At 72.0% G+C, this 56,140-nt stretch carries 47 protein-coding genes and 2 pseudogenes; 21 read left to right on the top strand and 28 right to left on the bottom strand.

Annotated features, from left to right (window positions below; all coding sequences use genetic code 11):
- Window positions 1-1,817: Hsp70 family protein (locus ABZS58_RS14550; RefSeq protein WP_354781386.1), on the top strand; the 1,817-nt coding region annotated here is incomplete at its 5' end.
- Here ABZS58_RS14550 and ABZS58_RS14555 read toward each other — a convergent pair.
- Window positions 1,801-3,051, bottom strand: a complete 1,251-nt coding sequence (locus tag ABZS58_RS14555; protein ID WP_354781388.1) for an SGNH/GDSL hydrolase family protein — start codon at window positions 3,049-3,051, stop codon at window positions 1,801-1,803. The two genes, ABZS58_RS14550 and ABZS58_RS14555, sit on opposite strands and share 17 nt — an antisense overlap.
- 129 nt (window positions 3,052-3,180) lie before the next feature.
- The gene (locus ABZS58_RS14560) at window positions 3,181-3,600 is read right to left on the bottom strand and encodes a barnase inhibitor (RefSeq protein ID WP_354781390.1); all 420 of its coding nucleotides are present in this window, start codon (window positions 3,598-3,600) and stop codon (window positions 3,181-3,183) included.
- A gap of 83 nt (window positions 3,601-3,683) precedes the next feature.
- On the opposite strand from ABZS58_RS14560, the gene ABZS58_RS14565 reads away from it, so the two are divergent.
- Window positions 3,684-4,877 (top strand): cytochrome P450, encoded by a 1,194-nt coding sequence (locus ABZS58_RS14565; protein WP_354781392.1) that lies wholly within the window; start codon window positions 3,684-3,686, stop codon window positions 4,875-4,877.
- Window positions 4,878-4,923: 46 nt separating this feature from the next.
- Here the strand turns inward: ABZS58_RS14565 and ABZS58_RS14570 are convergent, their stop codons facing one another.
- Together ABZS58_RS14570 and ABZS58_RS14575 are read right to left on the bottom strand one after the other, a co-directional pair.
- Window positions 4,924-6,270 (bottom strand): glycosyl hydrolase family 18 protein, encoded by a 1,347-nt coding sequence (locus ABZS58_RS14570; protein WP_354781483.1) that lies wholly within the window; start codon window positions 6,268-6,270, stop codon window positions 4,924-4,926.
- 246 nt (window positions 6,271-6,516) lie between these two features.
- Window positions 6,517-7,356 carry a helix-turn-helix transcriptional regulator gene (locus tag ABZS58_RS14575; protein WP_354781394.1) on the bottom strand — a complete coding sequence of 280 codons (840 nt, stop codon included), beginning with the start codon at window positions 7,354-7,356 and terminating at the stop codon, window positions 6,517-6,519.
- A 102-nt stretch (window positions 7,357-7,458) separates the two neighbouring features.
- Between ABZS58_RS14575 and ABZS58_RS14580 the strand changes: the two genes are divergently transcribed.
- The 4 genes from ABZS58_RS14580 to ABZS58_RS14595 all read left to right on the top strand — a co-directional run bounded on the left by ABZS58_RS14580 (window position 7,459) and on the right by ABZS58_RS14595 (window position 12,053).
- Window positions 7,459-8,418, top strand: a complete 960-nt coding sequence (locus ABZS58_RS14580; RefSeq protein WP_354781396.1) for an aldo/keto reductase — start codon at window positions 7,459-7,461, stop codon at window positions 8,416-8,418.
- A 195-nt stretch (window positions 8,419-8,613) separates the two neighbouring features.
- A complete protein-coding gene (locus ABZS58_RS14585) occupies window positions 8,614-9,168 on the top strand; it encodes a sigma-70 family RNA polymerase sigma factor (RefSeq protein ID WP_354781398.1) in 555 nt (184 codons plus the stop codon).
- On the top strand, window positions 9,158-9,979 hold the full coding sequence (locus ABZS58_RS14590; protein WP_354781400.1) for a hypothetical protein: 822 nt from the start codon (window positions 9,158-9,160) through the stop codon (window positions 9,977-9,979). The genes ABZS58_RS14585 and ABZS58_RS14590 overlap by 11 nt, the downstream gene beginning before the upstream one ends.
- 31 nt (window positions 9,980-10,010) lie before the next feature.
- The gene (locus ABZS58_RS14595; RefSeq protein ID WP_354781402.1) at window positions 10,011-12,053 is read left to right on the top strand and encodes a methyl-accepting chemotaxis protein; all 2,043 of its coding nucleotides are present in this window, start codon (window positions 10,011-10,013) and stop codon (window positions 12,051-12,053) included.
- Here ABZS58_RS14595 and ABZS58_RS14600 read toward each other — a convergent pair.
- Window positions 12,028-12,492 (bottom strand): GNAT family N-acetyltransferase, encoded by a 465-nt coding sequence (locus tag ABZS58_RS14600; protein WP_354781404.1) that lies wholly within the window; start codon window positions 12,490-12,492, stop codon window positions 12,028-12,030. The genes ABZS58_RS14595 and ABZS58_RS14600 overlap by 26 nt on opposite strands.
- Window positions 12,489-13,325, bottom strand: a complete 837-nt coding sequence (locus ABZS58_RS14605) for an alpha/beta hydrolase (protein ID WP_354781406.1) — start codon at window positions 13,323-13,325, stop codon at window positions 12,489-12,491. Before ABZS58_RS14605 ends, ABZS58_RS14600 begins: the two co-directional genes overlap by 4 nt.
- A 68-nt stretch (window positions 13,326-13,393) precedes the next feature.
- Between ABZS58_RS14605 and ABZS58_RS14610 the strand changes: the two genes are divergently transcribed.
- From ABZS58_RS14610 to ABZS58_RS14625, 4 genes are all read left to right on the top strand, one after another.
- Window positions 13,394-13,972, top strand: a complete 579-nt coding sequence (locus ABZS58_RS14610; RefSeq protein ID WP_354781408.1) for a PadR family transcriptional regulator — start codon at window positions 13,394-13,396, stop codon at window positions 13,970-13,972.
- Window positions 13,973-14,048: 76 nt separating this feature from the next.
- Window positions 14,049-14,768 carry an ABC transporter ATP-binding protein gene (locus ABZS58_RS14615; protein ID WP_354781410.1) on the top strand — a complete coding sequence of 240 codons (720 nt, stop codon included), beginning with the start codon at window positions 14,049-14,051 and terminating at the stop codon, window positions 14,766-14,768.
- A complete protein-coding gene (locus tag ABZS58_RS14620; protein WP_354781412.1) occupies window positions 14,765-17,437 on the top strand; it encodes an FtsX-like permease family protein in 2,673 nt (890 codons plus the stop codon). Before ABZS58_RS14615 ends, ABZS58_RS14620 begins: the two co-directional genes overlap by 4 nt.
- Window positions 17,438-17,496: 59 nt before the next feature.
- Window positions 17,497-17,637, top strand: coding sequence for a hypothetical protein (locus ABZS58_RS14625; RefSeq protein ID WP_354781414.1), 141 nt, complete (start codon window positions 17,497-17,499; stop codon window positions 17,635-17,637).
- Window positions 17,638-17,690: 53 nt separating this feature from the next.
- Here the strand turns inward: ABZS58_RS14625 and fusA are convergent, their stop codons facing one another.
- The 3 genes from fusA to asnB all read right to left on the bottom strand — a co-directional run bounded on the left by fusA (window position 17,691) and on the right by asnB (window position 23,131).
- Window positions 17,691-19,682 (bottom strand): elongation factor G, encoded by a 1,992-nt coding sequence (fusA, locus tag ABZS58_RS14630; protein ID WP_354781416.1) that lies wholly within the window; start codon window positions 19,680-19,682, stop codon window positions 17,691-17,693.
- Between the two features lie 195 nt (window positions 19,683-19,877).
- The gene (locus ABZS58_RS14635) at window positions 19,878-21,182 is read right to left on the bottom strand and encodes an MFS transporter (protein ID WP_354781418.1); all 1,305 of its coding nucleotides are present in this window, start codon (window positions 21,180-21,182) and stop codon (window positions 19,878-19,880) included.
- 74 nt (window positions 21,183-21,256) lie between these two features.
- A complete protein-coding gene (gene asnB / locus ABZS58_RS14640; protein ID WP_354781420.1) occupies window positions 21,257-23,131 on the bottom strand; it encodes an asparagine synthase (glutamine-hydrolyzing) in 1,875 nt (624 codons plus the stop codon).
- A 114-nt stretch (window positions 23,132-23,245) separates the two neighbouring features.
- Between asnB and ABZS58_RS14645 the strand changes: the two genes are divergently transcribed.
- The 4 genes from ABZS58_RS14645 (at window position 23,246) to ABZS58_RS14660 (ending at window position 26,492) form a co-directional block, all read left to right on the top strand.
- Window positions 23,246-23,935, top strand: a complete 690-nt coding sequence (locus tag ABZS58_RS14645) for a response regulator transcription factor (protein WP_354781422.1) — start codon at window positions 23,246-23,248, stop codon at window positions 23,933-23,935.
- Window positions 23,936-23,999: 64 nt separating this feature from the next.
- Window positions 24,000-25,673: an ATP-binding protein gene (locus ABZS58_RS14650; protein ID WP_354781424.1), complete on the top strand. Its 1,674-nt coding sequence runs from the start codon at window positions 24,000-24,002 to the stop codon at window positions 25,671-25,673.
- Between the two features lie 58 nt (window positions 25,674-25,731).
- Complete coding sequence (locus ABZS58_RS14655; protein WP_354781426.1) at window positions 25,732-26,094, top strand: hypothetical protein; 363 nt, start codon at window positions 25,732-25,734, stop codon at window positions 26,092-26,094.
- Between the two features lie 65 nt (window positions 26,095-26,159).
- Window positions 26,160-26,492, top strand: a complete 333-nt coding sequence (locus ABZS58_RS14660; RefSeq protein ID WP_354781428.1) for a hypothetical protein — start codon at window positions 26,160-26,162, stop codon at window positions 26,490-26,492.
- 4 nt (window positions 26,493-26,496) lie between these two features.
- Here ABZS58_RS14660 and ABZS58_RS14665 read toward each other — a convergent pair whose 3' ends face one another.
- From ABZS58_RS14665 to ABZS58_RS14710, 10 genes and pseudogenes are all read right to left on the bottom strand, one after another.
- Window positions 26,497-26,853, bottom strand: coding sequence for a tetratricopeptide repeat protein (locus tag ABZS58_RS14665; RefSeq protein ID WP_354781430.1), 357 nt, complete (start codon window positions 26,851-26,853; stop codon window positions 26,497-26,499).
- A 34-nt stretch (window positions 26,854-26,887) separates the two neighbouring features.
- Window positions 26,888-27,727 carry a lysophospholipase gene (locus ABZS58_RS14670; protein WP_354781432.1) on the bottom strand — a complete coding sequence of 280 codons (840 nt, stop codon included), beginning with the start codon at window positions 27,725-27,727 and terminating at the stop codon, window positions 26,888-26,890.
- 79 nt (window positions 27,728-27,806) lie between these two features.
- Window positions 27,807-28,196, bottom strand: coding sequence for a VOC family protein (locus ABZS58_RS14675; RefSeq protein WP_354781434.1), 390 nt, complete (start codon window positions 28,194-28,196; stop codon window positions 27,807-27,809).
- 33 nt (window positions 28,197-28,229) lie between these two features.
- Complete coding sequence (gene araA / locus ABZS58_RS14680) at window positions 28,230-29,711, bottom strand: L-arabinose isomerase (protein ID WP_354781436.1); 1,482 nt, start codon at window positions 29,709-29,711, stop codon at window positions 28,230-28,232.
- Entirely contained in the window at window positions 29,708-30,382 is a 675-nt protein-coding gene (locus tag ABZS58_RS14685) for an L-ribulose-5-phosphate 4-epimerase (protein ID WP_354781438.1), read from the bottom strand. The genes araA and ABZS58_RS14685 overlap by 4 nt, the downstream gene beginning before the upstream one ends.
- Window positions 30,379-31,971: pseudogene (locus ABZS58_RS14690) on the bottom strand (ribulokinase); the annotation flags it as partial. The gene ABZS58_RS14685 and the pseudogene ABZS58_RS14690, both read right to left, overlap by 4 nt.
- A gap of 98 nt (window positions 31,972-32,069) precedes the next feature.
- Window positions 32,070-33,059, bottom strand: coding sequence for a galactofuranose ABC transporter, permease protein YjfF (gene yjfF, locus ABZS58_RS14695; RefSeq protein WP_354781440.1), 990 nt, complete (start codon window positions 33,057-33,059; stop codon window positions 32,070-32,072).
- Between the two features lie 85 nt (window positions 33,060-33,144).
- On the bottom strand, window positions 33,145-34,188 hold the full coding sequence (locus tag ABZS58_RS14700; RefSeq protein WP_354781442.1) for an ABC transporter permease: 1,044 nt from the start codon (window positions 34,186-34,188) through the stop codon (window positions 33,145-33,147).
- On the bottom strand, window positions 34,188-35,705 hold the full coding sequence (locus tag ABZS58_RS14705; RefSeq protein ID WP_354781444.1) for a sugar ABC transporter ATP-binding protein: 1,518 nt from the start codon (window positions 35,703-35,705) through the stop codon (window positions 34,188-34,190). The genes ABZS58_RS14700 and ABZS58_RS14705 overlap by 1 nt, the downstream gene beginning before the upstream one ends.
- A gap of 11 nt (window positions 35,706-35,716) precedes the next feature.
- Window positions 35,717-36,703, bottom strand: coding sequence for an ABC transporter substrate-binding protein (locus ABZS58_RS14710; RefSeq protein WP_354781446.1), 987 nt, complete (start codon window positions 36,701-36,703; stop codon window positions 35,717-35,719).
- Between the two features lie 394 nt (window positions 36,704-37,097).
- Between ABZS58_RS14710 and ABZS58_RS14715 the strand changes: the two genes are divergently transcribed.
- A complete protein-coding gene (locus tag ABZS58_RS14715; RefSeq protein ID WP_354781448.1) occupies window positions 37,098-38,351 on the top strand; it encodes a LacI family DNA-binding transcriptional regulator in 1,254 nt (417 codons plus the stop codon).
- A 3-nt stretch (window positions 38,352-38,354) separates the two neighbouring features.
- On the opposite strand, the gene ABZS58_RS14720 is transcribed toward ABZS58_RS14715, so the two are convergent.
- The 3 genes from ABZS58_RS14720 to ABZS58_RS14730 form a co-directional block, all read right to left on the bottom strand.
- Complete coding sequence (locus tag ABZS58_RS14720; protein WP_354781449.1) at window positions 38,355-38,984, bottom strand: GNAT family N-acetyltransferase; 630 nt, start codon at window positions 38,982-38,984, stop codon at window positions 38,355-38,357.
- Window positions 38,985-39,014: 30 nt separating this feature from the next.
- On the bottom strand, window positions 39,015-40,544 hold the full coding sequence (locus tag ABZS58_RS14725; protein ID WP_354781451.1) for an APC family permease: 1,530 nt from the start codon (window positions 40,542-40,544) through the stop codon (window positions 39,015-39,017).
- 77 nt (window positions 40,545-40,621) lie between these two features.
- Window positions 40,622-41,260 (bottom strand): GPP34 family phosphoprotein, encoded by a 639-nt coding sequence (locus tag ABZS58_RS14730; protein WP_354781453.1) that lies wholly within the window; start codon window positions 41,258-41,260, stop codon window positions 40,622-40,624.
- Window positions 41,261-41,427: 167 nt separating this feature from the next.
- Between ABZS58_RS14730 and ABZS58_RS14735 the strand changes: the two genes are divergently transcribed.
- The 4 genes from ABZS58_RS14735 to ABZS58_RS14750 all read left to right on the top strand — a co-directional run bounded on the left by ABZS58_RS14735 (window position 41,428) and on the right by ABZS58_RS14750 (window position 44,457).
- Window positions 41,428-42,285, top strand: a complete 858-nt coding sequence (locus ABZS58_RS14735; protein ID WP_354781455.1) for a helix-turn-helix transcriptional regulator — start codon at window positions 41,428-41,430, stop codon at window positions 42,283-42,285.
- Between the two features lie 38 nt (window positions 42,286-42,323).
- Window positions 42,324-42,536 carry a DUF397 domain-containing protein gene (locus ABZS58_RS14740; RefSeq protein WP_354781457.1) on the top strand — a complete coding sequence of 71 codons (213 nt, stop codon included), beginning with the start codon at window positions 42,324-42,326 and terminating at the stop codon, window positions 42,534-42,536.
- 227 nt (window positions 42,537-42,763) lie between these two features.
- Window positions 42,764-43,267, top strand: a complete 504-nt coding sequence (locus tag ABZS58_RS14745) for a SigE family RNA polymerase sigma factor (protein ID WP_354781459.1) — start codon at window positions 42,764-42,766, stop codon at window positions 43,265-43,267.
- Window positions 43,264-44,457, top strand: coding sequence for a hypothetical protein (locus ABZS58_RS14750; protein ID WP_354781461.1), 1,194 nt, complete (start codon window positions 43,264-43,266; stop codon window positions 44,455-44,457). Before ABZS58_RS14745 ends, ABZS58_RS14750 begins: the two co-directional genes overlap by 4 nt.
- A gap of 1,014 nt (window positions 44,458-45,471) precedes the next feature.
- On the opposite strand, the gene ligA is transcribed toward ABZS58_RS14750, so the two are convergent.
- Window positions 45,472-47,598: an NAD-dependent DNA ligase LigA gene (ligA, locus tag ABZS58_RS14755; RefSeq protein WP_354781463.1), complete on the bottom strand. Its 2,127-nt coding sequence runs from the start codon at window positions 47,596-47,598 to the stop codon at window positions 45,472-45,474.
- A 48-nt stretch (window positions 47,599-47,646) separates the two neighbouring features.
- Here ligA and ABZS58_RS14760 point away from each other — a divergent pair, with 48 nt between their 5' ends.
- Window positions 47,647-47,982, top strand: a complete 336-nt coding sequence (locus ABZS58_RS14760) for a VOC family protein (protein WP_354781465.1) — start codon at window positions 47,647-47,649, stop codon at window positions 47,980-47,982.
- Window positions 47,983-48,119: 137 nt separating this feature from the next.
- A complete protein-coding gene (locus ABZS58_RS14765; protein ID WP_354781467.1) occupies window positions 48,120-49,121 on the top strand; it encodes a LacI family DNA-binding transcriptional regulator in 1,002 nt (333 codons plus the stop codon).
- 439 nt (window positions 49,122-49,560) lie between these two features.
- Here the strand turns inward: ABZS58_RS14765 and ABZS58_RS14770 are convergent, their stop codons facing one another.
- From ABZS58_RS14770 to ABZS58_RS14790, 5 genes and pseudogenes are all read right to left on the bottom strand, one after another.
- On the bottom strand, window positions 49,561-50,799 hold the full coding sequence (locus ABZS58_RS14770) for a pyridoxal-dependent decarboxylase (protein ID WP_354781469.1): 1,239 nt from the start codon (window positions 50,797-50,799) through the stop codon (window positions 49,561-49,563).
- On the bottom strand, window positions 50,796-51,800 hold the full coding sequence (locus ABZS58_RS14775) for a hypothetical protein (RefSeq protein WP_354781471.1): 1,005 nt from the start codon (window positions 51,798-51,800) through the stop codon (window positions 50,796-50,798). The genes ABZS58_RS14770 and ABZS58_RS14775 overlap by 4 nt, the downstream gene beginning before the upstream one ends.
- Complete coding sequence (locus ABZS58_RS14780) at window positions 51,793-53,253, bottom strand: APC family permease (RefSeq protein WP_354781473.1); 1,461 nt, start codon at window positions 53,251-53,253, stop codon at window positions 51,793-51,795. Before ABZS58_RS14780 ends, ABZS58_RS14775 begins: the two co-directional genes overlap by 8 nt.
- Window positions 53,254-53,583: 330 nt before the next feature.
- Window positions 53,584-55,776 carry a carbohydrate-binding protein gene (locus ABZS58_RS14785; protein ID WP_354781475.1) on the bottom strand — a complete coding sequence of 731 codons (2,193 nt, stop codon included), beginning with the start codon at window positions 55,774-55,776 and terminating at the stop codon, window positions 53,584-53,586.
- Between the two features lie 58 nt (window positions 55,777-55,834).
- Window positions 55,835-56,140 (bottom strand): annotated as a pseudogene (locus tag ABZS58_RS14790) (coagulation factor 5/8 type domain-containing protein); the annotation flags it as partial.

The raw sequence follows: 56,140 nt of genomic DNA on the forward strand, positions 1-56,140 counted from the left end.
TCGACGTGCCGCGGTTCCGGCTGGGCATCGACTTCGGCACGTCCACGACGATCGCGGTGCTGCGGCGGCCCGAGGGTCGCGTGCAGCAGCTGCTGTTCGACGGCTCGCCGCTGCTGTCCTCCGCGGTCCTGCTCGGCCCCGACGGCCGCCTGCACACCGGCCGCGACGCGGCGCACCTGGCGCACAGCTTCCCGGAGCGCCTCGAGCCCAACCCGAAGCGGCGCGTCGACGACGGCGGCGTCCTGCTCGGCGACGCGGAGGTCGGCGTCCGGGATCTCGTCGCGGCGGTCCTGCGGCGGGTCGCAGCCGAGGCCACCAGGGTCGCCGGACCGGTCAGCGACGTCACGCTCACGCACCCCGCCGACTGGGGCGCGGGCCGGCGGGCGCTGCTCACCGACGCCGCGCGCCTCGCGGGCTTCGACGACGTGCGGCTCGTGCCCGAGCCCGTGGCCGCCGCGACGTTCCTCGCCACGACGCAGGAGATCCCTGTGCACGGTTGCGTCATGGTGTACGACCTGGGCGCCGGCACCTGCGACGTGACCCTGCTGCGGCGGCATCCGGACGGCTTCGAGCCGTTCGCGTCCGCCGGGCTCAACGACCTCGGCGGCCTGGACGTCGACGCGGCCGTGGTCGGCTTCCTGGAGGCGACCTACGGGCGGCTGTGGACCGACGCGGCGACCCGGCGGCGGCTGTGGGACGAGGTGCGCTCGGCGAAGGAGATGCTGTCCCGCGCGAGCGGCACCGTCATCATGGTGCCGGCGCTCGGCAGGGAGGTGCCGCTCGGGCGGGAGCAGCTGGAAGGCCTGATGCGGCCCGTGCTGCGGCCCAGCGTCGCGATGGTGAAGGGGCTGCTCGCCGAGGACGGCGTGCGGCCCGCAGAGATCACGGCGCTGTTCCTGGTGGGCGGGTCGAGCCGGATCCCGCTCGTCGCGACGATGCTGCACGAGGCGCTGGGCATCCCGCCGGTCGTGGCGGAGCAGCCGGAGCTCGTGGTCGCCGAGGGCGCCCTGATCGCCGCCGCCCCGCGTGCCACGGTCCGTCCCGAGGCCCGTCCCGGGGCTTCTTTCGGGGCTTCTTCCGTGGCTCCTTCAGGGGTTCCGGCCGGACCGCTCGTCGGGGAGGAGCCGACGGTCCGGGTGCCGGCGATGGCCCGGCGGCGCCCGCGGTCGCGCAGGCGCCTGATCGCCGGGATGGCCGCGGTCGTCCTCGTCGTGGCGGCCGGCGCACTGCTGCTCAACCAGCTGCCCTCCGACGGCGACGACGACCCGTGGAACGGCCCTTCCGTCGCGCCCGCCCGCTACGACCTCGCCAAGGTGCCCGACAACCTCTGCGACAGCATCGACCTGTCGCCGTTCTTCGCCCTGTACGAGCGGGAGGCCTCCGCCCCCTCGCCCCGGCGCAACGTGATGGCGGCGGCCGGCAGCTCGTCGTGCCAGGCCGTGCGGCTGCACGACAACGGGATGGTGCGGGCCACCTTCTCCGCCGAGGTCCGGGTCACGCCGGAGCAGTCCACCGCCGAGTACGACTACAAGCAACGCGTCAGCGGCGACGCCGCGCTCAACGAGCAACCGGTACAGCTGCCGGACCTCGGTGACGAGGCGGTCGTCTTCGAGATGAAGGGCGCCACCGCTCAGGCGAGGACCATGACGACGCTGCGGCTCGGCGTCCGGGACGGCAACCTCGTCTGGGAGGTCCACCTCACCGTCGACCGCCAGGACAAGGTTGGCTGGACGGCCGCGCAGAAGCAGGACCTGCGCGACCGTCTGGTCACCGTCACCCGGGCGGCGCTGCCGAAGGTGCTCACAGCGGTGCGTTGACGACCTGGATGTCGTCGACGTAGCCGCGGAACGTGCCGGTGGCGGCGGGCTGGTCGTAGCCGACGCGGATCTGGTCGACGGTGCCGCCGGCGAGCGCCGCGAGGCTCACCCGCACCTGGTTCCACTGCCCGACGACCAGGCGCCGGCCCTCGCCCTGGAACTGCGGGTGCGCCCTGACGCCGAACTGGTCGGCGGCGCCGGAGTCCCGCAGCGACCGGCCGTCGGTGAGCGCCAGGTCGAGCGCCACGAACGTGCCGTTGACCGACTGCGGATAGATCCAGTACGTGAGCGTCGTGGTGGTCGTCAGCCGCAGGTGCACGTCGAAGATCCGGTTGTACGAGTAGGACCCGGCCGCGCTGGTGTCGGTGCCGGAATACATGAGGGCGTAGGTGCCGCGTGCGATCTCGGCCCGGCGGGCGGACTCCATCGACGTCAGCCCGCAGCAGTAGCCGGTGACGTTGAGCGACGCCTGCACCGTGCTGGTCCACGTGAGCGGCGGCGCGGCGGCCCCGAAGTCCGTGCGGAACAGCGGCCACGCCCTGCCGGCGCCGAGGACCGGCTGCAGCGCGGAGAACCACACGTCGGCGAGCTTCGCGTAGCCGCCGTCGGTCGGGTGGATGCCGTCGGTGCCGATGTCGGCGAGGGTCAGGTTGCCGGCGAAGTCGGCGAGGCGGACCTTCTTGCCCGCCGTGGCCTTCGCCTGGACGATGCCCGGGATCTGGCCGTTGTACTGCCGGACCCGCGCCTGCACCGTCGGGTCCGGGTTGGGCACGAGCGTGGACACCACGACGGTCGCGGCCGGCGCGGCGCGCAGGATCTGGTCGATCAGGGCGCTGAGCCGGGCCGGCGCGTTCGGCAGGTCGTAGTTCTGCAGCATGTCGTTGGTGCCGGCGTTGAGCAGCACCACGTCGGGCTTCGCGGCGGCGATCCACGCGTCGGCACCCGCCGCGACCGCGTCGACGCGGTACCCGGAATGGCCCTCGTTGTCGTTGTCCGCGGCGGTGCCGGAGCGCTGCGACCCGACCATGTCGACCGCGACGCCGGCGTCGTCGGCGAGGTGCCGGCGCAGCAGCTCCCGGTAGCCGTTGCCGTCGGTGGAGCCGGTGCCCCAGGTGATCGACGCACCCAGCGGCATGATCCTGACGGGGGTGGCCGCCTCGGCGGCGATGGGCAGCACGACGGCGGCGGCGCTGAGGGCCACCACCGTCGTCAGGGCACGGCTGAGCAGACGCACGGGGAGGCTCCTTGATCGGGCGGTTGGCGGACCGGGCCGACGAACTGCGTACAGCAAAGAGCATCGATGTGCCGTGTGTCAACGATGTCAGATGGAGCTCCGACCCCGCCCCGGCAGGTCCAGACCCCGCTACCGCAGCTCCAGGACGACGCCGTCCTCGGACTCCTCGCCGCCGTCGCCGTGCCGGCGGATGATGCCGACGATCTCGTCGAACAACGTCGGGCCGATCCCGAGCCGCGCGCTGCTGATCCTCGCCTGGAAGTCCGCCCGGTTCGACGGCGCGCTCGTCACGAGGAGCCGCTCCAGCCGCCGCACGGTCGCCTCATGACCGAGCGCGGCCCGGGACAGGTCGGCGTTGACCCACCGCAGCACCCATCCGCCCTCGGGCGTCCCGAACCCCCCGCGCAGCAGGTCGTTGAACGCGTCCAGGTTCCCGTCCCAGGCGACCCCGCCCAGCAACGCCGAGAACGCCCGTGCGAACCCGTCGAGATCCGAGAACTCCGCCCCGTCGACGACCAGCACCGGCAGGGGGTTGCGCGCATCGACCACAGTCCGAGTATGCACACCCCCGTGCACCATTACCCACCGTCAGCGGGACACCGGAACGCGTGATGATTGGTTACCGTGAATGGGTGACTACCGCGCCGAGTACGCCGATGTTCACGCAGGACTTCTGGGACGACCCGCATCCGGTGTACGCCGCGATGCGCGAGCAGGCGCCGGTGCACCGGCTCCAGCTGCCGACGGGCACGGAGATGTGGCTGGTCACCAGGTACGCGGACGCGAGATCCGCGCTCGGCGACCCGCGGCTGTCGAAGCAGGCCGGCGCCACCCAGAACGCCGCCGCCCTCGCCCCGGCGATCAGCGCGCCGCTGACCAGGCATCTGCTCGCCAACGACCCGCCGGACCACACCCGGCTGCGCCGGCTCGTGGCGAAGGCGTTCACGGCCAGGCGGGTGGAGCAGCTGCGCGGCCGGGTGGAGGAGCTCAGCGCCGCCCTGATCGCCGCAATGGCCGCCGACGACCGCGGCGACGTGATCGACGACTACGCGGTCCAGCTGCCGATCCAGGTCATCTGTGAGCTGCTCGGCATCCCGCAGGAGGACCAGACGGAGTTCCGGCACTGGACGGGGATCCTCGTCGCGGGTTCGGTCGACCGGTCCGGCGTGCCGGCCGCCGCCGCGAGCTTCCTGCACTACCTGCGGGCCCTGATCGCCGCGAAGCGCGCCGAGCCCGCCGACGACCTGCTCAGCGCGCTGATCGCGACCACCGACCAGGGTGACCGCCTCGACGAGGACGAGCTCACGTCGATGGTGTTCCTGCTGCTGATCGCGGGGCACGAGACCACGGTCAACCTCATCGGCAACGGCATGTGGACCCTGCTGACCCGCCCCGAGGAGCACCGGCGGCTCCTCGCCGACCCGGCGCTGATCCCGAGCGCCGTGGAGGAGTTCCTGCGCCTGGAGTCCCCCGTGGAGACGGCCACGTTCCGGGTGGCGATGGAGCCCGTCACGTACGGTGGCGTCACCATCCCGGCGGGCGGCGTCGTCGCGATCTCGCTGCTGAGCGCGGACCGCGACCCGGACCGCTTCCCGGACCCGTCGGCGGTCGACCTGGGCCGCCCCGACAACCAGCACCTGGCGTTCGGGCACGGCATCCACTACTGCCTCGGCGCCCCCCTGGCCCGTCTCGAGGCGCAGATCGCGTTCCGCGACCTCCTGGCGGCCTTCCCGGCAATGCGCCTGGCCGTCCCGCCGTCCGAGCTGATCTGGCGCCCCGGCGTCCTCATCCACGGCACCACCACGCTGCCGGTCCATCTGAGCTGAACGCGAGATGGCCGGCCCGAAGGCCGGCCATCTCCTCATGCGTTGGTTACGGAAGGACCCAGCGCTGGTTGGCGCCGGCGAAGCAGTCCCAGATCTGCAGACGGGTGCCGTCGGTCGAGACGTTGCCCGTCACGTCGAGGCACCTGCCGGAGCTCGGGTTGCGCAGGGTCCCGTCGGACTGGGCCTGCCAGGCCTGGGCGCCCGAGCCGTTGCAGTCCCACAGCTGGATCTTCGAGCCGTTGGCGGTGCCTGCGCTGGTGACGTCCATGCACTTGCCGAGGGCGCGCAGCGTCCCGTCCGACACGACGGTCCAGTTCTGGGCGGTGGTGCCGTTGCAGGTGTACAGCTGGACCGCGGTCCCGTTGGCGGACGAGGCGGCGGCCACGTCCACGCACTTGCCGGCGATGCCGGTGATCCGGCCGGTGCGGCCGGTCGGCGGGGTGGTGGTCGGCGGGGTGCCACCGGTCGCCGTGGTGTAGATGGCGCTCACGAGGGAGTTGGCGCCGGTGGCGTCCTGGGACAGCTCCCAGTTCATGATGCCGCCGGCGTTCGCCATGGCCCAGGTGGTCTTGCGGCGGATCGTGGGCAGGCCGTTGTAGCACTCCTGCACGCCGTTGATCGTGGTGCAGTCCCGGTTGGCGTTCGCCGGGTCGCGGGCCACGAGGTCGGCGTACGTGTAGTAGCCGGGCCGGGAGTAGAACGGCACGCCCAGCACGGCCTTGTTCGCCGGCAGGCCGCGGCCCTTCCAGAAGTTGACCGCGTTGATCGACCAGTCGTAGTTGGCGTGCGGGCTGCCGCCGTCGTACGCCATGATGTTGAGCCAGTCGACGTAGCCGAACACGGCCGGCTGGACGCCGTTGGCGGTGCCGCCCTCGGACACGACCGCGGCGGTGAGCAGCTTGCCGCGGCTGTGCATGGCGGTGCTGAGCTGCGACATGAGCGCCGTGTAGTTGTTGCCGGAGGTGCCCGGGTCCGGGTACTCCCAGTCGATGTCGACGCCGTCGAGGTTGTACTGGTTGACCAGGTTCACGATGTTGTTGACGAACGCGGTCCGGGCGGTCGCGTTGCCGGCGAGACCCTCGAAGCCGGAGTCGTTGCCGTCGTTCCAGCCGCCGACGGCGATGGAGACCTTGACGCCGGCCGCGTGGCCCAGCGACACGATCGACTGCAGCTTCGACGGGTTGTCGAGGCCCTGCAGGCTGCCGTTGGAGTTCGGCAGCACGAACGCGTAGTTGATGTGGGTCAGCTTGCTGTACTGGATGCTGTTGGCGCTGCCGGCCCACGACGGCATGTAGCCGACGCTGCGGAACCCGTTGGGCAGGACGGCGGCGTCCGCGGCGGGCGAGCTGGCCAGGACGAAGACACCACCGACGGCGGCGGTGGCGAGGGCGATCGCACCGGCGGCGAATGCCGAGCGACGAGCCCGGTGGCGTCCGGGGCGGGCGGCCCCGGATTCCGACGACGAGGAGGACAAGAGGGTGCTCCTTCGGATGGTCGGCCGGCGGCGGACGGGCAGGGTGGGATACCCGCGACCAACGAAGGCGGTGCCACCGGCACGATGACAGGTGGCTGAAACGATAGGAAAGCTAACTGTCAGATGTCAATCTTCGTCGCGAAGAAAGTCGGTACCAGCGGGTATTCATGCACTGAAATGCTGCAATCCGACCACTGAGAGCAACCTGAGCTTCTCCGCGGCGTCGGTGCCGGGCTGCGGCGTGAGGACGAGGAGCTTCTGCCCGAGGTCCGGGGTCACGAGGGTCTCGCAGTCGACGTGGACGACGCCGACCTGCCGGTTGACGATCCGTTTGCGGTCCGAGCGGCGCACGGCGACCTCGTGCTCGCCCCACAGCCGCGCGAACTGCGGGCTGACGGCGAGCAGCCTTGTGACCAGACCGTCGACGTCGGGGTCGCCGTGCCGTCTGGCGGCGGTGGCCCGAAGGTCGGCGACGGACACCCGGCCGTGATGGTCGGCGTCCTCAGGTGGGTACACCTGCCGCCAATCGGCATCGGTGAACCAGCGCCACACGTGGAAGCGCTCGTCGCCGCGGAACCGGGTCTGGTCGCCGAGCAGCAGCATGGCCATCCGGTTCTGCGCCAGGGTCTCCCCCAGGTCGGACGCGACCGTGGCGGGGGTGTCGCCGAGCAGGTCGAGCATCCGCAGCAGCCCGGCCCGCGGGTGGGTGACCCCGCCGACGGTCCGGGGCGGCGTCACGCCGGCGAGGTGATACAGGTGGTCGCGCTCGTCCTCGGTGAGCCGCAACGCCCGCGCCAGGGCCGACAGCATCTGCGCCGACGGTTGCGCGCTTCTGCCCTGCTCCAGGCGCACGACGTAGTCGGTGGACATGCCCGCGAGCATGGCGACCTCCTCGCGGCGCAGCCCCGCGGTCCGCCGGCGCGGCCCCTCGGCGAGCCCGACGTCGGCGGGGCGGATCGCCAGCCGGCGGCGGCGCAGGAAGTCGGCGAGGTCGTCACGCTGCATGCCTCCATCCTGGCGCTCCGGACGCCCGCGCATCCAGGGACCGGCGCTCCTACGAAGACCGCTCCGCTGCCGTCGCCCCCGCGCCGGGGGCACCGTGGAGGCATGGACACCACGATGATCGGCCTCGGGGCGATGGGCATGTCGGGCGCGTACGGCCCGGCGGACCGCACCGAGAGCATCGCCACCATCCACGCCGCGATCGACGCCGGCGTGACCCTCATCGACACCGGCGACTTCTACGGCATGGGCCACAACGAGCTGCTCATCGCTTCGGCGTTGCGCCCCGGTGACCGCGACCGCGTCAAGCTGAGCGTGAAGTTCGGCGCGCTGCGCGGACCGGCCAACGAGTGGGGCGGCACCGACACGCGACCGGCCGCGATCCGCAACTTCCTGGCGTACTCGCTGGTGCGGCTCGGGGTGGACCACATCGACGTGTACCGGCCGGCCCGCCTCGACCCGTCGGTCCCGATCGAGGAGACCATCGGCGCCCTCGCCGACCTGGTCAAGGAAGGCTGGATCCGGGAGATCGGCCTGTCCGAGGTCGGCGCCGACATCATCCGCCGGGCACACGCCGTGCATCCGATCGCGGATCTGCAGATCGAGTACTCGCTGATGTCCCGCGGCGTGGAGGACGACGTCCTGCCGACGCTGCGCGAGCTCGGCATCGGCATGACGGCCTACGGGGTGCTGTCCCGCGGCCTGCTCTCCGGCCACTGGCGCGCCGACCGTCCCGCTGTCACCGGTGACCTCAGGGCGCACAGCCCGCGCTTCGCCGACGGCAACGTGCAGCACAACCTCGCCCTCGTCGAGGCGCTGCGCGGGGTCGCCTCCGCGAAGGGTGTGACCGTCGCGCAGCTGGCGATCGGGTGGGTCGCCGCGCAGGGCTCCGACATCGTCCCGGTCGTGGGCGCCCGCACCCGCGAACGGCTCGCCGAGGCCCTCGTGCCGGTCCCCCTCACCGCCGAGGACCTCGCGGCCATCGAGGCGGCCGTGCCCGCCGACTCGGCCCGCGGGACCCGCTACCCGGCTCCCATGATGGCCCATCTCGGCACCGACAGATGACGCAATGACGGCCGGTGATGGGACGCGGGGGATCGGCAGGCGGCGTCGTTGCAGCTCGGGGTGCATGCGATCGAGGCCTGGGAGCTGATCGAGGAGCTGGGGGGCGCACGGCGGAGAGGCTCCTGGAGACGAACTGCCCGACGTAGTTGGACGGATCCGGGGGCCCGGTGCTCTCTCCGTAGGAGGGAGGATCGGATGATCGATACGACGCACGAGCTCGGGGTGGCGCCGCCGGACTTCGCCGAGTTCTACCGGCGGGACGCGCCGGGGGTGCAGCGGTTCATGTGCGCGTTCGCCGGGCGGGAGCTCGGCGTGGAGGCGACCGCCGAGAGCTTCGCCAGGATGCTGGAGCGGTGGGCGCAGCTGCGGCGGCTCGGTGACGCGCAGCGGCGCGCGTACGTGCTGACCACCGCGAAGAACTACGTGCGGCGGGTCGCGGTGCTCGACGCGAGGTTCACCGCCCTGGACGGCGAGCGGCACGACGTCGGGCGGGCCGACACCGACCTGGACCTGGTCGCGGACAGCACCGGCCTGGTGCAGGCGGTGCGGCGGGTCATCGACGGGCAGCCGGCCCGGCGGCGGCAGGTGGCGCTGCTGTTCTTCCTGCACGACGACAGCACCGCGGACATCGCGCGGGTGCTCGACATGAGCGAGTCCACGGTGCGCAGCCACGTGTCGGCGCTGCGCAAGCTCCTTCAACCCTACGTGCAGCGGTTCCAGCAGATCGTGGAGGCAAGCGGTGACGACTGACCAGAGCGACCCGGCCAGGGACCTGATCCGCCGCGCGTACGCCGACGTCATGCACCCCGGCCAGAGCGGCACCGACAGCGACAGCGGCCTCGCCGACGTGGTCCGTCGCGCCGGCCGGCCCCGGGCGGAAACGCAGGACGCCGACGTCGTGGAGCCGGCGCCGCGGCGGACCAGGCGCCGGTTCGCGGTGGTTGCCACGTTCGCCGCGGCCGTCGTGACCATTCTCGCCGTCTACGCCGCGTCCGCCGGGGTGCGGCCGCAGGGCGTCGGCACGGCACCGGGGACGACCGGCGCCGTGCCGAGGGTGACCGGTTCGCCGGTCCCGATCAGCAGCTTTTCGTTCCCGCCCGGCACCGGCACGTTCGCCCCCGACAGCCCGGGCGCGTCGCTCGGCGCCGAGCCGTCGGGCCCGGTCGTCGAGAACCCCCGCCCGTTCCCGTTCCCCTCCTCGTGCGCGGACTCGTGGGTGCTGGAGCCGGTCGGCGACACGATCAAGGTCACCGCGCTGCCCGGCGGCGGGTGCCCGGCGATGGCGCTGGACCGGCTGTGGCTGCTGGACGCCTCGCAGGGCAACGGCAGCGTCAATCCCGGCGACGCGGTCATCTGGCCGTTCGTGCCGGTCGACGGGGCCAAGGGGCCGTTGCAGCCGCCCTTCACGTTCCGCCCCGGCGGCTGGCCGGGTCTGCGGAAGGGCCACCTCTACTGGGCCATGTTCGTGACCGAGAAGGCGGCGGCCGAGGCGAGACCCGGCGCCGACGCCTACGACGCCTACTCGGAGGCCTATCACCTGTCCGGATACTTGAACGGATAAGGTCCGGACCTCCGGTGCCGAAGTGGTCATCGTGGGTCCCAACGTACGCCGGTCGTCCCGCCTGCTGCTGCCGGTCGCAGGCGGGTTCGCCGGTCTCGCCGTGGCGTTTCTCATGATGCAGCTGATCACCACCGGGGCGTTCGAGCATCTCGAAGCGCGCCAGGTCGCGCAGGACGCCGACCGGATCCGGATCGGGCTGAACTCGCAGGCACAACTGCTCACCGCGTTCGGCGCCACGAATGCGGTGTGGGACAACTCGTTCCACGACATCGGCAACAGCGACGGGGCCGGGTTCGCGGCCGACTTCCCGCCCGAGGCGCAGCAGTCCGTCAACGACATCGACGGCATGCTCGGCGTCAGCCTGGACGGCACGCTGCGGGTCGGCGGGATGACCGCGGACCAGCCGGCGTTCGTCCAGCCGCCGGCGCAGCTGCGCGACCCGGTGGTGCTGCGCAAGCTGTTCGACCCGGCCGCGCGGCCCGGCGAGTCGCGGTGCGGCGTCGTGTCGGCGGACGTGCCGTACCTGTTCTGCGGCGTCGGCTCGTTCCCCAGCAGCGGCGAGGGCGCCCCGTCCGGTGGCCTGATCCTGCTCAAACGCCTCGACGAGGCCCGCGTCGCGCTGCTCAGCAAATCCCTGGACCTGCCCGTGCGGCTCGCCCCGCAGGCCCGCCCCGGCACCGACGCGCAGCCGACGCTGCGCAGCGAGCTCGGCGACCTGCGCATCGGCACGAAGGTCCTCGGCGCCGACCACATCTCGGTCGACGCCGTCATCGACACCGTCAACGGCGGCAGCATCGTCCTGGAGGTCGTCGCGGCCCGGCCGATCCACGCGGCGGCGAGCACGACGGCCGTCAAGCTGTTCCTGTTCGTCTCGGTCGCGACGGTGCTGCTCGTCGTCGGGGTGCTGGTGGGTGTACGAGCGGCGCTGCGCCGACGGGTGGGGCCGCTGCGGCGCACCACGGAGGAGATCATCGCCTCCGGCGACCGTCAGTTGCGGGTCAACCCGGCCGGTACCGACGACATCGCGGTCCTCGGCCGGGCGATCGACGCGATGCTCGACTCGCTGCAGGAGCAGGAGGCCAGCCTCGCCGGGGAGCGGCAGCTGAAGGAGGCGCAGCTGATGACGACGAACGTGCGGCAGCAGCTCGCCGAGCAGACCGTCCGCCGCCGCGCCGGCGAGGTCATCGACGAGACCAGCGCGTCGGCGCTCGCCGAACTGCGCACCGTCATGTCCGACGCCGGTGACGTGCTCGCCGCCGCCGACGCGATCGAGCAGCAGGCGACGACCGCGGACCGGGTCACCCGCACCGTCGTGTCCCGCGCCGCGGACGCCGACGCCGTCATCGACGCCGTCACCACCAGCCTCGGCCGGGTCGACGGCATCGCCAACCTCATCGCCGGGGTCGCCGGCCAGACGAACCTCCTCGCCCTCAACGCGACCATCGAGGCGGCCCGCGCCGGCGAGGCGGGGCGCGGCTTCAGCGTCGTCGCCGGCGAGGTGAAGAACCTGGCGACGAAGACGAAGGAGTCGACCGGCGAGATCACCAGCACCGTCGAGGCGCTCGGCTCGGACGCGTCCGCGATGGCCTCCGTGATCACCGACATGAGCCAGGGGGTCAACGCCGTCGGGGACGCCACCGCGCAGCTCACCGCGGTCGCCGCCCGGCAGCGGGCGTCGGTGGAGCAGCTCGTCGGCGCGGTGCGGGCCGCGATCGCCCGGATCGAGAGCCTGGCTCAGGTCACCGACCGGCTGGAGCGCCGCCGGCACAACCGGGCCGCCGTGGAGGGCACGGTCGTGCTCACCCAGGGCACCATGCACGCCGAGGCGGACCTGCTCGACCTGAGCATCTCCGGCATGCGCTGCGCCGCGAAGTCCGGCTGGCGGCCCGCCCTGGGCAGCGTCCTGGACCTCACCCTGGGCCTCGGCGGCCAGCGGCTGCAGCTCAAGGGCCGCGCGGTGCGCCACCTCGACACGGACACCGCCGGTGAGGTCGGCATCGAGTTCGTGAAACCGCCGGCGCCGGTCGTCGCCGTCGTCGGCCGCTACATCACGGCGCTGCTGGGCGAGGACTGACCGCCGCGATGATCGCGTCGCGGGTGGGGCGGCGGTCGATCTCCATGAAGCGGCCGGGGCCGGCGACCGGTTCGAAGCCGGAGCGGCGGTAGACCTCATGGGCGTCGCGGGTGGCGAGCAGGAAGCGGCGCAGGCCGGCGGCGGACAGGTCGGCGACGATCGTGTCGACGAGCCACTGACCCAGCCCACGGCCGCGGTGGGCGGTGTCGACGAAGACGTCGCAGATCCACGCGAACGTGGCCCGGTCGGTGACGACCCTGGCGAACGCGACCTGGCTGCCGTCGCGCCACACGCTGTAGGGCAGCGACCCTTCGATCGAGCGGGCGACGAGGTCGCGTTCGCGGCCGGCGGCCCAGTAGGACTCCTCCGACAGCCACCGGTGCACGGTGTCGAGGTCGACGCGCGCCGGGTCCGCGGTCAGCTCGTAGCCGTCCCTCATCGGGTGGCCTCCGTGTGCAGCCAGCGCAGGGCGGAAGCGGCGTGCCGCATGACGGTGAGGTGCCCTTCCGACGGGACGATCCGCACGGCCGCGTCCGGGAGGTGCGCGGCGAGGCGGGTGGTGTGGACGCTGGGCACCATCCGGTCGGCGGCGCCGTGCACGAGGAGGACCGGGGCGGTGACGGCGGCGAGAGGGAAGCCCCACGGCCGCACGTACGCGAGGTCGTCGTCGACCATCGGACCCGGGCCGGCCTCGGCCGCGGCGGCCACGATCCCCTGGAACCAGGCCCAGTCGGTGTCCAGGGCGATCCAGTCGGCGGTCAGGAAGCCGATGTCGGCGCCGTCGTTCGGCGCCGCGGCGAGCCGCTCCCGCGCGTCGCGCCCGGCGACCGCGGCGCGCAGCGTCGCCTCCGCCCCGTCGGCCATGCCGTCGAAATAGTCGTCGCCGCCGCCGGTGTACGGGCTGAGCGACGCCACCGCCACCACGGCCGAGACGCGGTCCGGCAGCAGTGCCGCGCAGGCCAGGGCGTGCGGCCCACCGCCGGACTGCCCCATGACGGCGAACCGGGCCACGCCGAGCGCGTCGGCGACCGCCGCGGCGTCCGCGGCCGCCGAGGCGACCGTGCGGTCCGGCCGTGGCGTGGATCCGCCGTACCCGGGCCGGTCGTAGCCGATCCACCGGATGCCCAGCTCCGCGGTCACCTCCGGCAGCGGCGGAGGCGCCCCGATGCCGGGCGTGCCGTGGTGCCAGAAGACCACGAGGTCGCCTTCGCCGGTGTCGTACGCCCGCAGCGTCCGCCCGTCGTCGAGCCGGACGTCGATCTCAGCCCCCATGGTCGAAGACCCTATCGGGTCGATCGCCGCTTGCGCGGAGGCATACCGGGTATGCATACTCCGTATCCATGTCCATCAAGTACGGTCTGCTGGCGCTGTTGCAGCGCGGCACGATGTACGGGTATCAGTTGCGGACCTCGTTCGAGGAGTCCACGGGCGGGACGTGGCCGCTGAACATCGGGCAGGTGTACACGACCCTGTCCCGGCTGGAGCGTGACGACCTGGTCCGGTCGCTGCCGGAGCACGACGGGGGGCAGCGACCGTACGCGATCACCGATGCCGGGCGGGCCGAGCTCGCCACCTGGTTCGCCACCCCGATCGGGCGGGGTGACCGGCCCCGCGACGAGCTGGCGATCAAGCTGGCGCTCGCGCTGACCACGCCGGGGGTCGACGTCCCCGGCATCATCCAGGCGCAGCGGACGGCCACGATGCGGATGCTGCAGGAGTACACGCGGATGAAGCAGCGGGCGGGCGGCCCCGCCGACCTGTCGTGGCGGCTCGTCCTCGAATCCATGATCTTCCAGGCGGAGGCCGAGGTGCGGTGGCTGGACCACTGCGAGACCAGCCTGGCCCGCCACGCCCCCCTGCCGGCACCCGCACCCGCGCAGGCGGACCAGCCCGTACACGACAGGGAGACGACGGCATGAGCGAGCTTCGCGAGCGAATCATGTTGCAGCGCGTTCTGGTGCCTCATGGCGTCGGCGAGCGAAGCGAGCCGGCGGCATGAGCGTCTTGGAAATGCGGGATGTGCACCGCACCCATGGGCACGGCGAGGCGACGGTCCTCGCCGTGCGGGGCGTGTCGCTGACGGTCGGCCCGGGTGAGCTGATCGCGGTGATGGGGCCGTCCGGGTCCGGCAAGTCGACGCTGCTCAACCTCGCCGGCGGGCTCGACGCGCCGACCCGGGGCGAGGTCGCCGTCGAGGGGACCGTCCTCGGCGGGCTCGGCCGCAAGGCCCTCGCCGGGCTGCGGCGGCGCCGGATCGGCTACGTGTTCCAGGACCTCAACCTGCTGCCGAGCCTGACGGCGGCGGAGAACATCGCGCTGCCCCTGGAGCTGGACGGGGTCGGGGTCCGCCGGGCCCGCCGGGCCGCGCTCGCCTCCCTCGCCGAGGTGGAGCTCGAGGGGTACGCCCAGCGCTTCCCCGACGAGATGTCCGGCGGGCAGCAGCAGCGGGTCGCGATCGCCCGGGCGCTCGTCGGGCAGCGGCGGCTCATCCTCGCCGACGAGCCGACCGGCGCCCTCGACTCGACGACCGGTGAGGCGGTCCTGCGGCTGCTGCGGGCCAAGGTCGACGCCGGCGCCGCCGGGGTCCTCGTCACCCACGAGGCCAGGCACGCGGCGTGGGCCGACCGGGTCGTGTTCCTGCGCGACGGGATCGTCGTGGACACCTCCGGTCCCCTCGCGGAGCCGGAGCACCTGCTCGACGGGGCGGCGTCGTGAGGGGCTGGCTGGTGTCGCTGCGGATCGCCCGGCGGGAGGCGCGCCGGGCGAAGGGCCGCACCGCGCTCGTGCTTGGGCTGATCCTGCTGCCGGTGCTCGGGCTGTCGTTCGCCGCGGTCAACTACGACATGTTCACCCTCACCAAGGCCGAGCAGCTCGACCGGGAGCTGGGCGCCTTCGACGCCTCCGTGCGCTGGCCGTTCGCCGGGCAGATCGGCCAGGACGCCGAGGGCTACGGCGTGATGGACCCGGGCAAGGCGGAGCCGGCGACGCCGACCGCCGAAGGGCTGCTCGCACTGCTGCCCGCCGGCTCCCGGATCGCGCGCGTCGACGAGCGCTATCTGCGGCTGCGGGGCGCGACCGGTGAGCAGAGGCTGCGCGCGCACCAGCTCGACGTCGCCGGCGCCGCGTACCGGGGCAAGGTGTCGGTCCTGCGCGGCACGGCACCCGCCGCCGACGGCGAGATCGCACTGAACGCGCGTGGGATGGACCTGCTCGGCGTGCGGCTCGGTGGCACCGTCACGCTGCCCGGGCGCGGCGACGTGCGGGTCGTCGCCGAGGTCGAGTTCCCCGCCGATCTCTGGCCGATCGCCGTGCTGCGCCCCGGCACCCTGGCCGCGGAGCCGCCCGACAGCTCCACCAGATGGTTGGTCGACGCGCCCGCCCCGATCGGCTGGGACCAGGTGAAGGACCTCAACAGGCACGGCCTCGTCGTGCGGTCCAGGACCGTCGTGCTCGACCCGCCGCCGGACGCCCCGACCTGGGACGAGAGCGACGGCAGCGTCTTCCAGCTCGGCATCCTCGTCTTCGGCCTCGGTGTCCTGGAGGTCGTGCTCCTCGCGGGTCCGGCGTTCGCGGTCGGCGCCCGCCGCCGGCGGCGGGAGCTCGCCCTCGTCGCCGCGAACGGCGGCACCCCGGCGCAGCTGCGCCGCATCGTCCTCGCCGACGGGGTCCTGCTCGGCGTCGTCGCCGCCGTCGCCGGCACCCTCGTCGCGATCGCGGCCGCGTTCGCGACGAGGGGCGTGTTCGAGGAGCACGTCGCGCAGGCCAGGGCCGGCGGCTACCGGGTCTTCCCCCTCGCCCTGCTCGGCATCGCCGGGCTGGCCCTCGTCGCCGGGGTCGGCGCGGCGCTGGTGCCGGCGTTCGCGGCGGCCCGCACCGACGTCGTCGCGGCGCTCGCCGGGCGGCGCAACCGGACCGGTCCCGGCCGGCGCTGGCTCGTCGTCGGGTTGTGCACGATCGGCGCGGGCGCGGCGGTCGCGACCTACGGCGTCGTCGCGATCGACTCGAACGTCGTCATGGCCGGGCTCGTCCTCGCCGAGCTCGGTCTCGTCGTGTGCACGCCGTCGCTGGTCGGGCTGATCGCCCGGCTCGGCCGCCGGCTGCCGCTCGCGCCGCGTATCGCGGTGCGGGACCTGGCCCGCAACCGGTCCTCGACCGCGCCGGCGATCTCCGCGGTCATGGCGGCCGTGCTCGGCGCCGTCACCGTCGGCGTGTTCCTCGCCAGCGACGTCCAGCGGCAGCGCGACATGCAGATCAAGGCGCTGCCCGACGGCTACGCGGAGCTCATCCGGGGCCGCGGCGACCGCGGCGAGCGGGCCGACGCGCTGCCCACCCAGCGCCTCGTCGAGGCGGCCACGGCCACCCTGCCGGTGGCGGAGACCGCCGAACTGCGCGGCGCGACCTGCCCGGCGACCGCGCCCGCCGAGGGGTACTGCTACCTGCACCCGGTCCGGCCGGAGCACCGGCGCTGCCCGTACAAGGCCGGTGAGGCCAGCGAGGCGGATCAGCGCAAGGCGGCCCGGGACCCGCGCTGCCACGAGAACTCGTACACGATGAGCGGCGGCGGCAACGCCACCACCATCGTCGACGACGGCTCGGCGGTCGGGCTCATCTCGGCCGCGACCGGCGACGACCTCGCCCGCGCCGAGGCGACCCTGCGCGCCGGCGGCGCCGTCGTCGCCGACCCGGACCTCATCGAGGACGGCAAGGTCATCCTTGCGGTCGCCTCCGCGGACGACCCGGACGGTGAGCGGCACACCGTCACCGTCCCCGGGCACCTCACCACGACCGCCGTGTCGCTGATCTTTGTGGCGATCTCGCCGCAGGCCGTCGCCGAGGCCGGTCTCGCCGTCGAGGTCAAGGGCATCGTCGTGGCCACGTCGCGGATGCCGACCAGGGCCGAGTCCGGCAACTTCGACGCCGCCGTCGAGGCCCTCGGCAACCATTACCACGGGACGGTCGCGTTCCCGTACGTCCCGGACGCCACCGTCAACCTGATCGTGCTGGCGATCGTCGCGGCCGTCATCGCGCTCGGCGCGGCCGGCATCGCCACCGGGCTCGCGGCCGTCGACAGCCGCCCGGACCTCGCGACACTCGGCGCGATCGGCGCGTCACCCAGCGTGCGCCGGCGGTTGACGCTGAGCCAGGCCGGTGTGATCGCCGGGCTGGGGTCGCTGCTCGGCGCCGCCGCCGGGTTCGGCGCCGGGTGGGCGGTGCTCGCCGCGCTCAACCGCAAGGCGCTGAGCGTGTGGCCGAGCGACATGCCGTACCCCCTCGTCGTGCCCTGGTCGAACGTCGCCGTCGCGGTGCTGGTCGTGCCGCTGGTCGCGATGGCCGGGACGGCGCTGTTCACCAGGGCCAGGCTGCCGATCGAACGGAGGGCCTGACCCCCTGAGGACCTCGACGGCGGGGTAGGATGTCCCGCAAGTCCGTATAGGGAGATCCTGTGACTTCCGACGAAGAGCCCGAGACGTCCGATATCAACGACGGCGGCGCCAGCACCACCGGCTCCGGTGCGCTGATCCTCTACGGGGTGATCGGCGTGCTGGTGATCGTCGGCTTCCTGTATTCGGTGATGAGCCGCTGACGTATTCGTAGGACGGCGCCGCCCGGCATCGATCCGGGCGGCGCCGTTTCGCGTCAGGCGACGCTGGCGGGGGCCGGCTGGTAGCCGGCCGGCCGGGTCGTGAACGTGCCCCGGCCCTGGGTGCGGCTGCGCAGCCGGGTCGCGTAGCCGAACAGCTCCGCCAGGGGCACGGTCGCCGTCACGACCACCGTGCCGGGGCGGGTGGTCGAGTGGGTGACCCGGCCGCGGCGGGCCGCGAGGTCGCCCAGGACCGCGCCGGCGGCGTCGTCGGGCGCGGTCACGGTGACCTCCGCGACCGGTTCGAGCACCGCCATGCCGCTCTGCCGCAGCGCCTGCTGCAGGGCGAGCCGCCCGGCGGTGCGGAAGGCCGGCTCGGAGGAGTCCTTCGAGTGGGTCTGGCCGTCCACGAGCGTCACGTGCACGCCCGTCACCGGGTGACCGCCGAGCGGGCCTTCGGCGAGGGCGTCGCGGCAGCCGGCCTCGACCGCCTTGACGTACTCCTTCGGGACCCGCCCGCCGACGACCGTCGAGCCGAACACGAACGGCTCGTCCGACGGGGCGACGTCGATGAGCACGTGCGCGTACTGACCCGAGCCGCCGTCCTGCTTGACGTGCCGGTACAGCAGGCCACTGACCCCGGCGACGACGGTCTCGCGGTAGGAGACCTGGGGGCGGCCGACGGTGACGGGCACGCCGGACCGGCGCAGCGACTCCACGGCCACCTCCAGATGCAGCTCGCCGAGCCCGGACAGGACCGTCTGGCCCGTCTCCGGGTCGCCCCGCACGACCAGCGAGGGGTCCTCGTCGACCAGCCGCGCCAGGGCCACCGACAGCCGGTCCGTGTCGGCGGCGGCACGCGCCTCCACCGCCACCGACACCACGGGCTCCGCTGTGGCGGTCCGCTCCAGTACCAGCGGCGCATCCGGAGCGCAGAGGGTCGCGCCGACCTTCGCGTGCTTGACGCCGACGACCGCCACGATGTCGCCCGCGGAAGCGTCGTCCAGCTCGGTGTGCCGGTCCGCCTGGACGTGCAGGATCCGGCTGACCCGTTCGGTGCGGCCGGTGCCGGTGTCGAGCACGGTGGCTCCCTTCGCGATCGTGCCGGAGTAGACCCGGACGTAGGTGAGGCGCCCGGTCGTGGCGGCGTGCACCTTGAAGACCAGGCCGGCGAACGGCGCGTCCGCGGTGGCGGGGCGCTCCGGGTGGACCGGCGGGACGTCGAGCGGCGACGGCAGGTACGCCACGACCGCGTCGAGCAGCGGTTCGATCCCCCGGTTCCGGTACGCGGAGCCGCACAGCACGACGACGCCCGCCCCGCTGATGGTCAGCTCGCGCAGCGCGGCGCGCAGCGTGGTGTCCTCGAGCCCGTCGTCGGCCACGAACTCCTCCAGGGCACCGGTGTGCAGCCCGGCGACGGCCTCCTCCAGGATCCGCCTTCTGCGGTCGAGCTCCACGGCGTCGGGGACCTCGATCTCGGTCATCGCCTGGTCGTCCCAGGTGAACGCGCGGCGGGTCACCAGGTCGACGACGCCGGTGAACTGCTCCTCGGCGCCGATCGGCAGCTGGACGACCAGCGGCGTCACGTGCAGCCGCGTCCGGATCGAGCCGACCGCGGCGTCGAGGTCGGCGCAGGCCCGGTCGAGCTTGTTGACGAACGCGATGCGCGGCACGCCGTGCAGGTCGGCCTGGCGCCACACCGACTCGCTCTGCGGCTCGACCCCGGCGACCCCGTCGAACACGGCGACGGCGCCGTCGAGGACGCGCAGCGAGCGCTCGACCTCGGCGGAGAAGTCGACGTGGCCGGGTGTGTCGATGAGGTTGATCCGGTGGCCGTCCCAGGTGCAGCTGACGGCCGCGGCGAAGATCGTGATCCCCCGCTGGCGCTCCTGGGCGTCGAAGTCGGTGACGGTGGTGCCGTCGTGGACCTCGCCCTGCTTGTAGGTGGCGCCGGTGCGGAACAGGATCCGTTCGGTGGTGGTGGTCTTGCCGGCGTCGACATGGGCGAGGATGCCGATGTTGCGGGTCTTTGCCAGATGGGTGCGCACGGCTCTGCGGCCTTTCAGGAAATTCTGAACAGGGCAGCGCGATTACCCTGCCCGGTTTCCGAGCAGGGTCCGGCCGGTGCAGCCGCGCGGGCCTACACCAGCGGGCAGGAAGACACCAGGATCACCTCGTGCCGGGACTGGGGGACGACGACGCGGTAACGCATGGCTCCCCCTTCCTCAGCACGGTAACGGTGATCATACGGGCGCTGCCGGCGTCACCGAAACCGATTTCCGGCCCCTCAACGCATAGACCCCCGCGAGTGCGGTGCAGACGCAGAGGGCGGCGGCGCTCAACCCGAGCGACCAGTGCACGCCGATCGCGGCGCCGAGCAGGCCGACGGTGAAGCCGCTGCCGGCCCGCAGCCCCTGCGCGGACACGCCGTAGACGCCGATGACCCGGCCCCGGTCGGCGGGCGGGGCGAGGAGCTGCACGACGGTCTGCCCGATGGACATCGCGGCCAGGTTGGCGACCCCGCCGACGAGCAGCAACGCCACCGCGATCAGGTAGTTGTCGGTGATCGCGAAGAACATGCTCGTCACGCCGTAGACGGCGGTGCTGATGACGGCCGCGAGGACGGTCGGCTTGATCCTGCCGGTCGCCTCCAGCAGGAGGCCGCCGATGACGCCGCCGGCGCCGTTGGCGAACAGCAGCACCCCGTAGGCGAGGCTGGCACCGTCGATGCCCTCCCCCGTGGCGGCGCTTCCGGCCCCGAGGTCCTCGGCGAAGATCGGCATCGCGGACTGCATCGACGCGCCGACGAAGAACGACCCGAGACCACCCAGGATGATCATGCTGACGAGCGTGTGGTTGCCGCCGACGGCCTTGAGCACCCGCACCGAGTCCATGATCCCGACCCTGGCCCGCGGCGCCCCGTGGTCGCGGGTGTGACCGGTGAACTTCGTGCGGAACAGGAACAGCGTCAGCGGCAGGAAGAACAGCACGTTGACGAAGATGCCGGCGGTCGCGCCGAGGCCGAGCAGCAGCGCCGAGCCGACGACCGGGCCGAACAGCACGCCGAGGCTGCGGAACGTGGCGTTGAGCCGAACCGCGCTGGGCAGGTCCTCGTCCCCGACGAAGTCGTGCAGCATCAGCTGCTCGCCCGGCCCCCACAGCGACCCGGCCAGGCCGTGCAGCACGAGCAGTACACACGCGTGCCACACCTGCAGCGTCCCGGTGACGAACAGGACCCCCCACGCGACCGACACCGAGGCGAACAGGATCTGCGCGACCTGGATGACCCGCCGGCAGTCGAACCGGTCGGCGAGCGAGCCGAAGTAGACCGAGAACAGCAGGAACGGCACCCAGTGGCTGATCACCTGGAACCCGGACAGCGCCGGGGAGTGGAACTTCTCCCACAGCACCCAGTACGTGATGACGTGCTCGATGTTGTCGGCCATCATCGACAGCGCCGCGCCGAACAGGTAGGGACGGCAGTCCTTGTTCCGCAGCGCGGCGAACTTCCGCGGCCGCGCGGCGTCTTCGGTGGTGGCTGCGCGCATGACCGCCAGACTCCACCTCTCGCGCGTCCGCTGTCCGCGCCCCGTGCCGTGAAGTGATCACCGCCACGGTCGTGTCACCTCCGCTCCGCGTACCCCGGGGCCACGCCCCGCAGGGAACCGGGGTTTGCGGAAATCCCGTACCAGAGGCAGAACATCAGCACCGTCCAGATCTTGCGGGAGTGGTCGGCGTCGCCGCGGCGGTGGGCGGTGAGCAGGCGCTGGACGTGGCCGACGTCGAGCAGGTGGTCGACGCCGGCGGTGGCGAACACGTCGCCGGCCCAGGCGCCGATCTCGCCGCGGAGCCAGACCCTGGTCGGGGTGGGGAAGCCGAGCTTGCGCCGGTCGACGACCGCGTCGGGCACGATGCCGCGCATCGCCTCGCGCAGGGCGAACTTCGTGGTCCTGGCCAGCTTCAGCGACGTCGGCAGCGACGCGGCGGCCGCGTAGACGGCCCGGTCCAGGAACGGCACCCGCAGCTCCAGGGAGTGCGCCATCGACATCCGGTCGGCCTTGGTGAGGATGTCGCCGGGCAGCCAGGTGTGCAGGTCCACGTACTGCATGGTGGCGACGTCGTCGAGGGCGGCGGCCGCCGCGTACAGGGGAGCCGTGACCGTCGTGTGCGGGTCGGCGGGGCCACGCATGAGGCGGGCCTTCTCGGCGGTGCCGAAGATGCGGGCGTTGCCGTAGTAGCGCTCGTCGATCGGGGTGGTGGCCCGCTCCAGGAAGCTCTTGCCGCGCACCCCCTCGGGCATGACCGCCGACACGGCGCGCAGGCCGCGGCGCAGGGCGGCGGGCAGCGCGGCGACCCCGGCGAGCGCGGCCGGCTCGCGGTAGATCTCGTAGCCGGCGAAGAGCTCGTCGGCGCCCTCCCCGGACAGCACGACCGTGACGTCTCTGGCGGCGGTACGCGCGAGGAACCACAGCGGGACGATCGCCGGGTCGGCCACAGGGTCGTCGAGGTGCCACACGATGCGCGGCAGGGCGGCGATCACGTCGGCGTCGTGGACCAGGGTCGCGGTCAGGTCGACGCCGAGCGCGGCGGCGGTCTCGGCGGCGGCCTCGATCTCGCTGTAGCGCTCGTCGTCGAAGCCGACGGTGTACGTGCGGATCCCGGGATGCCGCTCGCGGGCGAGGGCGACGACGGCGGTCGAGTCGATGCCGCTGGACAGGAACGCACCGAGGGGCACCTCGGACTGCAGGTGTGCGTGCACGCTGTCGCGCAGCGCGTCGCGCACGGCGGCGATCGCGTCCTGCGCGGGGCGCGCCGAGGGCTGCAACGCGTGCCGGAAATACGCTGACACCTCGGTGTTGCCGGCCGTCGAGGTCAGGGCGTGGCCGGCGGCGAGGCGGCGCACCGACGGATGCAGCGTCGCCGGCTCCGGCACGTACTGCAGCGTCAGGTAGTGCGACAGCGCCGCCGTGTCCACCCGGGTGGCGGTGCCGGCGAACGGCAGCAGCGCCTTCTTCTCGCTCGCCAGGTACAGGCCTTCGGACGTGCTCAGGTGATACAGCGGCTTGATCCCGAACGGATCCCGGAACGCGTGCACGGTGCCCGACGCCCTGTCGAGGGCCACGATCGCGAACATGCCCCGCAGCCGCCGGACCGCCGACGGCCCCCAGTGGTGGAACGCCGCCGCGAGGACCTCCGCCTCCCCCTCGGTGGCGAAGACCGCCGCGTGGTCGCGGATCAGCTCGGCGCGCAGCTGCAGGAAGTTGTACACCTCGCCGTTGAACACGACCGTCCACGCGCCCCACGTGACCGGCTGCCGGCCGTGCGCGACGTCGACGATGGCGAGCCGCTGGAAGCCGAACGCGGCACCGCCCTCCACGTGCAGGGTCGTCTCGTCGGGGCCGCGGTGGCGCAGCAGGTCCAGCGCGGCGGCCAGCTCGTCGGTCGCGACCTCACCGGCGGCGCCGTCGGCGCTCACGAACACCAGGAATCCACACATGTCGGCGAAGGTAGGGAGCCGGCGGTTGGGAACTGATGAAGAAGTGTGCGCCGGATCGAAACCCGGAGAAGGTTTCGCAGGTTCTTCACAACCGGCGCGCGACAATGATCGGCGATGAGCGCACGGATCCTGGTCGCCGAAGACGACCCGAAGCAGGCCGAGCTGATCCGCCTGTACCTGGAGCGGGACGGCCACAGCGTGCTGACCGTCCCCAACGGCCGGCTGGCCCTGGAGCAGTGCCGGTCCCGCCGGCCCGACCTGCTGGTCCTGGACGTGATGATGCCGCTGGTCGACGGCCTCGACGTGTGCCGGATCATCCGCGCCGAGTCGACGGTGGCGATCCTGCTGGTGACGGCCCGCTCGACGGAGGACGACCTGCTGCTCGGGCTGGACCTCGGCGCCGACGACTACATGACGAAGCCGGTCTCGCCGCGGGAGCTCGCCGCGCGGGTACGGGCGCTGCTGCGCCGCTCCGGCATCGGCAGTCCCGGCCACCAGCAGGTCCTGCGGGTAGGCGACCTCGTGGTGGACGCCGGCCGCTTCGAGGTCCGCGTCGACGGCGGCGCGGTCGTGCTGACGGCGAAGGAGTTCGGCATCCTGGAGCTCCTCGCCGGCGAGCCCGGCCGGGTCTTCACCCGCGGCGAGATCATCAACCGCGTCTTCGGCTTCGAACGCGACGTCTCCGAGCGCACCGTCGACGCGCACGTGGTCAACCTCCGCCGCAAGATCGAGTCCGACCCGGCGGACCCGCGCTACGTGCAGACGGTCTACGGCCGCGGCTACCGGCTGAACGAGTCGGCATGAGCGGCCCGGAGCGCAGCGGCTCAGGCCGAGGCGCAGCGGAGGCGGCGGCGGTGGCGGTGGCGGCATGAGCTTCCGGTTCCGGGTGTTCGGGCTGGTACTGCTGATCGCGGTGATCGCGGTCGGGGTCACCGCGTGGCTGAGCGTGCGGCTGACCGCCCTGCAGATCGCCGATTCGCAGCAGACCGCCACCCGCAACGAGGTCACCACGGTCGCGGCCGTCCGGGAGTACGCGATGCGCCACGGCACCTGGGCCGGCGTCGACGTCCTCGTCGGCCGGCTGTCGAAGACCAACCAGCAGCGGATCCGGCTGACCAACCTGTACGGCCAGGTGACCGTCGACAGCGACCACCTCGCCAACCGCGCCGCCCGTCCCGTCGTCAGCCCGCCTGCCCTCGTCGACCCGCGGCCGACGCTGCAGTTTCCGCAGGAGATCCTGTCGAAGCGGCGCACGGCCGCTGAGGAGAAGACCGGCGTCACGGTGCTCGAGCACGTGACGCTGCTGGAGCTCGTCGAGTTCCGTAGCACGGTGCTCCTCGCGCGCTGCCTCACGGAGGCCTTCGTCCTGCCTCCTTCGGTGCGCCTCAACGAATACGGCGTCCCGGTCACCGACGGCGACGTCGCCGACGACCACGGCTGCCACCAGAGGGCCACCGTCGCGACCGGGCAGGACCAGCCCGGCGACGAGCCGTTCGTGGCCGGCTGCCGCGCCGAGAAGGAACAGGCGCAGTGCCTGACGAAGGCGTTCGGCACGCGGATCGCGATGTTCGCGCCGGAGCCGCTGCAGCTGTACCTGGGAGCCGTCGCCGACGACGCCACGAACCTCATCAGCCGCCCCGGCACCGTGGCCGGCGGCGGTGTGCTGATCCTGGTCATCCTCGGCACCGCCGCCATCGCCCGGCATGTCAGCCGGCCCGTCCGTGACCTCACCGCCGCGTCCCGCCGCCTCGCCGACGGGCACCTCGACACCCGCGTGCGCTCCGGCGGCCGCGACGAGCTCGGTCAGCTGTCGGACTCGTTCAACCGGATGGCGTCCGCCCTGGAGGCTTCCGAGCAGGCGCAGCGCCGCCTCGTCGCCAGCGTCGCGCACGAGCTGCGCACGCCGTTGTCCAACCTGCTCGGCTACCTCGAGGCGCTGCAGGACGGGCTCGTCCCGCCGAGCCGGGAGCTGTTCAGCTCACTGCACGACGAGGCCGAGCTGCAGCGGCGCATCCTCGACGACCTGCAGGACCTGACCCTGGCGGAGGCGGGGCATCTCACGTACCGCCGCAGCGACTTCGATCTGGCCGACCTCGTCGACACGGCCAGGGTCGCGCACCTCGCCGTCGCCGAGGCCGCCGGCGTCCGCCTGACCGCGGAGACCGCCGGCCCGCTGCCCGTCCACGCCGACCACGACCGTCTCCGCCAGGTGCTCGGCAACCTCATCGGCAACGCCATCAGGTACACCGATCCCGGCGGCCACGTCGCCCTGCGGGCCTTCCCGGACGCGGACCGTTTCGCCGTCGAGGTCAGCGACACCGGCTGCGGCATCGCCGCCGACGACCTGCCCTTCGTCTTCCAGCGCTTCTGGCGCGCCGACCCGGCCCGCGACCGCGCGACCGGCGGCAGCGGCCTGGGCCTGACCATCGCCCGCCAGATCGTCCACGACCACGCCGGCGACCTCACCGTGCGGAGCACCCTCGGCGCCGGCTCCACGTTCCGCTGCACCCTGCCCGTGGGCACGAAGACGCTCAGCGCCTGACCCGGCCTAGTCACAACACCGACAACCACCGCCGCGGAATGATCAATACAGTGCAGTCATGTTCGAGAACCGGCGGATCCGCAAGAACGGCATCGGCGCGCAGGCGCTGGTGCTGTCCGCGAAGGAACACTCCACGTTCAGCTCCAACGAGAAGCCCAAGTACGACTTCGTCCTCGAGGTCCGGCCCGAGGGCCGCGCGCCGTTCCAGGCAAACGTCAGGCAGGCGTTCTACATCGCCGAACGCAAGCCGGTCGAGGCGGACATCATCGGCGTGAAGTACGACCCGTCCAGCCTCAAGGTGATCCTCGACCTCGCCGGCGACCCGCGCTTCGACCTCGAGGCGATGCAGCGCCGCACCAACGAGATGAACCGGGAGACCCGCCGGATCCTCGACGCCCGGCAGGACGGCACGCGGGGCTGACAGGGCGGACCTGCCACCCGGACGACGGACAACCGGGCCGCCCGCGCGGTGACATGATCGCCGGCGTGCTGGTCGACGTGGTGCCACGATGGTCGGTCCTCGCGTTCGCCACGGCGCACGTGCTGGGACTGCTCATCCACCACCCGGTGCCGTGGACGGGGTCGCTCACCGCGGTGTCGCTGCTCCACGTCCTGCACAGCTACCGGTACGTCGAGACGGCGCCGCGCCAGGGGGACCTGCCACCCGCGCAGATCCACCCCGGCATCATCGAGGCCGCCCGGGCCACCGAGCCGGCACCGCACGACGCGGTCCTCGCCGCGGCCGGGCTGCTCACGCTCGTCGCGCTCACCGCGGTCCTGCTCCCCGCCCGGGCCCGCCGCCCCGAGCCGCTCCGCTAGGGCGTCAGGAGGCGCCCTCGCAGCGGCGGACGGCGTCGGCGTAGTCGGGGACGGCCGCCATCGCCGCGGCCAGGCGCAGGAACGGCAGGGCCTCACGCTGCCTGCTCTGCCGCTGCAAGGTGCGGCCGAGCAGGTGGTGGGCGTAGTGGTCGGTCGGGTCGCGGTCCACCAGGGCGCGCAGGTGCGTCTCGGCGCGGTGCAGCTGGGCCGAGGCGAAATAGGCGCGGGCCAGCCACAGCCGCACCTCCGCGTTGCCGGGCTCCTCGTCCAGCACGGTGGCGAGGATCTTCGCGGCCTCGATCGGGTCGCCGGCGTCGAAGTAGAGGACTCCCCTGCGGTACTCGGCCATGACGTCGTTCATGACCGCATCAACCACCCGGGACGCCGGGACATTCCTAGTGGCTCTTCAGCCACCCGATCAGGTCGTCGAGGACGCGGTCCTGCTCGGGCTCGTTGAAGACCTCGTGGTGCAGTCCCTCGTAGATGTGCAGGGTGAGGTCCTGCGAGCCGGCGGTGTCGGCGATGAGGCGGCTGCCGGCCGGGTCGACGAGCTTGTCCGCCGCGCCGTGCAGGACGAGCGTCGGCAGCGTGAGCTCCGGCAGGCGGCGCTGGAACACGGCCATCTGGGTGAGCATGGCGCCGCCGATGCCGGCCGGGACCTTGCCGTGGTGGACGAGCGGGTCGGCGTCGTAGGCGGCGACGACCGCGGGGTCCTTCGAGATGTACTTCGAGTCGAGGGCCTGCACGGGGGTCGCGGGCGCGATCCGGCCGAGGACCTTCGCGACGGCGATCGCGGGCTTGCCGATGCCGGTGCCGGGCACGACCGGCGTGCCGGACAGCGCCAGGGCGCGCAGCGACGCCTGGTGCTCCAGGGCGTAGGCGAGGGCGATCATGGCGCCCATGCTGTGCCCGATGAGGAACGGCACCTGGCCGGGGTGCCGGGTGGCGACCTCGCCGAAGAGCAGGTGCAGGTCGTCGGTGTACTCGGAGATGCTGCGCAGGTACATCCGCTTGCCGCCGGAGCGGCCGTGGCCGCGGTGGTCGGGGGCGTAGACGGCCAGGCCGAGCTCGCCGAGCCGGGCGACGACGTGGTCGTAGCGCCGGGCGTGCTCCCCCATGCCGTGGGTGAGCACGACGACACCCTCGACGCCCCCCGGCCGGCTCTGGGGCGTCCAGGCGTCGTAGACGATGCGGACCCCGCCGCCGCCGGTGAAGCTGTGCTCCTCGCGCTGCATGGCTTGCATGGTCCGCCCTGAACGAAAGGTAGGCAAGGCTGTCCCTGCGCCGCCCGCAAGAAACGGCGCAGGGACAGGCTCAGGACGCGGCGCGCTCGGCGGCGCTGCGCTCCACGCAGAACTCGTTGCCCTCCGGGTCGGCCAGGGTGACCCAGCCGGTGCCGTCGGCCTTGCGGAAGTCGGCGACGAGGGTCGCCCCGAGGCCGAGGATACGCTCGACCTCGGCGTCCCGGCCGGCGTCGGTCGGCTGCAGGTCGAGGTGGACGCGGTTCTTGCCGGTCTTGCCCTCCGGCACCTGGATGAACAGCATCCCGGGCTGCCCGTCCGGGGCGTTGAGCGCCGCCTCGGTGTGCTCGGGCAGGTTCGGGTCGTCGGGATCCTCGCGGAAGCCCGTGACTGCGGCCCAGAACAGGGACAGGTCGTAGCATTTCGCGCAGTCGACGGTGATGTGCCTGATGCGAACGGTCATGCGACCACCTCATCAGATCCGGCAAGCGAGATTTCAGAAACCGCGGGCCAGGCGATGGTACGCCTGGTTCCAGCGGACCTCCTTCGTGAACTGCCGGACGGTCGTGTCGCCGTCGATGACGAGCAGTTCCGTGCCGGTCATGTCCGCGAGGTCCTGCAGTTCCTCGGTACCGACGGCGAAGGACAACACGGTGTGGTGCGGTCCTCCGGCGGTGAGCCACGACTCCGCCGACGTCGACAGGTCGGGCCGCGGCTTCCAGACGGCGCGGGCGACCGGCAGCTTCGGCAGCGGCGCGGTCGGCGTCACCACGTCGATCTCGTTGGCGACGAGGCGGAAGCGCTCGCCGAGGTCGGCGAGGCCGAGGACGACGGCCGGACCGGGCGTGGCGTCGAAGACCAGCCGGACCGGGTCCTCGCGGCCGCCGATGCCGAGCGGGTGGATCTCGCACGACGGGGTGTCCAACGCGATGCTCGGGCACACCTCCAGCATGTGCGCGCCGAGGATGACCTCGCTGCCCGGGGTCAGGTCGTAGGTGTAGTCCTCCATGAACGACGTGCCGCCGCCCGGGGCCATCGACTTGAGGGTGCGCACGAGGACGGAGGTCTTCCAGTCGCCTTCGCCGCCGAAGCCGTACCCGTCGGCCATGAGCCGCTGGACGGCGAGGCCCGGCAGCTGGCGCAGCCCGCCGAGGTCCTCGAAGTTGGTGGTGAAGGCGCCGAACCCGCCGGCGGTGAGGAACGCGCGCAGGCCGAGCTCGATGCGGGCCGCGTAGCGCAGCGAGTCCGCCCGATCGGCTTTCAGGGCATCCGACACCCGGTAGGTGTCGTGGTACTCCTTGACCAGGTTGTCGACGTCCGCGTCGAGGGTCGCGTCGACGGCCTCGACGAGGTCGTTCACGCCGTACGTGTTGACGGAGACGCCGAAGCGCAGCTGCGCCTCGACCTTGTCGCCCTCAGTGACGGCGACGTCGCGCATGTTGTCGCCGAAGCGGGCCAGCTTCAGCGACCGCATGTCGGTGTACCCGCGCGCCGCGCGCGCCCAGGCGCCGATGCGGGCGGTGACCCGCGGGTCGCTGACGTGCCCGGCGACGGTCTTGCGGGCCACACCGAGCCGGGACTGGATGTAGCCGAACTCGCGGTCGCCGTGCGCGGCCTGGTTGAGGTTCATGAAGTCCATGTCGATCTCGGCCCACGGCAGCGCCACGTTGGCCTGCGTGTGCAGGTGCAGCAGCGGCGTGCGCAGCGCGTCCAGGCCGGCGATCCACATCTTGGCCGGCGAGAACGTGTGCATCCACGCGACCACACCGACGACCGACGGGTCGGCGTTCGCCTCCAGACAGATCCGCAGGATGTCGCCGGCGCTGGTGAGCACCGGCTTCCACACCACGCGCACCGCGATGTCCGGCGACTCGTCCAGGGTCGCGGCGATCTGCCTCGACTGGGTCGCGACCTGGTCGAGCGTCTCGGGGCCGTAGAGCCCCTGGCTGCCGGTCAGGAACCAGACCTCGTGCGTCATGATGTGCTCCTCTGCCCGCCCTGAGGCTGGCCGTAGACGTTCTGGTAGCGGTCGTGCAGCGAGGCGACGGCCTGGTCCGGCAGCCGCTCGACGGCGCCCAGCTGCCGGGCGAAGTGCATGGTCCTGGCGACGTCCTCGCACATGACGGCGGCCTTCACGGCGGCCTTCGCGGTGGCGCCGATGGTGAACGGTCCGTGCTGCAGCATCAGCACGGCCGGCGAGGGGTGGCCGGTGAGCGTGTCGACGATGCCGCGGCCGATCGCGTCGGAGCCGATCAGCGCGAACGGCCCGACCGGGATGTCACCGCCGAACTCGTCGGCCATGGCGGTGATCGAGCACGGGATCGGCTCGCCGCGGGCGGCCCACGCCGTCGCGTAGGGGCTGTGCGTGTGCACGACCCCGCCGACGTGCGGCATGTGCTTGTACACGTAGGCGTGCGCCTCGGTGTCCGACGACGGTGCGTGCTCCCCCTCGACGAGCTTGCCGTCGAGGTCGCAGATCACCATCTTCGACGGGGTCAGCTCGTGGTAGCCGACCCCGGACGGCTTGATGACGAGGAGGTCCTCGCCGGGGACGCGGGCCGACACGTTGCCCGACGTCCAGGTGACCAGGCCCCAGCGGATCAGCTCCGCGTGCAGGTCGCAGACCTCCTGCCTGAGCTTCGAGATCACTGGGCCACCTCTTCGCGCAGCGACCGGAGGCGGTGCAGCACCTCGTTGCCCCCGGGACGGCCGAAGTAGTCATGCAGCTGCCGGTACTCGGCGTAGAGTCGGTCGTAGACGTCGGCGGCGGCGTCGTCGGGGGTGTAGACGGCCCGCTTGACCTTGCCCATCGCCGCCGCGGCGGCCCGCACGTCCGGGTATTCCCCGGCGGCGACCGCGGCGTGGATCGCCGAGCCGAGCGCGGGGCCCTGCTCGGAGTCGATGACGCTGATCGGGCGGCGCAGCACGTCGCTGTAGACCTGCATGAGGAACGTGTTCTTCAGCAGCCCGCCCGCGGCGATGAACTCGGTCACCGGCACCCCGGCCGTCTCGAGGGTCTCGACGATGGTGCGGGTGCCGTAGGCGGTCGCCTCGATCAGCGCCCGGTACATGTCCTCGGGCCGGGTCGCGAGGGTCTGCCCGACGATGACACCGGACAGGTGGTGGTCGACGAGGACCGACCGGTTGCCGTTGTGCCAGTCCAGCGCGACCAGGCCGTGCTGGCCGGGGCGCTGCGCGGCGGCCGCGGCGGTGAGCCGGTCGTGGTCCGCGGACGCGAACGTGGCGAACCAGCCGAAGATGTCGCCGACCCCGGACTGGCCGGCCTCGTAGCCGTACAGGCCGGGGACGATCCCGTCGGCGACCACCCCGCACATGCCGGGCACGTCGGCCAGGACGGCGCCGCTCATCACGTGGCACGTGGAGGTGCCCATGATGGCGACGAGCTGCCCGGCGTCGACGGCCTGCGCGGCCGGGGCGGTCACGTGGGCGTCGACGTTGCCGACGGCGACCGCGATCCCCTCCGGCAGCCCGGTCCACGCGGCGGCCTCGGCGGTCAGCCGGCCGGCGAGCCCGCCGAGCGGCGACAGCGGCCCGTCGACCTTGTCCAGGAACGCGCCGAAGGCCGGGTGCAGCGCCTCGAAGTAGTCCCGCGGCGGGTAGCCGCCGTCCTGGTGCGCGCCCTTGTAGCCGGCGGTGCACGCGTTGCGGGTCTCGACGCCGGTCAGCTGCCAGACGATCCAGTCGGCGGCCTCGATGAAGCGCTCGGCCCGCGCGAACACGCCGGGGTCCTCCTCCAGGACCTGCAGCGCCTTCGCCAGCTGCCACTCCGCCGACAGTTTCCCGCCGTACCGGGCCAGCCACGCCTCGCCGCGCTCCTCGGCGAGCCGGTTGATCCGGTCCGCCTGGCGCTGCGCGGCGTGGTGCTTCCACAGCTTCGGGTAGGCGTGCTTCTCCGAAGGCAGGACGTCGCTCAACGGCGTGCCGTCGGCGAGCACCGGCAGGAACGTGCACGCCGTGAAGTCCGTCGCGATGCCGACCACGTCCGCCGGGTCGATACCGTTCAGGGCAGCCGGCACCGCATTGCGGAGCACATCGAGCCAGTCCGAAGGCACCTGCAGCGCCCAGTGCGGGGGCAGCGGCTCGCCCGTCGACGGTAGGGTCCGCTCGACCGCACCGTGCCGGTACTCGTGGACGGCTGTGCCCACCTCGGCACCGTCGGCGACCCGGACCACGACGGCCCGGCCGGACAGGGTGCCGTAGTCGACCCCGACTACATACGAGGGTTTGAGCGCGGCGCTTGCGTCGCGTGGGGGGTGTGGGGTGGGAACCCCCCACGGAGCCGCGGCCCGTGAGGGCCGGGGAACTGGTGACTGTGTCATGAGGATCTCCGCGCCACGGCCCGCTGCAACACGATGAACGCGAACAGCAGCGCACCGATGACGATCTTGGTCCACCACGAACTGAGGGTGCCCTCGAACGTGATGATGGTCTGGATGAGGCCGAGCACGAGGACTCCGAGGACGGTGCCGAAGAGGAAGCCCGAGCCGCCGGTGAGGACAGTGCCGCCGATGACGACGGCCGCGATCGCGTCGAGCTCCATACCCAGGGCGTGCAGCCCGTAGCCGGAGGAGGTGTAGAAGGTCAGCAGCACGCCGCCGAGCGCGGAACACAGGCCGCTGATCGTGTAGACCGCGATCTTCGTGCGGCCGACGGGCAGGCCCATGAGCATGGCGGACTGCTGGTTGCCGCCGATGGCGTAGATGTTGCGGCCGAGTCTGGTGTACGCCAGGACGTACGCCGCGACGAGCACCACGACGATCGAGATGACGACGCTCCACGAGATGTGGAACCCACCGAAGCGGATCTTGTAGTCCGCGAGGGACGTCCAGAGCGCGTTGTCGATCCGGATCGCCTCGGTGCTGATGACGTAGCAGAGGCCGCGGGCGAGGAACATGCCGGCGAGCGTGGCGATGAACGGCTGGATGTCGAAGAAGTGGATGATGCAGCCCATCGCGAGACCGATGACGGCGCCGACGAGCAGCACCAGCGGCAGGACCGCGATCGGCGACCACCCGGCCCGTACCAGCGACGCGAAGATCATCGTGGTGAGCGCGACGACCGCGCCGACCGACAGGTCGATGCCGCCGGTCAGGATCACGAACGTCATGCCGACGCCGACGACGAGCAGGAAACCGTTGTCGATGAAGACGTTGAGCACGATCTGGGTGTCGCTGAAGCCGGTGTACCGCACGACGCCCGCGCCGTACATGAGACACAGCAACGCGAGGGTGGCCAGGACCGGGATGTGCCGCTGCTGCGGCCTGCGGATGACGCGCTTCTGCAGCGCCTCGAAGGTCGCGCTCACGCCGTCACCTCCGCTTCGCTCCGGCGCCGACGCGACTGGGCGCTGTCATGCTGATTCGCGGCTCCTCCGCTTCGCTCCGGACCAGTCATGCCGTCACCTCGACCTTCTGCTGCGCCTGCGGGGCGGCTGGCGTGGACGGGCGGCGGCGCTGGAACTTCTCGCGGAACTTCGGCGCCTGGGCGAGGCACAGGACGACCACGACGACCGCCTTGAACAGCAGCGTCACCTCGGGCGGGATGCCGACGGTGTAGATCGTGATGTCGAGCGTCTTGATGATCACGGCGCCGAGGATCGTGCCGGCGATCGAGAAGCGGCCGCCCGCCAGGGACGTGCCGCCGATGACGACGGCGAGGATCGCGTCGAGCTCGATGAGCAGGCCGGCGTTGTTGCCGTCGGCGCTGGACACGTTGGAGCTGATCATCAGCCCGGCGATGCCGGCGCAGAGCCCGGCGAACACGTAGACGATGAGGATCAGCCAGCGGGACTTGATGCCGGCGAGCCGGGACGCCTCGGCGTTGCCGCCGACGGACTCCAGCAGCAGGCCGAGCGCCGAGCGGCGCACGACCAGGCCGGCGACGACGGCGACGCCGACGGCGATGATGACGCTGAGCGGCAGCCCGAGCCAGTAGCCCGCGCCGATCATCTTGTACGGGCCGCTGTTGATCGTGATGATCTGCCCGTCGGTGATGAGCTGGGCGAGGCCGCGGCCGGCGACCATGAGGATCAGCGTCGCGATGATCGGCTGGATGCCGACGGTGGCGACGAGGAACCCGTTCCAGACGCCGAGCACCAGTGACAGCACCAGCGCGAGCCCGACGGCGAGCAGCACGCCGGTGACGCTGTTCTGGTTGTCGAGCCCGCTGATGCGCAGGCAGGCGAGCGCGCCGGCGATGGCGACGACGGCGCCGACGGACAGGTCGATGCCACCGGTCGCGATCACGAGGGTCATGCCGAGCGCGACCAGGCCGAGGGGCGCGCTGGCGCGCAGGATGTCGATGATGCTGCCGTACAGGTGGCCGTCCCGGAGCTCGATCTTGAAGAAGCCGCCGGAGAAGAACACGTTGGTGACGAGGAGCACGACGAGGACCGCCGCCGGCCAGAACAGCCTGTGCTTGGTGATCGCCGCCATCAGGTGCCACTCGCAATCGTCTCGGTGAGGCGGTCCAGGTCGACCGCGTCGGTGTTGTCCAGAGAAGTGACCAGGCGCCGGTCGCGCAGGACGCCGATGCGATGGCTGAGCCGCAGCACCTCCTCCAGCTCGGCGGAGATGAACAGCACGGCCATGCCCCCGTCGGAGAGCTCGACGACGAGCCGCTGGATCTCGGCCTTGGCGCCGATGTCGATGCCGCGGGTCGGCTCGTCGAGGATCAGCAGCCGCGGCTCGGTGATGAGCCATCGGGCGAGGAGCACCTTCTGCTGGTTGCCGCCGCTCAGGTTGCGGACGGGCAGCTCAGGGTCCTTCGGGTTGATGTTCAGCGCGTCGATGTACTTCTGGACCAGTTCGTCCTGGCGGCGCCGGGGCAGCGGGCGGGTCCAGCCGCGGGCGGCCTGCATGGCGAGGATGATGTTCTCCCGCACCGAGAGCTCCTCGACCAGGCCTTCGGTCTTGCGGTTCTCGGAGCAGTAGGCGATGTCGTGGCTCATGGCGGCTCGCGGGCCGTGCATGGTGACGGGCTTCCCGTCGATCTCCAGGCGGCCGCTGTCGGCCTTGTCGGCGCCGAAGAACAGCCTGGCGAGCTCGGTGCGGCCGGAGCCCAGCAGCCCGGCGAGGCCGACGACCTCACCCTGGTGGATGGTGAGGTCGAACGGCGCGACCGCGCCGGTGCGGCCGAGGTCGTGTGCCTGGGCGACGGCCGGCGCGGCGTCGAAGGACCGCTTGCCTGCGTCCTCGAGGCGCTCCAGCAGCGCCAGCTCCTTGCCGATCATAAGGCTGACGAGCTGGACCTGGCTGATGTCGGCGACGAGGTGCTCACCGACCAGCCGGCCGTTGCGCAGGATCGTCATGCGGTCGCAGATCTCGTAGATCTGGTCGAGGAAGTGCGAGACGAAGACGATCGCGATGCCCTGCGCCTTGAGCTGCCGCATGATGCGGAAGAGCTGAGCGACCTCGCCGGCGTCGAGGCTGGAGGTCGGCTCGTCGAGGACCAGAACTTTCGGGTTGACCTTCGCGTCGACGTCGATGGCGCGGGCGATCGCGACGAGTTGCTGCACGGCGAGGGAATAGGTCGACAGCTGCGCGGTGACGTCGAGGTCGAGCTCCATGCGCTGGAGCAGGTCGGTCGCGCGGCGGCGCATGACGCCCCACTGGATCCGGCCGAACTTCGTCGGCTCGCGGCCGATGAAGATGTTCTCCGCGACCGAAAGGTTCGCGCAGAGGTTGACCTCCTGGTACACGGTGCTGATCCCGGCCTCCGTGGCCTGCTGCGGCCCGGCGAACCGGACCGGCCGGCCCTCGAGGGTGATCTCACCCTCGTCGATGTCGTAGACACCGGTCAGCACCTTGATCAGCGTCGACTTCCCGGCGCCGTTCTCACCCATGAGGGCGTGGATCTCCCCTTGGTACAGGCGGAAATCCACACCCTCGAGGGCCTTGACGCCGGGGAACTGCTTGCTGATGCCGCTCATGCTCAGCAGTGCGGTCCCCATGGTTGCGCCTCTCAGTACTTGCGGTTCGGCAGCGCGGCCTTGGCCTGCTCCGGCGTGAACGTGGTCTCCTCGGTCAGGACCCGCTGCGGGATCGTCTCACCGGCGAGGACCTTCTTGGCCAGGTCCATCAGCTGAGGGCCGAGCAGCGGAGAGCACTCGACGATGTAGTTGATCTTGCCCTCGGACAGGGCCGTCATGCCGTCCTTGACCGCGTCGACCGTGATGATCTTGATGTCGACGCCGGGCTTCTTGCCGGCCGCCACGATCGCCTCGATGGCGCCGAGACCCATGTCGTCGTTGTGCGCGTAGAGCACGTCGATCTTCGGGTTGGCCTTCAGGAAGGCCTCCATGACCTCCTTGCCCTTGGCGCGGGTGAAGTCACCGGTCTGCGAGGCGATGACCTTGAACTTCGGGTCGGCCTTGATGACGTCGGCGAAGCCGGACTTCCGGTCGTTGGCGGGAGCGGAGCCGGTGGTGCCCTGCAGCTCGACGATGTTCACCGTGTCGGTCTTGCCGGTGTACTCCTTGACCAGCCACTCGCCGGCCTTCTTGCCCTCGAGGACGAAGTCGGAGCCGATGAAGGTCTTGTAGAGCGAGGTGTCCTTCGAGTCGACCGCGCGGTCGGTCAGGATCACCGGGATCTTGGCGTCCTTGGCCTCCTTGAGCACGGTGTCCCAGCCCGACTCGACGACCGGCGAGAAGGCGATGATGTCCACCTTCTGCGCGATGTAGCTGCGGATCGCCTTGATCTGGTTCTCCTGCTTCTGCTGCGCGTCGGAGAACTTCAGGTCGATCCCGGCGGCCGTGGCCGCCTCCTGGACCGACTTCGTGTTCGCCGTCCGCCAGCCAGACTCGGCGCCGACCTGGGCGAAGCCCATCGTGATCTTGCCGTCGTCCTTCTTGCCGCTGCCGGCGTCGTCGCCTTCGCCGCCACACGCGCTGAGCGCGCCGACCACCAACAGGCCGCTGAGCACGGCCGCGGACCACTTCTTCAGCACTACTTCTCCTAACGGGGTGTCCTGTGCGGGGGGTACGCGTGAACGTTCACATTCAAGGGCGGACCGCCCCACCGCCGGGGTGTGTGGCGATAGGGGTGCCTTGCTCCGGCCTGGGTTACATTGGCCGTCGCGGTTGTATGTCGAGAGTGTTAGCGTTCTCATCCCCGACGTCAAGTCTGTGACGTCGATTCGTGACCGGAGGTGCCCCTTGGCCCACCCCGCGCGCTCCGGACGGGACCGCGGAGCCTCCGCTCGCGCCGCCTCCGCCGCCCCCGCATCCACCGAACGCGCCCCCATCGCTACGGAACGTATCGCTCCCGGCACGCAGCATGGCGAAAGTTCGACGGAACGTGGCGCCGCCCCTCCGTCACGTGACGCTTCCGCCACCCGGCCGATGTCCCCGGACATCGGCCGCCTGGTGCCGGGACGCCCCGGGGCACCTACCGCGCCCGGCGCACCGCACGGCGGCCCGGCCGGCGGCCCGGCCGCGGACCCGGCCGGCGACAGGTCCGTCGGCGGTGCACGGTTCATGGCCGCGCCGGTGCGGCGGGCCGGGTTTCCCTCCCCCGCCGGGCCGGACCGCAGCCGGCGGGGACCGGTCGCGCACGCCGGCGGGGCCGCGCCCGACGCCGTGCAGGTGCCGCCGCCGAGGAAGGTCGGGATGCGGGACGTGGCCCGCCTGGCCGGGGTGTCGCACCAGACCGTGTCGCGGGTGCTCAACGACCTGCCGAACGTCAGTGACGGCACCCGCAGCCGGGTCCTGGACGCCGTGCGGATCCTCAACTACCGCCGCAACCTCGCCGCGCGGACCCTGGTCACCAGCCGGTCCCGCACGATCGGGCTGATCGGCTTCGAGACCACGCTCGCCGGTCCCGCCTCGATGATCTACGGCATCGAGAAGGCGGCCCGGGAGGCGGGCTACTACGTCAGCATCGCCACCGTCCGGTCCCTGGACCGGCACGCCGTGCTCGACGCCGTCGAGCAGCTGTGCGCGCAGGCCGTCGAGGGCATCATCGCGATCGCGCCGAAGAACTCCGTCGCCGACGCGCTCGCCCAGGCGCCGCCGGGCACCCCCACCGTCGGCGTCGGCGGCGCCGACGACGGGGCCGTGCCGATGCTGCGCGTCGACAACGTCCGCGGCGCCTGCCTCGCCACCCGGCACCTGCTGGACCTCGGTCACCGCACCGTCCACCACGTGCCCGGTCCGGCCGACTGGCCCGAGGGCCGGGACCGCATCGACGGCTGGCGGCAGACCCTGCACGCCGCGGGCGCCCCCGTGCCGCCGGTCGCCGCCGGTGACTGGTCCGCGCGGTCCGGGTATCTGCGCGGCCAGGTCCTCGCCGCCGACGCGGGCGTCACGGCCGTCTTCTGCGGCAACGACCACATCGCGCTGGGCGTGCTGCGGGCGTTGCACGAGGCGGGTCGCACGGTGCCGGACGACGTCAGCATCGTGGGCTTCGACGACATGCCCGAGTCCGGCTACTTCCTGCCCCCGCTCACCACCGTCCACCAGGACTTCGCCGAGCTCGGCCGGCGCAGCGTCGGCCTGCTCGTCGCCCGCCTCGACGGCACCCCGATCCCCACCAGCCCGGTCCACCTCGCGCCGTCGCTGATCGTCCGCGCCAGCGCCGCCAGGACCCAGGTCTGAGCGCTACACAGCGGGAAGGAGCTCCGGTGCCGGGCGCCACATCGGCCAGACGGGCGGGCCGTCCGGCAGCATGATCGGCGGGCGGCTCTCGTACCCGTGCCGCAGGTACAGCTCACGGTTGCGCGGGTGGTTGGCCTCCAGGTACGCGGGGAGGCCCGCCCGGTCGAGCCGGTGGTGGTGCCGGGCGAGCAGGGAGCTGCCGATGCCGAGGTTCTGCCGCTCCGGCCGGACCGCGAGGAACGCCAGGTAGTGGTGCGGCACGATCGGGTGCTCCTCGTCGAGGAGCGCGTCGAGCCGGCACGCCCGGTCGAACGCGGGGCCCGCCGCCTCCTTGAGCCGCCGGTCGTAGTCCACCGGCGGCGGGATCGCCCGCGTCAGCGGGAACCACAGGGCGACACCGGACAGCCGGCCGTCGAGCGGGTCGTGGGTCACGTACACCTCGCCGAAGCGCACGGCGTGCTCGGCGAAGATGGCGAAGTACGCGGGGCTGTCCGCGCGGCGGTCGGCGGCGTCCGGCGACATCCAGTGCGCGACCGGGCCGTCGCTCATGGCGGCGACGAGGACCTCGGTGATGTCGCCGGTGTCGACCGGCTCGATGTCGCGCACGACGACATCCTGAATGGCGTGCGTCATGAACATCCTTTCTCGATGTGCGCGGACGAGCTACGAGTGGTGGGCGACGTCCGCGGTCCGGGGCAGCGCGTGCGAGACGGGCAGCCCGGCGCCGTCGGGGATCACCCGCCGTTCGGCGCCGCGGCCGATCCCGGCGTAGGACTCCGGCCGGGCGGCACGCATGACGAGCGCCCAGATGACGCCCAGGAGCGCGAATCCGCCGTACGCGGCGGAGAAGACCCAGTTGAACACCGAGTCCGACTCGACCTGCAGCAGGTCGCCGAGGCCGATGACGGTCGCCGCCAGCACCGCGCTGAGGAGCAGGAACGCCAGCGTCGGGGCGAGCTGCGCACGCCAGAAGTTCTCCCGCCGCCGGTGCCTGACGAAGAACGCGATGACCGCCGCGGACGCGCCCCACATGAGCATGAGCACGCCGAGCCCGCCGACGGTGGTGCCCCACGCGAAGAGGTGGATCAGCGCGTTGGTGTTCGTCACCCAGTACACGATGAGCACCCCGAGCGCGAGCAGGCTCTGCGTGATCGAGCCCATGAGCGGGGCGCCGGTGCGTGGGTGCGCCACGCCCCAGAGCCTGGGCAGCACCCGCTCCCGGCCGAGGGCGAACTGGTAGCGGGCGACCGCCGCGTGGAACGCCAGGGCCGCGGCGAACACGCTGGTGAGGAACAGGATGTACCCGACGTTGACGAGCGCCTCGGGCACGTACGGCGTGACGAGCGTGAAGACCAGGTCGGTCTCCTCGTCCTTGGCGGCCTGCACGATGTTGCCCGCGCCGGTGTTGACCGACATCGCCCACGCGGAGACCCCGCACAGCAGCCCGGGCAGCAGGACCGCCCAGTGCGTGGCCCGCCCGATGGTGCGTTTCGGGTCCTTCGCCTCCTCCGACAGCACGACGGTCGCCTCGAAGCCGACGAACCCGGCGATCGCGAGCACCAGCATCGCCGCGACCTCGGGGGTCAGCAGCTGCGCCGGTGCCAGGGCCTCGGTGCTGACCTTGCCGCCGGCCGGGTGGGAGATCATGATCGCGTCGTAGATGAGCACGATGGTGATCTCGGCGGTGAGCAGTACCGCCAGGACCTTGCCGCTGAGGTCGACCCACAGCACGCCGAGCACGGCGACGAGGAACCAGCCGACGAGCGCGCACACGAACCAGCTCGCCTTGATCCCGCTGGCGGCGAGGATCCCGGAGGCGACGACGCCGAGCAGCCCGAACAGTCCGATCTGCATCGCCGCGTACGCCGGCAGCGCGATGAACGCGGCGGCGACACCGACGACGCGGCCCAGCCCGTGGCTGATGTAGGAGTAGAACGCGCCGGAGTTGACGATGTGCCGGCTCATCGCCACGAACCCGACGGTGAACAGCGACAGGATGAGCGCGGCCACGAAGTACACCAGCGGCACGGCCGTGTTGCCCACCACCGCGTAGATCGTCGAGATGGCGCCGAGGATCACGGTCAGCGGGGCCGCGCCGGCGACCCCGAAGAACACCACGGACGGCACGCCGAGCCGGTTGCTGGCCAGGCCCCGGGTCACGATGTCGGGGCCGCTCGGGGAGGAACGTGCCATGTTCGGTCTCCTCACACGGCCGGCCGTGCTGGTGCGCAGCCTCCCGCGGTGATAGTGGTGACGGCCCACCGTGCGGGTCACCGGCGGCCCACGGCGAGCGCGGAGCCCACCGCGGCCTCCGTGTACTGCACGAGCTGGACCAGGTCGTCCGGGAGCGATGCCATGATCGCTGGCAGCTGCCGCATGCATTCGCGCTGCTCCTGCACGCCGGCGAACACGTGCCGGGTCAGCCCGGTCGCGACGACGACGGCGATGAGGGCACGGTCGTTGAGCGCCATGGAGCGGCGGTGCGCGAGCGCCTCGGACAGCCGGATCGACTCCCACGCCGCGGTGTTGCGCTGCTCGGCGGACAGCGGCAGGTACAGCGTCTGCGCGCTGAGCAGCTTGCGCCGGGTGACCGGCTCGACCACGCCGGCCCGCAGCAGCCGCTCGCCGACCTGGTCGGTCGCGTCGGCGGCCAGATACGCCAGCCAGGTGCGGATCTCACGGTGCTGCGGCTGCGCGATCAGCAGGTCGAGCACCGTGTGCGCCAGGGAGTCGCCGGGCGGCTCCTGGCTGACGACGTACAGGTCGCCGGTCATGGCGCGCAGCCGTCCGTACAGCATCAGCTCGCCGAGAAGCGCGGACGCCAGTCCGAGGCCGGCGGCCCGTGGGTGCAGCCGTGAACGGCCGGTTCGATCATCGTGAGCAATCAGGTAATAGCTGTTGGCAAGCATCGCGACCACGCTCCCTCGACTCTGCCCCGAGCACGTCAGCGAAACGGACCAGCATGCGCATGTGCTGGCTTCGATGTCCCGTGCATCATGTACCAGACACGGCGCGTAGTGCAACGAGTACTAGACTCGGGGTATGAGCTTCCCGCAAATTGCATATGATCAATACCGTGGACATTGACGCCGCAAAGGACGAGGGCCCGACGCTTCGCCGCCGTCGACTGGCCGCGGAACTGAAGAAAAGTCGCGAGGAAGCCGGATTCACGCAGGAATCCGTGTCCCGGCACTTCGAGTGGCACTCGGCCAAGGTCACCAGAATTGAGAACGCGCGCGTGCCGGTCAACGCCCGGGACGTCAACGACCTGCTGACCCTCTACGGGGTCCGCGACCCCGACTACCGCGAGGCGCTGCTGGCCCTGGCCCGCCAGAGCAAGCAACGCACCTGGTGGACGGACTACCGCGACGTCATGCGGCCCGGCAACTTCGTCGGCATGGAGGCGGACGCGTCGATCACCCGCGTCTGGGAGCCGATCGTGCTGCCCGGCCTCGTGCAGTGCGAGGCGTACATGCGGGCGCTGATCGGCATCGGCCGGCGCAACGACACCAGGGAGTCCATCGAGCGGCGGGTCGCCCTGCGCCGGCTCCGCCAGGAGCGGCTGACCTCGGCGAACCCGATCCAGCTCGTCGCCCTGATCGACGAGTCGGTGATCCACCGGGTCGTCGGCGGTCCGTCAGTGATGCAGGAGCAGCGCCGCAAGCTGCTGCAGGTCGGGGCGCTGCCCAACGTGTCGCTGCGGATCGTGCCGTTCACCGCGGGCGAGCACCCGTTCATGGGCGGATCGATCACGTTCCTCGAGTTCCCGGACGTCGCCCACTTGGATGTCATCTACCTGGAGGGCCTTGCCGGGGACTACTACGAGGAGCAGCCTGCGGAGGTCACGCGCTACCGCGACGAGTTCGAGCGGCTGGAGACGAAGGCCCTCAGCGAGTCCGAGACGGTGACCTTGATCGAACGCCTGCTCGACTGAGCTTCCCGCTCAGGTCACGAGAAAGGAGGTGTATCCGATTGTCCGCTCAATTCACCGATGCCGGCTGGCACAAAAGCAGTCACAGCAACGGCAACGGCGGCAACAACTGCGTGGAAGTCGCGGTCGTTGCCACCGCTGTCGGTGTGCGCGACAGCAAGAATCCGGACGGAGCCGTTCTACGGTTCAGTCCAGCCGCTTGGGAGTCGTTCGTGTCCGACACCAAGCACGGCGTTTTCGATGTGACCAGCTGACGCTTTTTCCCGATTCCTCAAATCCCGAACATCAATGATCCGCGGCAGGGCTGATGCATGCGCATCGGCCCTGCTGCCGAGATACCGGTCGATGCTATTCCGGACCGTCCGCCGGCGCCACCGCCGCCTTTCGCAGTATCTGTAAGAGATTTTTTCCGGTGACGATCAACCCCCTGGGCGCCGGGCGACATCAACCTGGTGGAACGTCCAGGGAAGGGACCCACCACGTGCGCCCGGATCGGGAACATGACTTCAGCCTCTACGCGCAGGCCCGGATACCGCGGCTGCACCGGGTCGCGTACCAGCTGCTCGGCGACCGGGACAAGGCCGACGACGCCGTGCAGAACACGCTGACCGTGCTGTACCAGCGCTGGAACCGGATGCGCGAGGTGGAGAACCTCGACGCCTACGTGCACACCATGGTCGTGCGGTCCTGCCTCAGCGACCGGCGCCGCTGGTGGGCCAGGGTCCAGCTGCGCGAGACCACCCCGGACGTGCCGGTCGCCGCCGACGACCCCCTCGTGGAGCAGCGGATGGTGCTGCGCGCCGCGCTGCGCCGCCTGCCCGAGGGGCAGCGCACGGTCGTCGTGCTGCGCTTCCTGTGCGACCTGCCGATCGCCGAGGTCGCGCGGCTGCTGAACCGGTCGGAGGGCACCGTGAAGCGGCAGACGTTCAGCGGGCTGGGCAGCCTGCGCCGCATGCTCGGCGAGAGCCTTAGGAGTGGGGCATGACCGACAACCCGTTCGCGATCCTGACGGATGAGGCCGTCCCCGAGAGCCGGGTCGACATCGACGACGTCCTCCTGGCCGGCCGCGCCCGGGTGCGCCGCCGCCGCGGTGTCGTGGCCGGGGTGTGCACGGCGCTGGTCGTGCTCGTCACCCTGGCCGGGGTCGCCGCCGCGGTCCGCCCGCCGCACGGCCCGCCCGCGGATCCCTCCCCCGCACCCTCGCCCGCGCCGTCGGTCAGCGTCCACCCGACCGGCTGCACCCCCACCGCGCTGAACGTCGGCGGCGAGATCGGCGCCGCGTCCACCGACCCGAGCGGGCACTATCTGGCGTTGACCCGCGGCCCCGATCCCGGCCTGCTGGTGGTGTACCGCGACGGCGCGGAGGTCCGCCGGTACACCGCCGCACAACGCATCCGCGTCACGGCGATGAACGCGTCGGGCGTCATCGTCGGCGTGGAGGCCCTGGACGAGCGCGCCTTCCGGATCACCCCCGACGGCACCCGGCTCCTGCTGGCCAAGCCGACCGGCGCCGTGTCGGTCACCCCGAAGGGCGTCAACGCCGCCGGCGACATCGTCGGCGAGGCCACCATGCCCGGCAAGCGATTCCGCGCCGTCCTGTGGCGGCACACCGCCCCCGACACGCCGCTCCTGCTCGCCACCCCCGCCGGCAAGTCCTCGGCGGCCGAGGACATCACCGACGACGGCCGCGTCATCGGCCACCTCAACCAGGGCGAGCAGCCCTACCAGTGGAACCCCGACGGCACCACCGCCACCCTCGCCACCCCACCGGGCCTGCCCGGCGGCTACCCGCAACGCATCGCCGGCGACTGGGTCATCGGCATGGTCAACTTCCTGGTGCTCAAGTCCTTCGACCCTGCCACCGGCCGCCGTACCGGCGAAGGCCCCGTCAAACCAGCCCGCTGGCAACTGTCCACCGGCAAGGTCGAGTTCCTCGAGGCCACCGACGTGTTCGCGGGCGGCGGCAGCATCGCCGCCGACGGCACCGCCGTCATCAACCGCTTCACCGACGCGGCCTTCTGGAACGGCACGACCCTGCTCCCCCTGCCCCGCCCCAGCTCGTACGACCGCCTGCAGATCTCGTCGATGACCGCCGACGGCCGGCTCCTGATCGGCTGGGCGGCCCAGTCCGCCGGCGGCAGGTCCGACCTGTTCCGCTGGGACTGCCGCCGCTGACCCCGGCCGCGCGGTGTGGGTGCCGGTCGCTCCGGCACCCACACCGGCGCCCGGCCGGCCCGGACCGTTCGTCGAACGGTGTCCGGCACCTCGCCGGAAACCCTTCCGCCGCAACCCTTCCAGCTCCCGTCCCGCCTTCGGGCCGCGACGCCCACCACACCGGCACGAGGCGATCAGCCGCCTGGACCCACCACGCGAGCGCGGCCCCCGCCGCTGGACGCGGCGCCAGGGCGGGTCGCGGACATCCCGCAAACCCCCCGACCCGGCGGCCGGCACCGAGGCCATGCCGCCGGACAGCGTCGCGCAGGTGGGCCGGTCCATGGGCTGCGGCTCCTGCGCTCTCGACCCGGCGACCGCAACCGGCACCGCCGATGCACCGACCATCCACCGCACCGCCGACCCTCACCGTGACCGCCGCGCACCACCGCACCGGGCAGCTGGACCGCCGCCCGGAGCCCACGACCAGATCACCGCCCGAACCGCGGTACTCCCCGGTCCAGCCATCGATACTGGCCCATTTCCCATGATCCGGAAGACTTTGTGCCGCCAGAGAGGGTGGCGCATAATTAGCTACGTCGATGCGTCGAAGAGCCAGTCTGTCGACGAGAAAGCCGCAATCCGGACTTTCCTCTGCGACGACTGCCCGAAAGGTCCGCTTCGCGGCCTAGAACACGCGCCAGTAGAAGCTTGACAAGCCAGAATTCCGAATTACGCGCCACCCTCCAGAGCAGCACAAACTCTTCCGGATCATCGAGAACCCCGCCGAGGTGCCCCATCATCCAGCGCACCACGACTCCAGCAGCCGCGACCAGACCCGAACCCCGTGCACACCGACCATCCACCACGCGGAGCGACGACGACCCCAAGGCCGACGGGTCACACGGCAGGTTGTGGTGCCACCGGCACACCAGCAAGGCGACCGTCACGCACGCAGGTGCGGGAGAACCGGCAAGCGAGGATCACCGCCGGCTGGCGCACCCCGGCCGCGCACGCACTCGCCGGGGTGCGCGGGGCTCAGGCCAGGATCTCGGCGACCGTGGCCTCGTCACCCGACGCATACGCCTCCAGCAGCGCGGCGAACCGGTCGGCCGGCAGGATACGGATGCCCAGCTGCTCGGCCTTCTCGGCCTTGGAGCCGGCGCCGGCGCCGACCACGACCAGGTCGGTGCGCTTCGACACGGAGCCGGAGGACTTGCCGCCGAGGCGCTCCACGGCCTCGTTGCCCTCGTCGCGGGTCAGGCCGGGCACCGAGCCGGTCACGACGACCGCCATGGGGGTGCCGTCGGGCCGGCGCAGCGGCGGCGCGACGACCGCCGCGTCGCCGGGCTCGGCGGCGGCCGCGATGGGCGCGGGCAGGTCGGGTTCGGTCATGTTGACGCCGCGGGCGACCAGCTTGTCGATGACCGGGGCCAGGTCGACCAGCTCGGCGGCGATGGTCACGGCGCGCTCCGGGCCGACGCCCTCGACCTGCTGCAGGTCCTCGACGGAGGCGTCGAGCAGCGCCTGCATCGTGCCGAAGTGGCGGGCCAGCCGGCGGGACATGGACCGCCCCGTCATCCGCACGCCGAGGCCGGTCAGCACCCGGGCGAAGGGCTGGGCCTTGGACGCCTGGATGCCGGCCACGAGCTTCGTCGCGGACACGTCGCCCATCCGGTCGAGCCCGGCGACCGTCGGCACGTCGAGGTCATACAGGTCGGCGGGGTCGGTGACGAGACCCGCCGCGACGACCATGTCGATGATCTTCCCGCCGAGTCCCTCGATGTCCATCGAGTGCCGGGCGGCGTAGTAGGCCAGGGACTCGTGCGCGCCGCAGGCCCGGCCGCGGGTGCAACGCCAGCGCTTCTGGGTGCGGTCGATCTCACCGTCGCAGCGGGGGCACAGCGCCGGCGGCTCGAACGGCACCGAGTCCGCCGGCCGCTCGTCGAGCTTGGCGCCCGTGACCTCGGGGATGACGTCACCGGCGCGCCGGACGAACACGACGTCGCCCGGGCGCACGTTGCGCCGCTCCAGGTCGCCGAAGTTGTGCAAAGTGGCGAACTCCACGACGACCCCGTCGACCTGCACCGGCTCCAGCACCGCGACCGGGGTGATCACGCCGGTCCGGCCGACCTGCACCTTGATCTCCAGCAGCCGGGTCATGCGCGTGTCGGCGGGGAACTTGTACGCCACGCCCCACCGCGGCGCCCGGCTGGACGAACCGGCGGCGTCGCGGTCGGCCGGCAGGTCGGCCTTGATGACCGCGCCGTCGATGCCGAACCCGAGCGTGCCCCGGCTCGCGCTCAGCGTCTGCACTGCGGCGAGGATCTCCTCGACGCTGCGGCACACGGGCGTCCCGGCGACGGACCCGCCGGTCGTGGCCACCCCGAGCCGCTCCAGCTCCGCCATCGCCTCGGAGTGCGGGCCGGCCGGCGGCTCGTCGCGGTGCACGGAATAGGCGAAGAACGACAGCGGCGCGTCATATGTGCGGTCCTGCGCGCGCAGCGTGCCGGCGGCCGCGCTGCGCGGGTGCGCGAACGCCGGCTCGCCGGTGCCGGTGCGCATCGTGTTGGCCACCTCGAAGTCGGCGTCGGTCATGAACACCTCGCCGCGCACCTCCAGGGTCAGCGGCTCGGCGAGCCGCTCCGGCAGCCCCACCGCCCGCCGGGCCTGCCCGGTGACGTCCTCGCCCGCCCGGCCGTCGCCGCGGGTCGCGACCTGCACGAGGCGGCCGTCGACATATCGCGCGGCGATCGCGAGACCGTCGATCTTCGGCTCGACCGTGAACCCGGCGGCCGCCCGCCCCAGGATCCTGTCCAGGCGTGCGGCCCACTTGCGCAGCGTGTCCTCGTCGAACGCGTTGTCCAGGCTGAGCATCGGGGTGCTGTGCACGACGTCGCCGACGACCCCGCCGCCGGCGCCGACGACCTCGGTCGGGGACTCCTCGGCCTTCCACTCGGGCCGGGCCGCTTCCGTCGCCGAGACCCGCGCCAGCAGCGCGTCATAGACGGCGTCGTCCATGGCCAGATCGGAACCGCCGTAGTAGGAAGCGGCGGCCTGCCGGACGTCACCGACGGCGGCCTGATACTCCTCGGCGCTCCCGAACGGCTCCGCCCGAGCGGCATCGACAATCAGACCAGCAGCTTCCCGCACCGAGGCTTCCATGGCTGCAGCCTAGCCAGGGGGTACGACAAAAGCTGTTACGGTGCGGCGATGCCCGCCGTCATCAAGTCCGTCACGTTCGACAGCGCCGACGCGCTCGCGCTCGCCCGCTTCTGGGCCGCCGCGCTCGGCACGGACGTCGACGAGGAGTCCACATCGGACAAGGCGTTCGTCGAGGCCGCGGGCTGGGGCGGGCCCAACATCTGGTTCGCGCGCGTGCCGGAGGGCAAGACCGCCAAGAACAGGATGCACTTCGACCTCAGGGCCCCCGGTACCGTCGCCGACGAGGTGGCCAGACTGACCGCGCTCGGCGCGACGGTGCTGCAAGAAGGCGACGACCTGACGGTCATGGCGGACCCCGAGGGCAACGAGTTCTGCGTCGAATAGCGAAAAAAGGGGTCATCCGAACGGCCATTCCGTGCTCCGCGATGCGGCGTACCGGCGGGAACGGCATATCGTGGCAGCGCTAACATCAACATGGGGGGAGGGCGATGCGTCCAACGAGCCAGGGCCGGGCAGCGGTCATGAACGACGTCGCGCGACTCGCCGGCGTGTCCCACCAGACCGTGTCCAGGGTGCTCAACCAGCACCCGAGCGTCAGCCCCGCCACGCGTGAGCGGGTCCTGGAGGCGGTCCGGCAGCTCAACTACCGGCCCAACGCGATGGCCCGTGGCCTCGCCGGCCGGCGGTCCCGGGTGATCGGCGTCGTCAGCTTCGACACGATCCTCTACGGTCCCGCCTCGACCCTGCTGGGCATCGAGCGCGCCGCCCGCGCCGCGGGGTATGGCGTCAGCATCGTCACCCTGGAGCAGGTCGACCACAGCGGCATGGTGTCCGCGCTGGAGGCCCTCGCCGACCAGTCGGTCGCCGGGGTCGTCGTCATCGCCCCGCAGACGGCCGCCGCCGCCGCGCTGCACAGCCTCCCGCTCGGTGTCGCCGCCGTCGCCGTCGAGGCCGTCGTCGGCGGCGAGATCCCCGCGATCTCCGTCGACCAGGTCACCGGCGCCCGCCTCGCCGTCCAGCACCTCCTCGGCCTCGGCCACCGCAAGGTCTGGCACCTGTCCGGCCCCCGCGACTGGCTCGAGACCCACGGCCGCATCGAAGGCTGGCGCGGCACCCTGGAGGACGCCGGCCTGCCCGCCCCGCCGCTCATGACCGGCGACTGGTCCGCCCGTTCCGGCTATCAGGCGGGCCTCGAGCTCGCCCGCCGCGACGACGTCACCGCGGTCTTCGCCGGCAACGACCAGATGGCCCTGGGCATGATGCGCGCCTTCCACGAGCACGGCATCCGCGTCCCCGACGACGTCAGCATCGTCGGTTTCGACGACATCCCCGAGGCCGAGTTCCTGTCCCCGCCGCTGACCACGATCCGCCAGGACTTCGACGAGGTCGGCCGCCGCTGCATCGCCGCCCTGCTCCGCGCCATCGAGGCCGACCTTCCCGAAGGCCCCGACCGCCCCGCACCCGACCCCCACGTCGCCCCGACCCTCGTCCTGCGGCGCAGCACAGCCGCACCGAAGGGCTGAAAAGCAAGAGCGAATTCATGGCTCACGCCCGCCGTGGTTGCGGTGCGTGCTCCCGTCAGCCGCCGGTCGGGCCTTGGCGGCCCTCCGCGTGGCCCTCCATGATCCGGAAAACATTTTGCCGCTGGGGCGACAACAACTCTTCCGGATCATCGGAGAGAGGTTGCAACCGGCGGGCCACCCAACCACAGAACGGGGCACCGTGGGCGAGCTGTGTCAGGTATCCGGCAGGAGCGCGGATCGAGCGCACGGCGGCGCGGGAGCTTGTTAGGTTCTGAGGCACGGGGGTCTGATGGTCGGCGTGGCGGCAGGTGCATCCCGCTGGGACCACCGCCTCCGCAGCACGGCAGCCGCCGCGCCGGTCATGAGGTCGCCATCGCGTGTGCCCGCCGCACTGCGGGCTGCCGCATCACCGTCGAGCGGCGGATCGGCGAGGGACGGGTCAGCAGGCGATCGAGTTCGGGAGCGAGACCGCGCCCTTGAGGACGTGGGCCAGGTCGGTGACGAAGCGGTCGATCAGGTCGCGGGTCTTGCCGGGCATGCAGACGACGTGAGCGTTGCCGCGGTCGTCGGTCGCGAGGGGCCAGCGGTCCAGGAAGTGCTGGGGCGGGCGGGGGAAGACGACGGTGAAGGCGTGCTCCTGGGCGCGCCACGCGGGCCAGCCGATCCCGTGCAGCTGCCGTTCCGTGTAGCCTGCCAGGTCCCGGGCGGCCACCGCCCGGCCGCGCAGGCCGGGCAGGCCCCAGTAGCGCAGCAGATACCACAGCCACAGCGGCGCGTGGCCGGAGCGGGAGCCGGTGATGGTGCTGTCCGGCGCGGCGGTGTAGGTGATGCTGCCCCGGCCGGTGTGCCGGTCGGCGAGGGCGACCACGATGCCGCAGGGGAACGGGGTGGCGAGGAACTTGTGGCCGCTGACGGCGAAGGAGTGCACGCCGTCGGCGAAGGTGAAGCCGGGCCGGGTCAGCGGGTCGCAGAGCGCCAGGGGGATGCCGGCGAGGGCGGCGTCGGCGTGGATCCAGCGCTGAGCGGCGTCGACGCCGGCGAGGGCCTCGTCGATCAGCAGCACGTCGTCGACGGCCTCGGTCATCGTGGTGCCGATGGTGGCCACGACGATGGCGCCGGCCCCGCGGCGCCGGCGGCGGTGCTCGGTGACGGCGGTGCGCAGCAGGTCGTAGCGGATCTCGCCGCGGTCGTCGGCAGGGATGAGGTACAGGCGCATGCCGAGCAGCTCGGCGTTCTTGGCGATGCTGTAGTGGGCGGCGGTGGAGGCGAACACGGCCGCGCCCGGCAGATGCTGCCGGGCCTGCCACAGGGCCCACAGGTTGCTCTCGGTGCTGCCGGTCGTGACGTACCCGTGCCGGTTGTCCAGCGGCGCGTGCACGAGGTCGGCCACGAACTGGACGACCTCGTGCTCGACGACCTTGGTGTGCAGCCGGTACGCGCCGCCCGCCGCGTACGGATGGCCGACGTTGTTGAGCAGCAGCCGGTCGAACCGGGCCACGGCGGTCATGTCGGGCAGGTCGGTGGCGCCCGGGAACCCGAGGTCGTAGGCGCCGTGCCCGGTCAGGTCCGCGTGCAGCTGGTCGAGCCGGCCGGCGATCGTCGGGTCCACGGGCAGCGGCTCCGCGGAGAACGGGTCCGCAGGGAACGGGTCCGCGGGGACCGGGTCCACGGCGGTCATCGCGGCTGCGACCTGACGTCGATGATGCGGCCGAGCTCGCTCATCCACCGCCACACGTGATACGTCGGGTCGTGCTGCTCGATCTCGGCGAGCGACGGGTTCCACCGCCACTGCATGCTCGGCACGCCGTAGTGGGCGTTGGTGTCGTCGACGGAGCTCTCCACCGTCAGGCCGTTGAACTGCTTGCGCCCGCCGCGGTCCAGCAGGAGCCGGGTGCCGTCGATGAGGCGGGCGAAGCACCGGCCGGGCAGGTCGAACTCGTTGGCCGCCTGGCGTTGCGCGTCGGACCACGGGCCGTACGGCGTGTCGAGGGTGCACACGCCGATGCCGGCGAACACGGCGGCCGAGGACATCGGGTCGCACTTGTTGGCCATCATCGTGCGCGGGTCGAAGGCCGGGTCGGCCTGGTAGCCCTCGTGGGCGTGCCGGGCCAGGCCGTAGAGCAGCATCGGCAGCTCGTTGGCCTCGTCGTCGGCGAGGAAGATGCGGGTCGCGGTGCGCAGCTGCTGGAGCACGGGCACGCCGCGCTCCAGGTAGAACAGGGCGATCCCGTGCGGGCTGAGGGGGTCGCGGCGGCGGCGTTCCCACGCGTGGCGGGTGTGCAGCACCGAGAAGCGCCGCAGCCGGGACACGACCTCGCCCCGGAACGCGGCCGTGACGTCGGCCTCGGGGTTGTCGGAGCTCATGCCGCGCGGCCCCTCGGGCGGCACCGCGCGCAGGTGCCGCGTCTCCTGCTGGTCGTCGTCGTGGAGGTACCGCCGCGGCGGCCGCGGAGCGGGCTCATACGCGGGGTCCGACCCGAGATAGCCACGGTCCGAACCGAGCGGACCACGGTCCGAGCCGACCGGACCACGGTCCGGACCGGGCGAACCACGGTCCGAGCCGAAGGAACCACGATCCGGGCCGAGCGAACCACGATCCGAGCCGAAGGAACCACGTGGGATCCGGTCGCGGGTGGGGTCGGCGGCCGGCGGGGCGACCGCCGGGTCGGTCTCAAACATCGAGGTCCTTGAGCCGGCGGTCCAGGACCCGCAGCGGGTCCGGTCTGCCCCGCCCGACGTCGGCGAGGACCGGCGCCCGCCTCGACCGCAGTGCCAGCGCCCACACCGCCCCGACCAGGATGGTGATCAGGACCGCGGCCGGGATGACCGCCTGCAGGATCGAGTCCGACGCGATCCCCAGCAGCGACGACAGGTTCGCGACGGTGACGAACAGGATGCCCGCGCCCGCGATGACGCCCAGGCTCGGCAGCACCGTGCTGACCATGAGGCCTTCGTGGGTGCCGCCGCCGCGCCGGTAGTACCGGATGCTGGCGGCGGAGATGAGCACCAGCATCAGCAGGATGCCGATGGCGCCGGCCGCGGACAGCCAGGTGAACAGCACGGTGATCGGGTCGGCGCCGAGGATCACGAACAGCCCGACGACGACGAGCGCGGTCGCGCTCTGCAGGATCGACCCGCCGGTCGGGGCGCCCTCGGCCTGGCCGCTGGCGCCGGTGCGGGCCAGCCACGCGGGCAGGACACCCTCGCGGGCCATGCCGAACGCGTACCGGGCGAGCACGTTGTGGAAGGAGAGCATGGCGACGAAGACGCTGGTGATGAGCAGCATCGTGGCGAGGAGGCTGAGGCCGCTGCCGTACCACTCGTCGAGGACGTTGAAGGGCAGCCCGGCCTCCGGGTCGGCGGCCACGGCGGCGATGCGGTCCGCGCCGACGGTCGTCGCGAGGGCCCACGCCGACAGCCCGTAGAACAGCGGCATGAAGATCAGGGCGCCGATGGTGGCGCGGGTGATGCTGCGGCTGTTGCGGACCTCCTCGCTGTAGGCGGGGGCGGTGTCGAAGCCGATGAACGCGGCGATGCCGAGGGCGAGCGCGCCACCGATGCCGGGGGCCCACAGGCCGGTGATGCTGATCGGCTCGGTGGTGATGCTGCCGCCGGCCGGGTGCGCGAACGCGGCGAGGTCGAACAGGGCGATGACGACCAGCTCGACGCAGAGCACGGAGCCGACGACGAACGCCGACAGCGACACGTGCAGCAGCCCGCAGACGGCGACGGCGAGCCAGAGCACGGCGGCCCACGCGATCCAGTTGCCGCCGAGCAGCCCGGCGAGGGTGGCGCCGACGAGCCCGTACAGGCTCATCTGGATGCACGAGTAGAAGACCAGGGCGAGGGCCCCGCCGATGATGCCGGCGGTCGGTCCGAAGCCGTGGGCGAGCAGCGCGTACGCGGGGGCGGCGTGCGGCACGTTGCGGGCCATCGACACGTAGCCGACGGCGAGCAGCGCGAGCGCGATGCCGAGCAGCGGGAAGGTCAGCGGGGTGGCGACCATCCCGGTCGTGGCGTAGGTGGCGACGATACCGCCGGCGAGGACCGCCATCGGGGAGCTGGCGCCGATCTGGAAGAGCCAGACGCCGCCGCCGGACATCTGCCGGCGGGTGAGCCCATACCCCGTCATCGGGCACCGCCGAAAAGGCGTGGCGGCGTGAATTCGGGCCGGGGGGATGGACGCATCGCGGCGCGTTCTCCGATTCTGAAGTTGAGTTACCTGATCACTACCGCAGCGCAGTGTATAGGCGGAAGTCACACTGCGACTCCTCGGCCGATCTCATGGATTTACCTAGGTCGTTCGGTCACTAAGGGGTCGGAACCGGCCGCGACCTGCGGCTCCGCAACAGCTTCAGCAACCGGGAACACGCAGAATTTACGGAGGCGTAACTTATTTCGCGACCAGAAGACAGCCAGCCGGCCCCTGGAGAACCAGGGGCCGGCTGGGCGCGGCGAACCGTCAGGCGGTCAGCCGCAGATAGTCGATGTTGAACCCGCCGGTCTCGCAGAACAGCGTCAGCCGCTGGTCGCCGGAGGTCGTGACGGTGACCGGGATGTGCACGGACCGGTACGCGCCCCAGCCGCCGGTGTCCGGCACCGACGCGGTCGCCAGGACCGCACCGGACGCGTCCCGCAGCGAGATCGCGCCGGGCAGGGGGCCGCCGGTGCCGGTCGCGACGCGCAGCTCGACGTCGTACGTGCCGGCGGCGACGTCGAGACGGTAGGCGAGCCAGTTGCCGGCGGCCGTCCACCCGACGTTGCGGCCACCGCTGGCGGCCGGGTTGGTCTCGATGAAGTTCGCGCCGCCGTCGGTCCAGCCGTGCTGCGCCACGTACGCCTCGGCCTCGACCTTCTCCCCCACCGGCGCGCCGTGCGGCCGCACGGTGACGTGCACGGTGCGCTCGGCACCGGCCCGCCCGTCGGTGACGGCGACGGTGAGGTCGAAGCTGCCGGCGACGGTCGGGTGCAGCGTGACGACCCCGGTGGCCGCGTCGACGGTGACGCCGTCGGGCAGGTCCCTCGCGTAGTAGGCGAGGGCGTCCCGGTCGGCGTCGGTGGCGCTCAGCCGCACCGAGCCGGTGCTGTACTGGTCGACGACGACCGCCCCCGGATCGCGCAGCACGGGCGCGTGGTTGCGACCGCGGGGCAGGTCGGCGTCCCAGCGGAACGTGGCGTAGGCGCGGGCCGGGACGGTCGCGACGAACGACTTGCCGGCGAGCACCACCCGCACGGTCCGATCGACATCGAGAGCGTTGCCGATGACCGCGACGTAGCCGTCGTGCCGGTCCCGGTAGACGACGTTGCCGATGCCGCCCGCGGTACCGCTGGAGGCGACCCGCACGTGCGCCGGCGTCAGGTACCGGCTGAACTGCCCGAGCTGGTAGAGCTCGTCGCGGACCGTGAACGTGCGGGTGGTGGTGTCGACCTTGACCAGGCGGTCCGGCCATTTCGTGGTGCGGGCGACCTCGTCCCAGTCGACGTTGTTGTCCCGGGCGGGCGTCCAGTGCAGGGTGCCGCCGTCCTGGTCGGTCGCCTGCGCCCACATGACGTAGGACGACGCGTCGAGGCGGAAGTCGGCGAGGACCGTGGCCGGTGACAGGTCGCTGGTCTCGGTGAGGTGCACGGGCTTGCCGGTCTGCTCGTAGGCGTCGCGCATGACCGCCGGATCGCCCCAGTACGGGTGGAAGGCGATCGCGTCGGCGGCGCGGGCGGCGGCAGGGTCGTCCAGGACGCGGTGGTAGTTCTTCGTGGCGGTGCTGTTGGGGTCGCGCCAGTCCCAGAAGTTGAAGTCGTGGATGTACAGGTCGACGTCGAGGCGGGCCCTGCGCAGTTCCCGGTCGATCGCCACCGACAGCTTCTGCTGCTGCTCGACGCTGATGTCCATGGCCGGGTAGACGACGTCCATGCCGGGCTCGTTGAGCAGCGTCAGCGCGTCGACGCGGATGCCGAGCCGCGCGTACGCCTGGACGTACCTGACGTAGTAGCGGGCGAACACGTCGATACGATCGTCGCGCAGCTTGCCGACCTGGTAGTACTCGCTGGTGCTGCCGGGCTTGAGGGCGACCTCGCCGAGGAACCGGTTGTTGGTCTTCATCCAGGCCGGCGCGCTCCACGCCGAGGCGAGGAACGTCGCGTCCGGGTTGTACTTCTGGATGAGCTTGATCGTGTCGACGATGTGCAGGTCGATGTCGCGCTGGATGCTGAAGTACTTGAGGTCGAGGTCCTCGGTGACGCCTGCGGGCAGGTCGTCGTAGGACCAGAACGGCAGGTGCTCGATGAGGTCGGGGCTGCCGATGGTGAGCCGGAAGCGGTCCAGGCCGGCGCCGGTGCGCGGGTCGACGAGCAGCCGGACGGCACGGTCGCGTTCGGCGGGCGTGAGCTTCCACAGGTTCGACACGGTGGTCTCGTCGATGGAGAAGCCGATGCCGGTGTACGACTGCCGGGTCCGGCTCGGGTCGACGACGACGGTCGCGTCGGCGATGTTGTCGGCGCCGTTGCCGACGCGGACGCTCGGCAATGCTTGCCAGTGGGCGGCGCCGGTCGAGTACGTGCCCGTGACGAGGGCGCCGTGACCGGCTGATGCGGCGGTCGGGACCGCCAGGGTGCCGGCGGTGACCAGCGCGACGGTCGCCACGGAGATGGATCGCCTCACAAGGACTCCAGGGGTTGGTGGTGCGGCGCCGCCGCAAGCGACGCCGCACCTGACTGGGTTACGGGCCGCTGACCAGGTAGGTGACCTGGTTACCGCTGTTGACGGTCCCGCCGGTGTTGTTGATGACGCGGGAGATGGTCCCGGTCCCACCGAGGGACACCGTCACCATGTTGTGGAACTTGACGTTCGGCTGCACCGGCACCTCGAAGGAGTGCCCGAGCACGACGCTGGGGTTGGTGGAGAAGTAGCAGTAGCTGCCGAGGCCCCAGGCCTCATGGGTGGTGACGTTGGCGCCGACCTTGTAGGCGGCCCAGCCCTGTGCCCCGCCGCCGCTGGACCAGGAGGACTGGTTGGGCACGTCGTA

It is taken from the genome of Dactylosporangium sp. NPDC005555, from assembly GCF_040605635.1.
Classification (GTDB): Bacteria; Actinomycetota; Actinomycetes; order Mycobacteriales; family Micromonosporaceae; genus Dactylosporangium.

Bases quoted from the DNA above. Each gene is read 5' to 3' on its own strand.
- ABZS58_RS14575 (WP_354781394.1), bottom strand. From the start codon at position 7,356: ATGCAGCGTGACGACCTCGCCGACTTCCTGCGCCGCCGCCGGCTGGCG.
- ABZS58_RS14580 (WP_354781396.1), top strand. From the start codon at position 7,459: ATGGACACCACGATGATCGGCCTCGGGGCGATGGGCATGTCGGGCGCG.
- ABZS58_RS14585 (WP_354781398.1), top strand. From the start codon at position 8,614: ATGATCGATACGACGCACGAGCTCGGGGTGGCGCCGCCGGACTTCGCC.
- ABZS58_RS14600 (WP_354781404.1), bottom strand. From the start codon at position 12,492: ATGAGGGACGGCTACGAGCTGACCGCGGACCCGGCGCGCGTCGACCTC.
- ABZS58_RS14605 (WP_354781406.1), bottom strand. From the start codon at position 13,325: ATGGGGGCTGAGATCGACGTCCGGCTCGACGACGGGCGGACGCTGCGG.
- ABZS58_RS14610 (WP_354781408.1), top strand. From the start codon at position 13,394: ATGTCCATCAAGTACGGTCTGCTGGCGCTGTTGCAGCGCGGCACGATG.
- ABZS58_RS14615 (WP_354781410.1), top strand. From the start codon at position 14,049: ATGAGCGTCTTGGAAATGCGGGATGTGCACCGCACCCATGGGCACGGC.
- ABZS58_RS14635 (WP_354781418.1), bottom strand. From the start codon at position 21,182: ATGCGCGCAGCCACCACCGAAGACGCCGCGCGGCCGCGGAAGTTCGCC.
- asnB (WP_354781420.1), bottom strand. From the start codon at position 23,131: ATGTGTGGATTCCTGGTGTTCGTGAGCGCCGACGGCGCCGCCGGTGAG.
- ABZS58_RS14645 (WP_354781422.1), top strand. From the start codon at position 23,246: ATGAGCGCACGGATCCTGGTCGCCGAAGACGACCCGAAGCAGGCCGAG.
- ABZS58_RS14650 (WP_354781424.1), top strand. From the start codon at position 24,000: ATGAGCTTCCGGTTCCGGGTGTTCGGGCTGGTACTGCTGATCGCGGTG.
- ABZS58_RS14655 (WP_354781426.1), top strand. From the start codon at position 25,732: ATGTTCGAGAACCGGCGGATCCGCAAGAACGGCATCGGCGCGCAGGCG.
- ABZS58_RS14665 (WP_354781430.1), bottom strand. From the start codon at position 26,853: ATGAACGACGTCATGGCCGAGTACCGCAGGGGAGTCCTCTACTTCGAC.
- ABZS58_RS14670 (WP_354781432.1), bottom strand. From the start codon at position 27,727: ATGCAGCGCGAGGAGCACAGCTTCACCGGCGGCGGCGGGGTCCGCATC.
- ABZS58_RS14675 (WP_354781434.1), bottom strand. From the start codon at position 28,196: ATGACCGTTCGCATCAGGCACATCACCGTCGACTGCGCGAAATGCTAC.
- araA (WP_354781436.1), bottom strand. From the start codon at position 29,711: ATGACGCACGAGGTCTGGTTCCTGACCGGCAGCCAGGGGCTCTACGGC.
- ABZS58_RS14700 (WP_354781442.1), bottom strand. From the start codon at position 34,188: ATGGCGGCGATCACCAAGCACAGGCTGTTCTGGCCGGCGGCGGTCCTC.
- ABZS58_RS14705 (WP_354781444.1), bottom strand. From the start codon at position 35,705: ATGGGGACCGCACTGCTGAGCATGAGCGGCATCAGCAAGCAGTTCCCC.
- ABZS58_RS14715 (WP_354781448.1), top strand. From the start codon at position 37,098: ATGTCCCCGGACATCGGCCGCCTGGTGCCGGGACGCCCCGGGGCACCT.
- ABZS58_RS14720 (WP_354781449.1), bottom strand. From the start codon at position 38,984: ATGACGCACGCCATTCAGGATGTCGTCGTGCGCGACATCGAGCCGGTC.
- ABZS58_RS14725 (WP_354781451.1), bottom strand. From the start codon at position 40,544: ATGGCACGTTCCTCCCCGAGCGGCCCCGACATCGTGACCCGGGGCCTG.
- ABZS58_RS14730 (WP_354781453.1), bottom strand. From the start codon at position 41,260: ATGCTTGCCAACAGCTATTACCTGATTGCTCACGATGATCGAACCGGC.
- ABZS58_RS14750 (WP_354781461.1), top strand. From the start codon at position 43,264: ATGACCGACAACCCGTTCGCGATCCTGACGGATGAGGCCGTCCCCGAG.
- ligA (WP_354781463.1), bottom strand. From the start codon at position 47,598: ATGGAAGCCTCGGTGCGGGAAGCTGCTGGTCTGATTGTCGATGCCGCT.
- ABZS58_RS14760 (WP_354781465.1), top strand. From the start codon at position 47,647: ATGCCCGCCGTCATCAAGTCCGTCACGTTCGACAGCGCCGACGCGCTC.
- ABZS58_RS14765 (WP_354781467.1), top strand. From the start codon at position 48,120: ATGAACGACGTCGCGCGACTCGCCGGCGTGTCCCACCAGACCGTGTCC.
- ABZS58_RS14770 (WP_354781469.1), bottom strand. From the start codon at position 50,799: ATGACCGCCGTGGACCCGGTCCCCGCGGACCCGTTCCCTGCGGACCCG.
- ABZS58_RS14775 (WP_354781471.1), bottom strand. From the start codon at position 51,800: ATGTTTGAGACCGACCCGGCGGTCGCCCCGCCGGCCGCCGACCCCACC.
- ABZS58_RS14780 (WP_354781473.1), bottom strand. From the start codon at position 53,253: ATGACGGGGTATGGGCTCACCCGCCGGCAGATGTCCGGCGGCGGCGTC.